The 57,671-nt window shown below is 70.1% G+C and carries 46 protein-coding genes (1 of these 46 only partly in view); 20 read left to right on the top strand and 26 right to left on the bottom strand.

Features of this window, described 5'->3' with window-relative positions:
• The first annotated feature begins 483 nt into the window (after positions 1-483).
• Positions 484-4,092 (top strand): GH92 family glycosyl hydrolase, encoded by a 3,609-nt coding sequence (locus tag ABZ845_RS11905; RefSeq protein ID WP_360976680.1) that lies wholly within the window; start codon positions 484-486, stop codon positions 4,090-4,092.
• Positions 4,093-4,280: 188 nt separating this feature from the next.
• Here ABZ845_RS11905 and ABZ845_RS11900 read toward each other — a convergent pair whose 3' ends face one another.
• Positions 4,281-4,640: a hypothetical protein gene (locus ABZ845_RS11900; protein WP_360976677.1), complete on the bottom strand. Its 360-nt coding sequence runs from the start codon at positions 4,638-4,640 to the stop codon at positions 4,281-4,283.
• Positions 4,641-4,954: 314 nt separating this feature from the next.
• Between ABZ845_RS11900 and ABZ845_RS11895 the strand changes: the two genes are divergently transcribed.
• The 4 genes from ABZ845_RS11895 (at position 4,955) to ABZ845_RS11880 (ending at position 10,928) form a co-directional block, all read left to right on the top strand.
• Positions 4,955-5,602 (top strand): hypothetical protein, encoded by a 648-nt coding sequence (locus ABZ845_RS11895; RefSeq protein WP_360976674.1) that lies wholly within the window; start codon positions 4,955-4,957, stop codon positions 5,600-5,602.
• A 6-nt stretch (positions 5,603-5,608) separates the two neighbouring features.
• Positions 5,609-6,262 carry a DUF5987 family protein gene (locus ABZ845_RS11890; RefSeq protein WP_360976671.1) on the top strand — a complete coding sequence of 218 codons (654 nt, stop codon included), beginning with the start codon at positions 5,609-5,611 and terminating at the stop codon, positions 6,260-6,262.
• Positions 6,259-7,848 (top strand): GMC family oxidoreductase, encoded by a 1,590-nt coding sequence (locus ABZ845_RS11885; RefSeq protein ID WP_360976668.1) that lies wholly within the window; start codon positions 6,259-6,261, stop codon positions 7,846-7,848. Before ABZ845_RS11890 ends, ABZ845_RS11885 begins: the two co-directional genes overlap by 4 nt.
• 209 nt (positions 7,849-8,057) lie before the next feature.
• Positions 8,058-10,928 carry a TIGR03767 family metallophosphoesterase gene (locus tag ABZ845_RS11880; protein ID WP_360976665.1) on the top strand — a complete coding sequence of 957 codons (2,871 nt, stop codon included), beginning with the start codon at positions 8,058-8,060 and terminating at the stop codon, positions 10,926-10,928.
• Positions 10,929-11,071: 143 nt separating this feature from the next.
• On the opposite strand, the gene ABZ845_RS11875 is transcribed toward ABZ845_RS11880, so the two are convergent.
• From ABZ845_RS11875 to ABZ845_RS11825, 11 genes are all read right to left on the bottom strand, one after another.
• On the bottom strand, positions 11,072-11,638 hold the full coding sequence (locus ABZ845_RS11875) for a TetR/AcrR family transcriptional regulator (RefSeq protein WP_360976662.1): 567 nt from the start codon (positions 11,636-11,638) through the stop codon (positions 11,072-11,074).
• Positions 11,635-11,997: a DUF1304 domain-containing protein gene (locus ABZ845_RS11870; protein WP_360976942.1), complete on the bottom strand. Its 363-nt coding sequence runs from the start codon at positions 11,995-11,997 to the stop codon at positions 11,635-11,637. The genes ABZ845_RS11875 and ABZ845_RS11870 overlap by 4 nt, the downstream gene beginning before the upstream one ends.
• A gap of 161 nt (positions 11,998-12,158) precedes the next feature.
• A complete protein-coding gene (locus ABZ845_RS11865) occupies positions 12,159-13,106 on the bottom strand; it encodes a 3-hydroxyacyl-CoA dehydrogenase NAD-binding domain-containing protein (RefSeq protein WP_360976659.1) in 948 nt (315 codons plus the stop codon).
• Between the two features lie 30 nt (positions 13,107-13,136).
• Positions 13,137-13,874 (bottom strand): acetoacetate decarboxylase, encoded by a 738-nt coding sequence (locus ABZ845_RS11860; RefSeq protein WP_360976656.1) that lies wholly within the window; start codon positions 13,872-13,874, stop codon positions 13,137-13,139.
• Between the two features lie 112 nt (positions 13,875-13,986).
• Entirely contained in the window at positions 13,987-14,769 is a 783-nt protein-coding gene (locus ABZ845_RS11855) for a crotonase/enoyl-CoA hydratase family protein (protein WP_360976653.1), read from the bottom strand.
• 71 nt (positions 14,770-14,840) lie between these two features.
• On the bottom strand, positions 14,841-16,058 hold the full coding sequence (locus ABZ845_RS11850) for a CoA transferase (RefSeq protein ID WP_360976650.1): 1,218 nt from the start codon (positions 16,056-16,058) through the stop codon (positions 14,841-14,843).
• 83 nt (positions 16,059-16,141) lie between these two features.
• The gene (locus ABZ845_RS11845; protein WP_360976647.1) at positions 16,142-17,425 is read right to left on the bottom strand and encodes an acyl-CoA dehydrogenase family protein; all 1,284 of its coding nucleotides are present in this window, start codon (positions 17,423-17,425) and stop codon (positions 16,142-16,144) included.
• A gap of 215 nt (positions 17,426-17,640) precedes the next feature.
• Positions 17,641-18,309: a response regulator transcription factor gene (locus tag ABZ845_RS11840; protein ID WP_360976644.1), complete on the bottom strand. Its 669-nt coding sequence runs from the start codon at positions 18,307-18,309 to the stop codon at positions 17,641-17,643.
• Complete coding sequence (locus tag ABZ845_RS11835) at positions 18,306-19,598, bottom strand: histidine kinase (RefSeq protein ID WP_360976641.1); 1,293 nt, start codon at positions 19,596-19,598, stop codon at positions 18,306-18,308. Before ABZ845_RS11835 ends, ABZ845_RS11840 begins: the two co-directional genes overlap by 4 nt.
• A gap of 35 nt (positions 19,599-19,633) precedes the next feature.
• Complete coding sequence (locus ABZ845_RS11830) at positions 19,634-20,485, bottom strand: ABC transporter permease (RefSeq protein ID WP_360976638.1); 852 nt, start codon at positions 20,483-20,485, stop codon at positions 19,634-19,636.
• Positions 20,482-21,420 (bottom strand): ATP-binding cassette domain-containing protein, encoded by a 939-nt coding sequence (locus tag ABZ845_RS11825; protein WP_360976635.1) that lies wholly within the window; start codon positions 21,418-21,420, stop codon positions 20,482-20,484. Before ABZ845_RS11825 ends, ABZ845_RS11830 begins: the two co-directional genes overlap by 4 nt.
• Positions 21,421-21,790: 370 nt before the next feature.
• Between ABZ845_RS11825 and ABZ845_RS11820 the strand changes: the two genes are divergently transcribed.
• The 4 genes from ABZ845_RS11820 (at position 21,791) to ABZ845_RS11805 (ending at position 28,255) form a co-directional block, all read left to right on the top strand.
• The gene (locus ABZ845_RS11820) at positions 21,791-22,621 is read left to right on the top strand and encodes a hypothetical protein (RefSeq protein WP_360976632.1); all 831 of its coding nucleotides are present in this window, start codon (positions 21,791-21,793) and stop codon (positions 22,619-22,621) included.
• Positions 22,622-22,736: 115 nt separating this feature from the next.
• The gene (locus tag ABZ845_RS11815; RefSeq protein WP_360976629.1) at positions 22,737-23,153 is read left to right on the top strand and encodes a hypothetical protein; all 417 of its coding nucleotides are present in this window, start codon (positions 22,737-22,739) and stop codon (positions 23,151-23,153) included.
• 80 nt (positions 23,154-23,233) lie between these two features.
• Positions 23,234-27,736: a caspase family protein gene (locus ABZ845_RS11810; RefSeq protein ID WP_360976626.1), complete on the top strand. Its 4,503-nt coding sequence runs from the start codon at positions 23,234-23,236 to the stop codon at positions 27,734-27,736.
• Between the two features lie 216 nt (positions 27,737-27,952).
• Positions 27,953-28,255 (top strand): hypothetical protein, encoded by a 303-nt coding sequence (locus tag ABZ845_RS11805; protein WP_360976623.1) that lies wholly within the window; start codon positions 27,953-27,955, stop codon positions 28,253-28,255.
• Between the two features lie 109 nt (positions 28,256-28,364).
• On the opposite strand, the gene ABZ845_RS11800 is transcribed toward ABZ845_RS11805, so the two are convergent.
• Positions 28,365-29,657, bottom strand: a complete 1,293-nt coding sequence (locus ABZ845_RS11800; protein ID WP_360976620.1) for a hypothetical protein — start codon at positions 29,655-29,657, stop codon at positions 28,365-28,367.
• Between the two features lie 447 nt (positions 29,658-30,104).
• Here ABZ845_RS11800 and ABZ845_RS11795 point away from each other — a divergent pair, with 447 nt between their 5' ends.
• The 4 genes from ABZ845_RS11795 to ABZ845_RS11780 all read left to right on the top strand — a co-directional run bounded on the left by ABZ845_RS11795 (position 30,105) and on the right by ABZ845_RS11780 (position 34,558).
• Positions 30,105-31,670 (top strand): neuraminidase (sialidase), encoded by a 1,566-nt coding sequence (locus ABZ845_RS11795; RefSeq protein ID WP_360976617.1) that lies wholly within the window; start codon positions 30,105-30,107, stop codon positions 31,668-31,670.
• 253 nt (positions 31,671-31,923) lie between these two features.
• A complete protein-coding gene (locus ABZ845_RS11790) occupies positions 31,924-32,127 on the top strand; it encodes a cold-shock protein (protein WP_023544341.1) in 204 nt (67 codons plus the stop codon).
• Positions 32,128-32,212: 85 nt separating this feature from the next.
• Complete coding sequence (locus ABZ845_RS11785; RefSeq protein WP_360976614.1) at positions 32,213-33,919, top strand: DEAD/DEAH box helicase; 1,707 nt, start codon at positions 32,213-32,215, stop codon at positions 33,917-33,919.
• Positions 33,920-34,132: 213 nt separating this feature from the next.
• Complete coding sequence (locus tag ABZ845_RS11780; RefSeq protein ID WP_360976611.1) at positions 34,133-34,558, top strand: hypothetical protein; 426 nt, start codon at positions 34,133-34,135, stop codon at positions 34,556-34,558.
• A gap of 327 nt (positions 34,559-34,885) precedes the next feature.
• Here ABZ845_RS11780 and ABZ845_RS11775 read toward each other — a convergent pair whose 3' ends face one another.
• From ABZ845_RS11775 to ABZ845_RS11755, 5 genes are all read right to left on the bottom strand, one after another.
• Positions 34,886-35,839 (bottom strand): ADP-ribosylglycohydrolase family protein, encoded by a 954-nt coding sequence (locus ABZ845_RS11775; RefSeq protein WP_360976608.1) that lies wholly within the window; start codon positions 35,837-35,839, stop codon positions 34,886-34,888.
• A gap of 105 nt (positions 35,840-35,944) precedes the next feature.
• Complete coding sequence (locus tag ABZ845_RS11770; RefSeq protein WP_360976605.1) at positions 35,945-36,247, bottom strand: hypothetical protein; 303 nt, start codon at positions 36,245-36,247, stop codon at positions 35,945-35,947.
• Between the two features lie 55 nt (positions 36,248-36,302).
• Complete coding sequence (locus tag ABZ845_RS11765) at positions 36,303-37,376, bottom strand: hypothetical protein (protein WP_360976602.1); 1,074 nt, start codon at positions 37,374-37,376, stop codon at positions 36,303-36,305.
• 875 nt (positions 37,377-38,251) lie between these two features.
• Entirely contained in the window at positions 38,252-38,539 is a 288-nt protein-coding gene (locus ABZ845_RS11760) for a hypothetical protein (protein WP_360976599.1), read from the bottom strand.
• 166 nt (positions 38,540-38,705) lie between these two features.
• The gene (locus ABZ845_RS11755; RefSeq protein ID WP_360976596.1) at positions 38,706-39,485 is read right to left on the bottom strand and encodes a class I SAM-dependent methyltransferase; all 780 of its coding nucleotides are present in this window, start codon (positions 39,483-39,485) and stop codon (positions 38,706-38,708) included.
• A 248-nt stretch (positions 39,486-39,733) separates the two neighbouring features.
• Between ABZ845_RS11755 and ABZ845_RS11750 the strand changes: the two genes are divergently transcribed.
• Positions 39,734-40,600, top strand: a complete 867-nt coding sequence (locus ABZ845_RS11750) for a methyltransferase domain-containing protein (RefSeq protein WP_360976593.1) — start codon at positions 39,734-39,736, stop codon at positions 40,598-40,600.
• Between the two features lie 64 nt (positions 40,601-40,664).
• Here ABZ845_RS11750 and ABZ845_RS11745 read toward each other — a convergent pair whose 3' ends face one another.
• The 3 genes from ABZ845_RS11745 to ABZ845_RS11735 all read right to left on the bottom strand — a co-directional run bounded on the left by ABZ845_RS11745 (position 40,665) and on the right by ABZ845_RS11735 (position 44,273).
• Positions 40,665-42,947, bottom strand: a complete 2,283-nt coding sequence (locus ABZ845_RS11745; protein ID WP_360976590.1) for an FtsX-like permease family protein — start codon at positions 42,945-42,947, stop codon at positions 40,665-40,667.
• A gap of 64 nt (positions 42,948-43,011) precedes the next feature.
• Complete coding sequence (locus tag ABZ845_RS11740; protein WP_360976587.1) at positions 43,012-43,761, bottom strand: ABC transporter ATP-binding protein; 750 nt, start codon at positions 43,759-43,761, stop codon at positions 43,012-43,014.
• Positions 43,758-44,273 (bottom strand): PadR family transcriptional regulator, encoded by a 516-nt coding sequence (locus ABZ845_RS11735; RefSeq protein ID WP_360976584.1) that lies wholly within the window; start codon positions 44,271-44,273, stop codon positions 43,758-43,760. The genes ABZ845_RS11740 and ABZ845_RS11735 overlap by 4 nt, the downstream gene beginning before the upstream one ends.
• A 164-nt stretch (positions 44,274-44,437) precedes the next feature.
• Here ABZ845_RS11735 and ABZ845_RS11730 point away from each other — a divergent pair, with 164 nt between their 5' ends.
• From ABZ845_RS11730 to ABZ845_RS11710, 5 genes are all read left to right on the top strand, one after another.
• Positions 44,438-45,709, top strand: a complete 1,272-nt coding sequence (locus ABZ845_RS11730; RefSeq protein ID WP_360976581.1) for an ABC transporter substrate-binding protein — start codon at positions 44,438-44,440, stop codon at positions 45,707-45,709.
• Positions 45,710-45,922: 213 nt separating this feature from the next.
• Positions 45,923-47,554: a glycoside hydrolase family 13 protein gene (locus ABZ845_RS11725; RefSeq protein WP_360976939.1), complete on the top strand. Its 1,632-nt coding sequence runs from the start codon at positions 45,923-45,925 to the stop codon at positions 47,552-47,554.
• A 65-nt stretch (positions 47,555-47,619) separates the two neighbouring features.
• Positions 47,620-48,948 carry an ABC transporter substrate-binding protein gene (locus tag ABZ845_RS11720; RefSeq protein WP_360976578.1) on the top strand — a complete coding sequence of 443 codons (1,329 nt, stop codon included), beginning with the start codon at positions 47,620-47,622 and terminating at the stop codon, positions 48,946-48,948.
• Positions 48,949-48,954: 6 nt separating this feature from the next.
• On the top strand, positions 48,955-50,316 hold the full coding sequence (locus ABZ845_RS11715; RefSeq protein WP_360976575.1) for an ABC transporter permease subunit: 1,362 nt from the start codon (positions 48,955-48,957) through the stop codon (positions 50,314-50,316).
• Entirely contained in the window at positions 50,313-51,152 is an 840-nt protein-coding gene (locus ABZ845_RS11710) for a carbohydrate ABC transporter permease (RefSeq protein ID WP_360976572.1), read from the top strand. Before ABZ845_RS11715 ends, ABZ845_RS11710 begins: the two co-directional genes overlap by 4 nt.
• Positions 51,153-51,216: 64 nt before the next feature.
• On the opposite strand, the gene ABZ845_RS11705 is transcribed toward ABZ845_RS11710, so the two are convergent.
• From ABZ845_RS11705 to ABZ845_RS11690, 4 genes are all read right to left on the bottom strand, one after another.
• A complete protein-coding gene (locus ABZ845_RS11705) occupies positions 51,217-51,765 on the bottom strand; it encodes a GNAT family N-acetyltransferase (RefSeq protein WP_360976569.1) in 549 nt (182 codons plus the stop codon).
• A gap of 63 nt (positions 51,766-51,828) precedes the next feature.
• Entirely contained in the window at positions 51,829-52,509 is a 681-nt protein-coding gene (locus tag ABZ845_RS11700) for a DUF6215 domain-containing protein (RefSeq protein WP_360976567.1), read from the bottom strand.
• Between the two features lie 281 nt (positions 52,510-52,790).
• Positions 52,791-54,419, bottom strand: coding sequence for an esterase-like activity of phytase family protein (locus ABZ845_RS11695; protein ID WP_360976564.1), 1,629 nt, complete (start codon positions 54,417-54,419; stop codon positions 52,791-52,793).
• Positions 54,420-54,684: 265 nt separating this feature from the next.
• The gene (locus ABZ845_RS11690; RefSeq protein ID WP_360976561.1) at positions 54,685-56,328 is read right to left on the bottom strand and encodes a M4 family metallopeptidase; all 1,644 of its coding nucleotides are present in this window, start codon (positions 56,326-56,328) and stop codon (positions 54,685-54,687) included.
• Positions 56,329-56,689: 361 nt separating this feature from the next.
• Between ABZ845_RS11690 and ABZ845_RS11685 the strand changes: the two genes are divergently transcribed.
• Positions 56,690-57,397, top strand: a complete 708-nt coding sequence (locus ABZ845_RS11685) for a transglycosylase SLT domain-containing protein (RefSeq protein ID WP_360976558.1) — start codon at positions 56,690-56,692, stop codon at positions 57,395-57,397.
• Positions 57,398-57,485: 88 nt separating this feature from the next.
• Here ABZ845_RS11685 and ABZ845_RS11680 read toward each other — a convergent pair whose 3' ends face one another.
• Positions 57,486-57,671 carry the end of an oxidoreductase gene (locus ABZ845_RS11680; protein WP_360976555.1) on the bottom strand. Its footprint extends 609 nt past the window's final position, so the window shows 186 of its 795 coding nt (coding positions 610-795); its start codon lies off the right edge, out of view; the stop codon is at positions 57,486-57,488.

Here is a 57,671-nt window from a genome sequence, read left to right as displayed (position 1 = left end):
ACGTTGTCCAGCAGGCGTACGGCCAGAAGGCGGCGGACACGATGGCGCAACTGGTGCGCGGCACCGGCAGGTCCAGGTGCTTAAGGGCGGCGCGGTGGACGCACTGACCTGGCCGAAACCGTACGGGTCGGATCGCGGCCCGAGCAGGCGCGGTTCATCCGCACTGCCGACTGCGCCTCCTGACGGCCATATGGGGCGCTCCGCCCCCTCCATCCAGCCGGGGGCGCCACACTCCCGATGCCCTGGCCGGCCGCCCGTGCCCGCAAAACCGATTCCCCGCTCCCACTCCCGCGCAACCGGTTCCCGCTCCCGCGAAAGCGCTGGGCGACCGGGAACCGCTCACCGTCCCCTCTCCCTCCCTCCCTCCCCCCTCCTGCCTGCGGCGCCGCAAGCCCGTGGTACCGCGCAGCCCAACCCCGAAGAGGTGGCCGATTGTCCCCGACCCGCCACGCCGGACGCCGTAGATCGCGAGTCCTCGGGCTCGTGATCGCGGTCCTGGCGTCCCTCGCCCTGGCACCCGCCGCCCACGCGGCGCACGACACGACGACCGTCTCCGATCCCGCCTCCCTCGTCGACCCGTTCGCCGGCACCGGCAGCGGCGGTGACGTGGTCGGCCAAGTCGACACCTTCCCCGGCGCCGACGTGCCGTTCGGCATGCTGCAGTGGAGCCCGGACACACCGTCCCGCCCGGCCGGCGGCGGTTACGACATCTCGGACTCCGCCATCACCGGGTTCAGCCTCACCCATGTCTCCGGTCCCGGCTGCGCCATCGCCGGCGACTTCCCGTTCCTGCCGATCACCGGCGCCGTACCCGCCGACCCCGCGAGTGCCTCGGCGTCGTTCGCGCACTCCTCGGAAAACGCCCGGCCGGGCTCGTACGCGGTCACGGCCGGCGGCGTGCGCACAGAGCTGGCGACCACCGCTCGCTCGGGCGTCGCCCGCTTCACCTACCCGGCCACGGACCAGGCCCGGATGCTGGTCAAGGCCGCCAACAGCGCCGCAGGAGGGGCCGCGGCATCCTTCCAGACCGTGGGCGACCGCGAGATCACCGGCTCGGTCACCAGCGGACACTTCTGCGGTCAGCCGAACACCTACACCGTGCACTTCGCCGCCCGGTTCGACCGGCCGTTCACCGCGTCCGGCACCTGGGGAGGCCAGTCACCGGCCGCTCCCCAGGTGACGGCCGGCTCCACCGCAGTGGCGGTCACCGCCGATCAGGGCGCCCCCGCCAAGGCTCAGAGCCGCCGCCTCAGCAGCGAGCGCCTCAGCGGCAGGCAGAACGGCGCCAAGCAGGCCGAGGCAGCGGCCGACTCCGGTGTGGTGGCCGGTGGTTACCTCACCTTCGACACCCGCAAGAACCCGGTCCTCGGGATGCAGGTCGCAGTCTCCTACGTCAGCGTCCAGGGCGCGGAGGCCAACCTCCGGGCAGAGGCCAAGACCTGGAACGTGGCCAGAGTGGCGGCCGACGCCAAGGCGGCCTGGAACCGGCAGTTGCGCGCGATATCCATCGGCGGCGGCACCCGCACCCAGCAGTCCACCTTCTACACCGCTCTCTACCACGCGCTGCTGCACCCGAACCTGTTCAGCGACGCCGACGGCCGCTACATCGGCTTCGACGGCAAGGTCCACCGCGTGGCCGCCGGGCACGCCCAGTACGCCACCTTCTCGGGCTGGGACATCTACCGCTCCCAGGTGCCGCTGCTGGCCGTGATCGCGCCGCAGCAGACCAGCGACATGGCGACCTCGCTGCTCAACGACGCCGACCAGGGCGGCTGGCTGCCCAAGTGGCCGGTGGCCAACGGGTACACCGGAGTCATGAACGGCGACCCGGCCGACGCGATCCTGGCCGACGCCTATGCCTTCGGAGCGCGCGGCTTCGACACTCAGCACGCCCTGAGGACGATGGTGCACGGCGCGGAGGCCGGAGGTGCTCCGGGGCAGGGCTGGTACGCCGAGCGTCCGCACGGAGCGGACTACATCCACAACGGCTATGTGCCCAACGTCGGCTCCGACGACATCAGTCCGGTGCCCAACGGCGCCTCGGAGACCCTGGAGTACGCGCTCGCCGACTTCTCGATCTACCGGATGGCCGCCGCTCTCGGGCGGCCGGACATCGCCACCCGCTTCCACTCCCGGTCGCAGAACTGGGCCGGCCTCTTCGACACCGCGACCGGCTACATCCGTCCCCGGGACGCCGACGGCGCGTTCCCGCCCGGCCCCCCGGTGCAGACCACCGGAGGCTTCGGCCAGAACGGCTTCCAGGAGGGCAACGCGGCGCAGTACACCTGGATGGTGCCGCAGGACCTGCCGGGCCTCATCCACGGCATGGGCGGTTACAAGGCGGCCGACGCCCGGCTGGACGACTACTTCACCCAGCTCAATGCCGGCCCCAACGCGCCCTACCACTGGCAGGGCAACGAGCCCGCCTTCGGCACCCCATGGGTGTACAACAGCACGGGCCGGCCGTGGAAGACCCAGGCCACCGTACGCCGGATCATGGACACCCTGTACCTGCCCGGCCCGGGCGGTGAGCCCGGCAACGACGACCTCGGCGCGATGAGCTCCTGGTACGTGTGGGCGGCGCTCGGCATCTACCCGCAGACCCCGGGGGTGCCCATGTTCGTCGTCGGCAGCCCGCTGTTCCCGCACGCCGTCGTGCACGGCCGGGGCGGGCACGACCTGACGATCAACGCCTCCGGCGCCGGTGACACCTATGTCCAGAGCCTGCGGGTGAACGGCTCTGCCTCCAGCCGCACCTGGGTGGATCTCGGCGCCACCAACCGGCTCGACTTCACCCTCGGAAGCTCGCCCAGCACTCGTTGGGGCACCGCGCCCTCGGACGCTCCGCCGTCCTACCCGGCCGGGCGGACGGTGTTCCCGCCGACCACCCGGGCCGCCCTCAGCGCTGATCCCGGACAGATCCGGATCGCACCGGGTGGCAGCGCCAAGGTCAACGTGAAGATCGACAACTCGGCCGGCAGCACCCCCGCGACCGTGACCTGGCAGGCCGACGCCCCCGCGGGTCTGACCGCGACTCCGGCCGGCCGGACCGTCACGGCGCAGGCCGGCGGGAGCGTCTCGTCGTCCGTATCGGTGAGCGCCGCCTCCGGCATCGCGACCGGCTACTACCGGGTCGCCCTCACCGGCCACGCCGCGGGCGGCGCGGTACTCGCCCGGACCGACCTGCTGGTCACCGTGGCGGAACCCGGCCAGATCATCCCGACCGCCTACGTCTCCAACTACAGTGACAACACGGTCACTCCGGTGGACACCCGGACGCGCAACGCCGGGCCGCCGATCGCCGTCGGCAGCGGTCCGGACGGCATGACCGCCACCGCGGGCCATCTGTTCGTGGCGAACAACAACAGCAACGACGTGACCGTGGTGGACCTCACCACCAACGCCCTCACCACCACCGTCAAGGTCGGTGGCGTCGCGGCCGATGTGGCGCCCACCCCGGACGCGAAAACCGTCTGGGTGAGCAACTTCGGCGACGGTACGGTCCAGCCGATCGACACCGCGACGCTGACCGCCGGCGCTCCGGTCAAGGTCGGCAACCAGCCCGAGCGGCTTCGGGTCCGCCCGGGCGGCCGCGAACTGTGGGTGGTCAACCAGGGCGACGGCACCGTGAGCGTGGTGGACCTGGCCGGCCGCACGGTGACCCGTACCATCGCGGTGGGCGCGGCCCCGTTCGGCATCGCCTTCGCACCGGACGGCAGTCGCGCCTACGTCACCAACAACGGGGCGGGCACGGTCTCGGTGATCGACACCGGCACCTACCAGGTGCTGTCCACCGTGGCCGTCGGGGCCGGCCCCGAGTACGTGACCGTCACGCCCGACGGGAAGACCGCGTACGTCGCCACGAACGGCGCGAACGGTGTGACCCCGCTCGACACCGCGACGCTGAAGCCGGGAGCGACGATCCCGACAGGCGGCGGAGCGTACGGGGTGGCCCTGTCGCCCGACGGAAAGACCGCCTGGGTGGTGGACACCAACGTCAACGACGTCCGGCCGGTCGACACCGCCACCGGCACCGCCGGTGCCGCGATCAAGGTGGGCAACGTCCCTGACGGAGTCGCCGTGACGGGCTGACGCCGTCCGCTTCGGGTGATCGGTGCCCGGTCGCGCCAGACGGCGCGGCCGGGCACCGCTGCGTCACCGGTGAGGTCGAGTGCCCGCTGCGAAGGTCCCGGCAACGGTCAGGCGGGCAATGCGCAGCCGGGCGACCTGGGTGGATGAGTCGTCGGCAGGCGCAACGCCGATCGGTTCCGGCAACAGGTTCATGGAGCGAGGCTGTTGAGCGCGGTCTCCGCCAGGCGTGGCCACTCGGTGGCGTGCGTTCGGGGAACGGCGACCCAGTCCTTGAAGGGGCGATGCTTGCCGGACGGGTCGAAGAGCTCCGCCCCGGGGAGGGCGAGCGCCCGGGAGTGGGCAGGTGTCCCGTCGCCGAGTCTGAAGGCGAGGCGGTCGCCTTGGAGGCAGGCGAAGGCCTTGCCTCTCGCTTTCAGGGCGCGCTTGCCGAACATCGCTCCGGCGGTGGCACCGAAGGGAAGGAGATCGTCGGCGATGGTGTCGAAGAGTTCATCCGGGGTCATCGGCGGGTCCTTGTCCGGTTCGTGGTAGCTGGGTTCGTCTGCCAACGGGACCTGCGCAACATCTTCACGTTGTTCATGACCGTCTTCTTCGGCGGGCGGCGACGCGGTGCGGGGGGAGGCAACGCGTTCGCAGGGGCGGCCACAGCAGGCCGAGATGCGCCGGTCGGGTCGAACAGCCGTGAAAACGCGGCTCTTTGAGGGCAATTCTTATCACAGGCTGAGTGGCTCAGTCACTGTTCCAACTCTTGTGCTGGCCGTCGGCATGCCGCATCCTCGCTATGCCGGTCTCCGCGCCCACGGCGCCATGGCCGCGGCCGTCCCTGAGCGACATTCACCCTGTTCCGCTTCCAGGAGGTCCCGTGTCACTTCTGCGTCTCCGTGTCTTCGCGGCCGGCTCCGCGCTGGCTCTCGGAGTCTCCGCAGGGCTGCTTCCGAGCAGCACCGCACTCGCCGCACCGTCCAAGCAGGTCGTCCCCGCGGGCTCGCCCCGACCGGCGACTCGCTCCGAAACGGCCTCCGGCCCGTTCGCCGAGCCGGCGTTCGCATCCACCTGCACATGGCACGAGTTCGGCGAGGGAGAGAAGCCGCCGTGGTGGCTGACGTTCGCCGACCCGCTCTGTGTCGAGTACAGCAAGCGCGACATCACCGTCGACGACGGGGGAGCCCTACGGTTCCTGGTGGCCGAACCGTCCCGGTTCGCCATCACCATGGTGACCTGCCACTACTACCAGAAGGACCACTGGAGCGTGCAGTCCACCGCAGGCGCGACGCCGTGGGTGGCCTGGGACGGTCAGTACTGGTGGGACAAGACCGGGCAACGGGCGGGAGCCCGCCTGACCAACTTCCGTATAGACGGACACACCGCCGGCATCGGAGACGTGGTCAGCGTCCTCGAGCCGGACTTCCCGGACCTCGCCCACGCGCTGAGCGACTACGGCCGGGAAGCCGGCGAAACCGGACTGACCGTGTCACTGCCGTTCGACCTGCGCTGCGCACTGGCCGGGTGAGCCGCCGTGACCGAGCCCGATCGCAGATCCGTCCTCAAGGCACTGACCGCCACCGTCGCAGCGCTGGCCGCCGGCGCGTCGGTCACGTCCCCGGCCGCCGCGGCCGACGCCTCCGAGAGCTGGACGACGCAGACGCTCGAGGCGTTCTCCGACACCCTGATCCCGGGCGAGCGCCGCTTCCCCGGTGACGTGGCGGTCGCCGGGGCGGTCACAGGCCCCGGAGCGGTACAGGCAGGCGTCGTCGACCTCCTCAACTCGCCCTCCCTGCCGGTGGCCGGGCTGCTGCCGGCGATCGCGACCCTGCTGGACGCCCGCGCCCTCGCCTATGCCGCGCTCCGGCTGATCTGGCTGCCGCCGACCCGTCCGCCTTTCGTGGGACTGTCCTTCTCCGACCGCACCGCCCTGGTCGGCGGCCTGTTCGACTCCGGTGACCCGGACCGGCCGATCTGGCAGGTGCTGAGCCTGCTGGTGGGGCTGGCATTCGACACCGCGGGGCAGCAGGACACGGTCCAGGCCCTCGCACAGGGCCATCCCGGACTGGCGTGGCTGCGCTTCCCCGGGCCGGACCCGGACGGCCTGTGGCGCTTCCGGGACTTCTCCTACGGCCGCCCGCTCGCGGCACTCCACCCGGAGACGACTGCTTCAGGGAGTCCGGCATGACCACGGAGACCACGGACGTCCTGGTGATCGGCAGCGGCTTCGGCGGCGCGATACCGGCCTACTACCTCGCGGCGGGCGGAGCCCGCGTCACCGTTCTGGAGCGGGGACCCCGTGCGGGCGCCGGGGACTTCGCCCACTCGATGCGCCTTGGCACCTTCAACAGGCTCGTGGACGTGGTCCGCGGCGACGGAGTCGCGGTGGTGGCAGGCAACTGCGTCGGCGGCGGGAGCGTCGTCTACTTCGCCGCTTCACTGCGTGCACCGGCCTTCGTCTTCGAGCGCCACGGCAGTCTCGGCCGGCGGCTGTGGCCGGCCTCCCTGACCCGAGCCGCCCTCGATCCCTGGTACGACCGCGTCGAGGAGGCACTGCCGGTCACCCGCACCGACTGGCCGGACGTTTCCTACGCGGGCGGGGTACTGGCCGCCGCCTGCCATCGGGCCGGGCACACCTGCAATCCCGTGCCGGTGGCCGTGGACACCAGCGCCTGCACCAACTGCAACTGGATGCTCTCCGGCTGCCACTTCGACGCCAAGCGCTCCCTGCTGCTCAACTACCTGCCCGCGGCGGAGGCCCACGGCGCCGTCATCCGCCCCTTGCACGAGGTACAGACAGTCGCCCCGTCGCCCTTGTCCGGCTATCGGTACGCGGTCGGCTACACCGTCCTGGACCCCGATGACTACCGGTGCACCGCGCAGGCCGGGGTCATCCACGCCAAGGTCGTCGTGCTGGCCGCCGGAGCCGTGGGCACACCCGTGATCCTGCAACGCTCCGCACTGCTCCTCGGAGGCATCCCGGCCGCCGTGGGACGCTACTTCTCCGGCAACGGTGACCACGTCAGCGTCGCCGACGTCGACGAGGGCAAGGCGCGCTCACTGCTGGGGCTGTCGCGTCCGGACGGTTCCGCCTACCAGGGGCTGCCCGTGGGCCGGCCCATCTCCGCGGCCACCTACGACTACCTGGACCCGTCCGCCCCGGAGTACAGCCGTTTCACCCTGCAGCAGATCTACTTCCCGCCGCTGACCAATCTGCTGGCCCAGGCCGCGGGGTCACCCGCCTGGTTCGGTGCCGAGAAGCGGAACATGCGGGCCCGGTGGCGCTCCTGGCTCACCCTTCTGGCCATGACCGAGGACGACAACGAAGGCACCTTCGGGGCCGTCCCGCTCACCGGCGGCTTCACCCGGCTGGCACCAGGACTCGGACAGGGCACGATGTCCTTCCACCCCACCTCCCGCACCCGCCAGGCATGGGACCGGGCGGACACCGCTCTGCGGGGCATCCTGGAGAAGGACGGCCTCTCCCGGGTCCGCCCCTGGGGCGAGGAGGTCGCCGGCACCGTCACGGCCCACCCGCTCGGCTCGGCCCGGATCGGGGACGACCCCGCCGTCAGCGCACTCACCGACAGCCATGAACTACGCGGTCACAGGGGACTGTTCGTCACCGACGGCGCCGCTGTCCCGACTTCCCTGACGGTCAACCCCTCACTGACCATCGCGGCCCTTGCCGAACGCGCCGTCGCCTCGATCGTCGCCCGCGCCTCCGACGCCGGAATCGCACTCCGTAGCGACGTTCCGGGGCCCGGCCGTTAGCCACCGCAGCCCGACACGAATCGCCGTCAGGGGAAGTGCCCGGCGACCGGACGAGAACCGCGACGCCGTGGCCGCAACGGCCGACGCGCCGCACCGGCCACCCCGGCACCGGCCCGGCCTCGGGGGTCGTGACAAGCCCTTGGAACAAGGCGGAACGGCATGGAACGCCACAGGGGAAGACGTGTTCGACATTTTCTGGGAGACATGACGTGGATATCTCGCGAAGAAGGCTACTGACGACGACCGGTGCGGCTGTGGCGGCGGCAGCCATCGACGTGGGCGGCGTTCGCGCCGCCGCCGAAGCCGCGACCTCGATGGGCGACGGCAGGGCTTCCGCCACGGCGGCCGATCTCGCATCCGCCGCGCCGGCGGTGCCGGTGGTCACCACGTGGGACCGGACGGTCCAGCGGGCGAGCTACGCCCAGGGCGCGGGCTACCAGCGGCTCGTCGCCGGGCCGGGGGAGCCGCACGTCATCCGTACCGACCTCTGGTCCCAGCCCAGCCCTCCGACGATGGCGCTGGCGGCGTTCGCGCAGATGACCGACCTGCACATCGTGGACGACCAGTCGCCGGCCCGCCTCGAGTTCATGGACCGCTACGCCGACGCCGGTGCCCCGCACTACGCCTCATACCCCACCGACTCGGCCTACCGGGGGCACGAGTTCCTGTCGACGCAGGTCGTCGACGCGATGTGCCAGGCCCTTGCCGGGATCGGCAACGGCCCACGGAGCAAGATGCCGCTGCAGTTCACCATCGTCACCGGTGACGCGGTCGACAACTGCCAGCACAACGAGAACCGCTGGTACATCGACCTGCTCGACGGCGGCCAGAGCATCGTCCCGGACTCCGGAAGCATCGGCCTGGACCAGAGCTTCTCCAGCGGCGCCCTGACCAACGGCGGCACCGGGGACAACCACTACTACTACCCGTCGGTCCCGCCACCGCGGGTACCGGACAACGAGTACACCGGCACCTCCGGCCTCGGATTCCCCTATGTCCCTGGGCTGTTGGACGCGACCGGTGTGGTGGGGGCGGCCCGTCGGCCGTTCGTCTCCCACGGTCTGGGCATGCCCTGGTACGCCGCGTACGGCAACCACGACGGCCTGTGGCAGGGGAACGAGCCCATCGACAACAACCTTGTCGACGTGCGGGGCATGGCGATCGGCTCGTCCAAGACCACGGGCACCTCCGCCCATCTGCCGGACAACTACAGCGACCTCGGCACATTCGGCAAGCTGATGGTCGCCTGGGAGCTGGAGGGGACCCGCGTCGTGGCGGATCCGGGCCGGCGGCTGCTCTCGCGCAGGGCCTTCATCCAGGACCATTTCAACACAGCGGGCCTGCCGGTCGGTCACGGATTCCAGGGTGTCGGGATCGACAAGGCCTACTACGCGATCCCTTCCGGCACGAACGACCTGATCCGCTACATCACCCTGGACTCCACCAACACCAACACCGACGGCTTCGGCTCCGGCGGCGCGGGCGGGTCGGTCGACACCGACCAGCTCAACTGGCTGGAGCAGCAGCTCAGGGCCAACAGCTCACGCTACATCGACACCCACAACCGCATCGTCACGCAGGGTGGTGTGCAGGACAAGATGTACGTCATCTTCTGCCACCACACTCTCAACACCATGGACAACCTCGACGACGGCATCCTCGGCGGCATCTTCGGGGACCGCCACACCGGAGACGAGCTCAAGGCGCTGTTGCTGCGCTACCCGAACGTGATCGCGATGGTCAACGGACACACTCACGCCAACAAGATCATCCCCCACCCGACACCGGCATCCAGCCCGATCCACGGTGGATTCTGGGAGATCTCCACGGCCTCGCACATCGACTGGCCGATCCAGAGCAGAATCGTCGAGATCATGGCGAGCCCCGAGGCGCAGAACGCGGGAGAGTTCGGCTCCGCCGCCGGGCCCGCCACCATCTCGATCTTCACCACCATGGTCGACCCCGCCGCACCCCTCTCCTTCGGCGGTGACACCAGCACCACCGCGCAATTGGCCTCCCTGGCAAGGGAGCTGGCCACCAACGACCCGCAGGAGGTGAGCCGCGGCATCACCAACCGCATGGGCGTCGACCAGGACCGCAACACACAACTCCTTCTGCCTGCCCCCTTCCCGCTGCACGCTCCGCACCCGCTCGGTTCCCCGATCGCCGTGGCCCGCAACCTGGACGGGCGGCTGGAGCTCTTCGGTACGGACTCACAGGGCAACCTCTGGAACACCAGTCAGCGGACTGCCGGCGGCGACCTGGGGCCCTGGAGGAAGCTCGCCGGAGGGCCGGGGTGGCAGTCCGTCACCGCCGGCAGCCATCAGGACGGCAGGGTCACGGTGTTCGCCATCGACCGCGACGGCTTCGTCACCCGCCGCGCGCAGACCAGCGCGGGCAGCGGCACCTACACGGCGCCCCAGCAGTTCGACAGCAACTTCAGCTCGGCGGCAGCGGTCCAGGACGTGTGGGGCGGCATGCAGGTCTACGCGACCCGCGGCGACAACACCATCCACCACCGCTGGCAGGACTTCCTCAACGACGACACCGGTTCGAACGGATGGTTCACCCCGTGGACCCAGCTCGGCGGCACCGCGATCCAACTCTGCGTCGAGACCGGCTCCGACGGGCGCGGCGTGCTGGTCGCCATCAAGGAGGACGGCAGCCTCATCCAGCGCAGGATGAACGTCCGCAATGCGCAGACGGAGAGTGAGTGGGGCGGGGTGCTGCCGCTCGACGGCATCCTCGACTCCATCGACATGACCCGGAACCTCGACGGACGCCTGGCGATCTTCGGCACCAACCCCGACGGGCAGCTCTTCCGGCGCTTCGAGACCGGCCCCGCCAGTGGGGAATGGCAGCCCTGGGCCCAGATCCCGGCACAGATCGGTACGACCACCCTGAGGGTGCGCCATATCGCCGCCGAGCGCAGCGGACCCGGGAGGATCGAACTGTTCGCCGTCGACGACACGGGCACGCTCTACCACTGCGAGCAGGCCGACCCCAACAGCACCGACTGGTCCGCCTGGGAGGCCTGCCAAGTCCACCTGCGCTCCACCCACACCTTCGTCGGGCTGTGAAGGCGCGGCAGCGCGGAACCCGCTCAAAGCCCCGGGCCGCGCTGTTCCCGCACGGGCGGGCGGCGTCTGTAGGGTTCCAGGCGTCTGCCGGCACGATGGCTCGCGATGCGCCGGGAGAGCTCCTGCGGGCGCCGACGCGCTCGTCAGGGCAGGGGAGTGCGGTGCAGGTTGATGAGCAGGCGCCAGATTCGCTGCGCGATCTGGGTGGGGGTGGCCTGGATGAGGCCGTGCAGCCAGTCGGCGAGAACCCCGGCGAAGGTCGCGGCCACGGCCGAGGCGACCAGGTCCGGCTCCGGCGCACCGACGAGGGCGCGCTCGGTGCGGCTGCGGGCGCGGAGCTCCTCGTGGAGCAGATGGCCGAGCGGGCCCCTGCCCCCAACGCTCAGCAGTTCCCGGTAGAGCCCGGCATGCGAGGCGAGACGGTCGAAGAAGGAAAGCAGCGCGGGTGGAGGGGTCTCGGGATCGACTGTGCCGCGCCATGCGTGGAGGGCGTCCACGGCTTCGCGGACGATCTCGGCGCAGACGTCGACGCCGAGAGCCTCCAGGTCGGCGTAGTGGAGGTAGAACGTGGCGCGGCCGACTCCTGCCCGGCGCACCAGGGCGGCGACGCTGACCTCTGCCAGCGGGCGTTCGGCGCACTCCTCCAGCAGGGCCCGGCCCAGCTTGGCTCGCGTCCGTGCCGTACGGGGATCTGCGTGGGGGGCAGTCACGGGGCCAGCGCAACGGCCGCGAGGGCCAGCGCCCCGGGCGCGGCCTGGGCGACGAGGATCCGCCGGTTGGTGGTGAGTCCGCCGTACAGCCCGGCGATGAGTACGCAGGCGAGGAAGAAGACCTGAACCCGGAAACCGGTCGGATTCTCCGAGATCAGACCCCAGATGAGCCCGGCGGCCAGGAACCCGTTGTAGAGGCCCTGGTTCGCGGCGAGCGGGGCGGTGGAACGGGCCATGGCCGCATCGAAGCCGGTGAGTTGACGACCCGGCTTCCTCTCCCAGAGGAACATCTCCAGGACCAGGAAGTATGCGTGCAACGCGGCCACCAGCCCCACCAGCACGTTCGCAAGCGTCTCCATCGGGGTACCCCACTCCTCGAATCTCATGGACAACTGTCTATAATATATGGGCACCTGTCCATGAGATGAAGAGGGTCGGCGGTCACCGCCGCCTCGTCCGCCGTACGCCTGCACCAGCGGCCCGGTGTGGATGAAGAAGAGCAACACCGAGCACGCGTGACTCACTCGTCGAGGGCGCGCATTACCTTGAGTTGCGCCCTGTCCCGCGCGGACTGCAGCTCCTCGAAGCTCGCGCCGAAGCGGGCCTGAGCAGAGAGCAACTTCACGGTGGGCTCATCGAGTCGGGGGGTACCGAGGTCACGCCACCGGGTCTCCAGGGCGGGACCGAAGTGCTGCAGGAAGGCGGGCAGGCCGCCGGGGCCACCGCCGAGGTGGAAGCTGCGGAACGGGCCGGCGACCGCCCACCGCAGGCCGATGGAGGACGTGACGATCTCGTCCAGCTCCTCCTCGGTCACCACGCCCTGGACCACGAGGTTGATCGCCTCACGGAAGAGCGCGGACTGCAGCCGGTTGGCGACAAAACCCGGCACCTCCTTGCGCAGCACGCGCGGCTTCTTGCCGAGCGCCGTGTAGAAGTCGACGGCGCGCCGCACGGCTGCCGGATCGGTCTGCTCGCCCCCGACGACCTCCACCAGCGGAACGAGGTACGGCGGGTTGAAGGGATGGCCGATGACGAGCCGTCCGGGCTGCCGCAGCGCCTCGGCGATGTCGGTGGCGCGGATGCCGGACGTGGAGCTGAGCAGCAACGCGTCGGCCGGAGCGGCACGCTCGATGCGGCTGAACAAGTCCCGCTTGACGTCCAGGCGTTCGGGACCGTTCTCCTGGACGACGTCCGCGCTCGCGACCGCCCGCTCGAGGTCGGCCTCGAAGCGCAGATCACGGTCCAGGCCGTCGGTCGGCAGGCCGAGCGCGCGCAGGGCGGGGACCGCCTCGTCCAGCTGGGCGTGCACCTGCTTCTCGACTTCGGAGGCCGGGTCACTGATGGTGACGGTCATCCCCTTGGCGAGGAACAGGGCGGCCCACGAGGCGCCGATGACCCCTGCCCCGACGACCGTGACGTTCTGCCAGGGCCCCGCGGCAAGGCCGGAGGCGGCGGAATTGTCGTTCATGATGGCTCCTCCTGTGGTGCGCCGCGGAGCTCACCGGGCGAGGTAGTCGTGGACCACCGCGGGCGGCGGCAGGGTGAGGTCGGTCAGGACGTGGTTCGCGGAGAGGACCTCCAGGACCGGGAGGTCCGCCATGGGCGCCAGGGCGTGCTGAAAGAGCTGCAGCCGGGCCGGGCCCGTCCAGGCCCCTTTGACGGTGATGTCCTCGATCTGGAACCGGACCAGTTCACAGATGCGCGGCTCGCCGGTGTATCCGGGGAGCTTCTTCAGCATGAAGGTGGGACAGCAGATCTCTTCGCGCGCACCGTCCATGTCGATCCGGGCGTGCTTGTAACCCATGGTGGCGGTGGCGACCCGCAGTGATCCGTAGTCGAGGGTGCCGACCAGGGTGTCGGAGTCGACCGCCAGGCGTGGAGCGCCGAGCTTCTTGGGGTAGGCGCTGATCTCACGGCCGCTGGCGATGGCCGGCAGGCTGTCCACGTACATCGCCAGGACGTACTCGCCGCGCTCCCCCTCGTACTCCACCGAGAGCACCTGGCCGGACTCCGTGTAGTCGCCCAGCCCCGTGGTGTCGGGCATCCGCATGATCTCGAAGCGCACCGTCGGCTCGGCGACCCGCAGGGGCTCCGGGACGAGGCGTTCCAGCACCTGCGGGTCGGTTCGATAGGTGATGGTGAAGTACTCACGATCGGTGAAGCGGTACGGGCCGTCGGGGTAGGCCGGAACGTCCAAGGGGGTGGTGAGCCGCTGCGTCACATCCTGGGAGCGCACGTGACCAGCTCCTCTCGTGTCGGGGCAGGAGCGCTGAACCCCGTGCGCCACCGGCGGCCCCGGGGCATGGCTGAACCGCCGGGATCCGCAGGGGCCGGGCGACGGGCATGGGTCAGCGGCCCTGCCAGTGGGGTGAGCGCTTCTCGGCGAAGGCGCGGGCGCCTTCCTTCGCGTCCATGGAGGCGAGTACGGGGGTGACGTACGGGTCCTGTTCGCGCAGGGCGTCCGTGTCGCGGAACGCCGTCCGCTCGTTGACGACGCGTTTGACGGCCGTGATGGCGAGCGGGGCGTTGCGCGCGATGCGGTGGGCGAGCTCCAGGGCCTGGGTGAGAGCCTCCCCCGGCTCCGTGAGGTGGTTGACGAGGCCGAGCTGCTCGGCGCGCGCGGCGGGCAGCGGGACTCCGGTGAGCAGGAGCTCCAGGGCTATGTTGCGGGGGATGCGCTCGGGCAGCCGCACCATGCCGCCCTCCGGGGGCACGATGCCGTAGTGGACCTCGGTCTGGCCGAAGGTGGCGTCCCGGGCGGCGACGATCATGTCGCAGGCGAGCGCCAACTCCGTGCCGCCGCCCAGCGCGTAGCCCTCGACGGCCGCGATGAGCGGAGTCTCGATGTCGATGCGGGTGATCCCGCCGAAGCCCCGTCCTTCGATGACGGGTATGTCGCCCTTCGCGAAGGCCTTGAGGTCCATACCGGCGCTGAAGACGCCGCCCGCTCCGGTGAGGATGCCGACCACGAGGTCGTCGCGTGCCTCGAGGTTGTCGATGGCGGCGGCGAGCGCGCGTGCCGTGGCTCCGTCGATGGCGTTGCGGGCCCCCGGCCGGTCGATGGTGATCACGCAGATACCGCCGTCGCGTTCCTCGGTGCGCACCGCTTGGGTATCCATGGCCTCGGTCATGATGGCGGTTCCCTTCTCCCTCCCCCTGGGTCGTGTCCGGCCCCCTGCGTCGTGTCCGGGCGGCTGTGTGCTCAGTCGACCACCTCCGCCCCGCGCAGTTCCGCGATCGCGGCATCGTCGTAGCCGAGTTCGCGCAGCACCGCGTCGGTGTGTTCGCCCAGGTCGGGGGCGGGGCGCGCCGGGACCTTGCGTTCCTGGTCCAGCCGCACGGGGCTGTCGACGGTCAGATGCGGCTCGGCGCTGCCGTCCTCGATGGGGACGAGGATGCGGTTGGCCATGAGCTGGGGATCGTGGGCGAACTCGTCGATCGTCTGGGCGACGCCGTAGGTGAGCCCGGCTGCGTCGAGCACCTCGCGCCACTCGGCGAGCGTCCGGGTCGCGAAGTTCTTGTCGAGCAGGATCGCGATCTCGGCCGCGTGGGCGCGGCGGCTCGAGGTGTCGGCATAGTCCGGGTTCCGGGCCGCCTCGGGGTGGCCGATGGCCTGGAGGAACAGCGGGACCTGCTTGTCCTCGTTGGCGAAGGCCAGCAGCAGCCAGCGGTCGTCCGCCGTGCGGTAGGCGTTGGCGAGCGCGTTCGGCGGGTCGGTCCGGTCGGCCGGCCGGGGGGCCTTGCCGCCGACGAGCGCGGCCTGCACCCACATGCTCGCCGCCCAGGCACCCTCGGCGATCAGTGACGCCGTGACACGGGCGCCCTCGCCGGTCCTCTCCCGCCGGTACAGCGCGGTCATGATTCCGGCGTACAGGCTGACGGCCGTCGGGTGGTCGCCCGAGCCGAACGCGTTCATGGCGGGCGCCCCGTCGCGCCGGCGCGTGTAGTCCATCAGGCCGCTGCGTGCCCAGTACGCGGTCACGTCGAACCCGGGCAGGTGGGCGTCCTCGCCTTCCTCGCCGAAGCCGGTGACGTCGCCGTAGATCAGCCGGGGGTTGAGGGGGGCCAGGTCGTCGTAGTCCAGGCCCAGCCTGGACCGGGTGCTCGGCGGGAAGTTGGTCACCAGCACGTCGGCCCATTTCACCAGGCGTTCCAACACAGGTTTGGCGCCTGGTGACTTGAGGTTGAGGGCGATGCTGCGCTTGTTGCGGTTGTCGAGCTGCCAGGGGTAATTGACCCCGTCGACACGGGGGTTGGGGGGCATACGGCTGAGCGCGCGGTAGGCGTCGCCGGTGCGGGGTGGTTCGACCTTGACGACGTCGGCGCCGAAGTCACCGAGAATCGTGGCCGCGGCGGGAGCGGCGATGAAACTGGCGATGTCGACGACGCGCAGCCCCTCCAGCAGGTGCGTGTCCGCCATGACAGGTCCTTTCTCGACAGGGCCCCGCGAGCGACGCCGCCGGCCGCCCCCACGACCGGGGCGTCACACGCCCGACCGGCGGGTCATTGGCTCGAGGCCGGCGCCGGTGCCGCGGGCACGAAGGCGTTGTAGCCGGTGATGTCGCGGCCGACGATCAACGCCTGCACGGTGTCGGTGCCCTCGTAGGTGTCGATGGCCTCGATGTCGCATGTGTGCCGGGCCACGTGGTAGTCGAGGATGATCCCGTTGCCGCCGAGCATGTCGCGGGCGTCGGAGAGGATGGCGCGTGCCCGCTCGGTGTAGTGCATCTTGGCGAGCGACACCCGCGGCATCGAGTACTTGCCCTCGTCCATCAACTGGGCGAGCCGAAGGCTCATGCACACCATGTCGGTGACGTCCGCCAGCATTCGCGCCAGCCGGTACTGGATGAGCTGGAAGGAGGCCAGCGGCATCCCGAACTGCTTGCGCTCCTTTGCGTACGCGAGCGCGGTCTCGTAGCCCGCGATGGCCGCGCCGACCGACTCCCAGGCCACCCAGTACCGCGAGGGCAGGAGAACCTTCTCGGTGTCCCGGAAGGTATGGCTGTCGGCCAGCCTGTTCTCGGCAGGCACCCGGACGTCCTTGAGGGAGATCTGGGCGTTCTGCACGCATCGCAGCGCCGTCTTGCCCGTGATGGCCTTGGCGTCGAACCCCGGGGTGCCCTTCTCGACCACGTAGCCGCCGACGTGACCGTCGTCCCCACGAGCCCAGATGATCGTGTAGTCGGCGAAGGTGGCGTTGCCGATCCACCGCTTGTAGCCGTTCAGCACGTATGAGTCACCGTCCCGGCGGGCTTCCGTCTGGAGCTTGACCGCGTCCGTGCCGTGCGCGGGCTCGGTCAGGCCGAAAGCACCGATCTTCTCCAACCGCGCCATGGGCGGCAGGAACCGCTGCTTCTGCTCCTCCGAGCCCAGCAGGGCGATGGAGTTCATGGCCAGGGCCGAGTGGACGCCCATGAACGTGGACATGCTCAGGTCGCCACGGGCCATCTCCATGCTCACGATCCCGGCGGTCACATTGCTCATCCCTGGACAGCCGTAGCCGGGGATCTGGAGGCCGGCGATCCGCAGGTCCGCCAGCTTGGGCACCAGCTCGTGCGGGAACTCGGCGCGCTCCCAGTAGGGGTTGATGACAGGGATGACCTCCCGGTCCATGAACTCCCGGACCTCACGCCTCAGCAACTGCTGCGCCTCCGTGAGGAGCTCTCCCAGCAGGTAGTAGTCGGTCTCCTCGGGGCCGCCCAGCACCGGCGGCTGCACGACCTGTCCGTTCCCGGTCGCGCCCACGGCACCCAGGACGCCCTCGCCCATACCTCGTGTCGCGCTCATGTGCTGCGCTCCTTCCGTGCTGCGGAGGTCGGATCGCGTGTGGTCGCGTCCATGAGGACAACGCTAGAAGCCGACCCGGAAGGCGGACATCAGGCGCATAGCACCATATTCGGATGAAAATTGATACTCACAGCCTGTTTGTCCTGTTACGGGCGTATGGGCGCTCCATGGAAAACCCCTGACTCCTCCGTGCCCTGCCGCTGTACCGGTCGGGCTCAGCCCCCCTGAGGCCGGGCCAGGCCGTGGTCGTAGGCGAAGATCACCGCCTGGATGCGGTCGCGGGCGCCGATCTTGGACAGAACGCGGCCGACATGGGTCTTCACCGTGGACTCGGACAGGACGAAGTGGCCGGCGATTTCGCCATTGCTCCAGCCCTTGCCGATGGCGACGAGGATCTCGCGCTCCCGGTCGGTGAGGGAGCTCAGTCTCGGGTCCTCGGCGGAGCCGTCACCGCACGGCGGCACGAGACGAGCGAACTCGTGGAGAAGGCGGCGGGTGAGGGCGGGGGCGATCACCGCATCTCCGACGGCCACCGCGCGGATGCCTGCCAGGAGTTCCTCGGGGCGGGCGTCCTTGAGGAGGAAGCCGCTGGCACCGGCGCGCAGAGCCGCGTACACGTACTCGTCGATGTCGAAGGTGGTCAGGACGAGGACGCGGGAGCGGTCGCCGGCGGCGACGATCAGGCGGGTGGCCTCGATGCCGTCCATGCCGGGCATTCGTACGTCCATGAGGACGACGTCGGGACGGAGTTCGGCGGCCTTGCGCACGGCCTCGGCTCCGTGCGCGGCCTCGCCGACCACCTCCGTCTCGGGCACGGAGTCGAGGAGCATGCGGAAGCCGTACCGCTGGAGCGGCTGGTCGTCCACGACAAGCACGGTGGTCACCGGGCACCGTCCTGGGGGGTGAGGTCGAGATCGGCCCGTACCGTCCAGCCGGCGCCCGCGGGGTTCGCGCTGACGTGCCCTCCGAAGAGCGCCGCTCGTTCTCGCATGCCCACCAATCCGTGTCCTTCCTCGTTCGCCGTGCGGGGACGGCCGGCCGGGGTGGGCGGGCCGGAGTCCTGGACGGTGATGGTCAGCCGCGTGTCCTCCACGACGATCGCCAGGTTCGCATGAGCACCGGCACCGGCGTGTTTCAAGGTGTTCGTCAGGGCCTCTTGCACGATGCGGTAGACCGTCAGCTGCACGCCGCTGTCCAGGGCGTCGATGTCTCCGGCGGTACGGTAGACGACCTCCAGACCGGCGGCGCGTACGCCCTCGCACAGCGCGTCGATGTCCGTGAGACCGGGCTGCGGACTCAGCTCGGGCTCGTCCGGCGCACCGTCCGCCTCGCGCAGTACGCCGAGCACCCGCCGCAGTTCGCTCAGGGCCTGGCGACCGGTGTCGCCGATGAGGTGCAGGGCCTCCTTTCCCCGCTCCGGGGCGGCGGCAGTGGCGTAGGCGCCCGCGTCGGCGAGCGTGATGATGACGGACAGGTTGTGGCCGACGATGTCGTGCATCTCGCGGGCCACTCGTGCCCGTTCGGCGGCGACGGCAAGTCTGCCGCGCTGGTCGCGTTCGATCTCCAGCCGTGTCGCACGGTCCCGCAGCCCGGCCAGCTGAGCTCGCCGGATGCGGATCACCAGGCCGAGCGCGAGGGCGGCGGTCGCCGTGCTGAGCAGGAAGAAGAGAGCGTCCCAGACCGACACTGCCGTCGAGACCCGCGCCGCGACCAGGCTCAGCGCACCCGCTGTCACCCCGCAGGCCCAGGGAAGGTGCCGCAGCCGGCCGTGCAGGGCCAGGCTGTACAGGGCGACGAACAGGGCGACGTCCGCACGCAGTGCGGCGCCGAGCGCCCACTGGAGGACGAACACGGCCGTGACAGCGCTCAAGGCCACTGCGGGCGCCCGTCGCCGCCACATCAGCGGCAGCACGAGCCCCGCCTGCAGGGCCAGCATGCCCGCCACGGGCAACTGGGTGAACGCCACGCGGGAGTGGCGTGGGCCGTCGCCGTCCCCGCCGATCACGCCTACCGCGTGCAGCAGGTCCGGCAGACAGAACAGCAGGAAGACCAGGAACACCACCGCGGTGTCCAGCACCCATGGGCGGGCCCGGTCGGCTTGCCTGAGCCGCTGGCCCGCCCGGCCGAGCCGGGCGACCAGCGGCCCCATCCCGCTGAGATCTTCGGTGGTCACGGAGGTCACCCGACCATGATGCGGGTCGCCGCTGCTCAGACGTCGCTGCGCAGCAGCCGGTACGCGGCTCCGGCCAGCGCCAGTGCTGTCCAGCCGAGGAAGACCAGGAGTCCGGCGCCCGGCGACAGGGCGGTCGAGTCATGGGTCAGGGCGAAGATCGACTCGCCTGCGTGGCTGGGGAGGTAGGGGTCGATGTTGCCCTGCCACGAGCTGGGCAGCAGGGAGATGAGCCCGGGTACGAGCATGAGGGCTGCGACCAGGACCGAGATACCGCCGGCCACGGACCGCAGCAGCGCGCCCAGCGCGGCGCCGATCACGCCGACCAGGCCGAGGTAGAGCCCGGCGCCCAGGAGGCTGCGGACGACGCCGGCATGGCCGAGGGTCATGGCGGCGGGCGTGCCGGAGACGATCTGGCTTCCGACGAGGAAGGCGACGAATGCGCCGACGGTCGCGATGACCAGTGCGACCAGCCCGTACACCGACGCCTTGGACCACAGCACGGGCAGCCGGCGCGGCACCGCGGCCAGGGTCGAGCGGATCATGCCGGTGGAGTACTCGCCCGCCGTGACCAGCACCCCGAGCACACCGAGTGCGAGCTGCGCGAAGTTCGTGCCGAAGAGGGACAGGCTCGCCGCGGTCGCGGTGGCGAAGTCCCGGTCCATGTGCCGGCCGGAGTCGAGATTCGACTTGTAGTGGCTCGCGGCGATGACGCCGAAGGCAATGAGGAACAGCAGGCCCAGGCCGAGGGTGATCCAGGTGGAACGCAGGGACCAGAGCTTGGCCCACTCCGAGGCCAGTACGCGCCGCCCGGTCACCCGGTAGACGGGCCGTGCCGGCGCGGTCCGGTCGGTCTCGGGGGTCTCGGGGGTTGCCGTGAGGGTGCTCATGCCGCGCTCCCGGAGGTCTCGGTGCCGGTCGTTGAGCCGTGGTACTCCACGGCGTCCTTGGTCAGTTCCATGAATGCCTCCTCCAGCGACACCGCCTTCGTGGTCAGCTCGAACAGCGGGATGCCGTGCTCGGCCGCCTTCAGCCCGATCTCGCGGGCGGACATCCCGGTCACCTGCAGTTCCTCGGAGCCGATGCGGCCGGTGATCTCCACGCCCGGCCCGGCCAGCACGTCCCGCAGCCGCGCGGGGTCCTCCGTGGCCACCTTCACGTTGTCGCTGCCCGCCTCGCGGACCAGGTCCTGCACGGTCGTGTCCGCCAGCAGCCGGCCACGCCCGACGATGATCAGATGATCCGCGACGAGGGACACCTCGCTCATCAGATGCGAGGAGACGAACACCGTGCGCCCCTCGGCCGCGAGGGAGGTAAGCAGGTTCCGGATCCAGAGGACGCCCTCGGGGTCCAGTCCGTTGACGGGCTCGTCCAGCATCACGGTCTGCGGATCGCCGAGCAGGGCGGCCGCGATGCCGAGCCGCTGCCCCATGCCGAGGGAGAAGGCACCGGCCCGCTTCTTCGCGACGCTGCCGAGACCGGCCAGTTCGATGACCTCGTCGACCCGGCGGCCCGGAATGCCGTGGGTCAGCGCGAGCGCCCGGAGGTGGTTGTAGGCCGAGCGGCCCGGGTGGATCGACTTCGCCTCCAGCAGCGCCCCGACCTCTTGCAGCGGTGCCTTGTGACGGGCGTAGCGCTGGCCGTTCACCGTGACGGAACCGCTCGTGGGAGCGTCCAGCCCGACAATCATGCGCATCGTCGTGGACTTGCCCGCGCCGTTGGGCCCCAGGAAGCCGGTCACCGTGCCGGGCTTCACACTGAAGTCCAGCCCGTCGACGGCTGTCTTCTCCCCGTACCTCTTGGTGAGCTGCTGTGCCTCGATCATTCGGTCCTCTCCTTCGCACTGCGGCACCCGAAAGGCGTGACGCCTCCTCCGTCGAAAACGCTAAGCCGGTGATCCGCCGGATCCGGTGGTACCGGGGGGTGAACAGCGGCGGCCGGGTAGTACCGCGGTACTAGAGCTACAAGACCGTAGCGAGGATCACGGCCGGGAAGAATACGCTGGTCACGGCGTTGCCGAGGCCCAGGCCGCCGTCGCCGCCGGGTGAGCCGAGCCAGTCGCCCGGGTTGACGCCGAGCGGGCGGGTGCTGATGCTGTGGACCGGCAGGGGTCCGCTCGCGGGCGGACCGGAACGCAACCCTAGGCCGTCTACAGTCTTGTAGACAAGCGTAATCCTGATCCGTAGGGTGACCGCGTGACTTCGATAGCTCGTCATGCCCATTCGGGCACTGCCGCAGGCGTCTTGCGAGGCGCGGTTCGCGTTCCCGGAATCATCACCGCCTTCTGGATAGCCAAGGGATTGTCGACGGCCCTGGGAGAGGGGGCCTCGGACTATCTCGTCCAAGCCATGGCGCCGCAGCTCGCAGTGGTGCTCGGATTCGTCGCCTTCCTCGTCGCGCTCGTGGTCCAGTTCCGTCAGGCCCGCTACCGGGCGTGGACGTACTGGTTCGCCGTCGCCATGGTCGGCATCTTCGGGACCATGGCAGCTGACGTGATGCACGTCGCCCTGGGCGTGCCCTACAGCGTCTCCAGCGCGCTGTACGCGGTGCTGCTGCTGACCGTGTTCTGGCTGTGGCGGCGCACCGAGGGCACCCTGTCGATCCACACCATCGACTCCCCGCGCCGTGAGGCGTTCTACTGGGCGACAGTGGTCGCCACCTTCGCCATGGGCACCGCGCTGGGCGACTTCACCGCCTTCACCCTGCACCTGGGCTACTTCACTTCCGCAGCCGTGTTCGCGGTACTGATCCTCATCCCGGCGGTGGGGTACCGCTGGCTGCGCTGGAATCCGGTGTTCTGCTTCTGGGCCGCCTACGTCATCACCCGCCCGCTCGGCGCGTCGGTCGCCGACGGGCTGGGCAAGCCCCGCTCCGCCGGAGGCCTCGGCCTCGGCGACGGGCCGGTGGCTCTGGTCCTGCTTGCCCTCATCGTGCTGATCGTCGCCTACCTGGCGGTGACCAAAGCGGACGTCCAGCGTGTGCACGAGCCCGCCGCCGCACAGAAGTCGACCGCCGCGCACGGATAGCGGGCAGCACTTCATCGGGCGCGGGGTGCGAGGGACGTGGGCCAAGGAGAGCCCGCGCACCCTCCTTGCCCTGGCCCGCACCGGAACGCGTCACGAGAGTGCGGCTCCTGGCGGCGTGAAGGCAGGGCGGCTCGTGGGCCGCCCGGCCTTCGGCGAAGGGGCGGGTCAGGCGAGGTGGTCGGCCACCAGCGCAGCGTCGTTACGGGAGTGGCTCATCGCCGACGATTCACTGCGGGGACGGGTACGACTGGTAGCGGGGGCGCCGGGGGAGGGCGCGCTCGGCAGTGGGATGGATGCCCTGGCGGTGGCCCTGGGGAACGGCGGGGCCTTCACGGTGTTCGCGACGGTCGCGGTGACGTGGCTCAAGCGGCGGTCGGGCCGGATGGCCGTGAAGATCGTCAGGGCCGACGGCTCGGTGGTGGAGATCAGTTCGGACCTGGTGCGGCCTCAGACCGCGCAGGAACTGCGGGAGACGGCCGAGCGCTTGGCGCGGGAACTCGGTGCCGCCCAGGAAGGGACGGAAAGCGCATGACGTCGCCTGGCTTATCGAACCGGCCGACCGCGCTCAGTTCAAAGGGTTCCCGTGCCTTGATCGTTGGCTCGGGTCATCACGTGCCGGGTTCGCTGCTGCCCGACGTGCCGGCCGTCGAGGCGACCGTGAGCGCGCTGGGCCGGACTCTGGTGGAGCTGTGCGGCCTGCGACCGGAGCACCTGCGCTCCCTCACCGACCCCGAGGACCCGCTCGTCCTGGGTACCGCCCTGACCGAGGTGGCCGGGGACGCCACCGACGTCCTGCTGCTGTACTACGTGGGCCACGGTCTGGTCAGCTCCGGCAACGAGCTGTACCTGGCGACACAGGCGACCGACGACCTGGTGACCGGGCTGTCGTACAAGGCGCTGCCGTATCAGGCCGTCCGCGACGTCCTCAGCGAGTGTCGCGCCCGCTCGGTCGTGGTGGTGCTCGACTGCTGCTTCGCCGGGCGCGCCCGCGGCGCGTTCGGCACCGCAGCCACCCATGCCTTCGAGCTCGCCTCGCTGGGCGGGACGTATGTGCTGGCCTCGGCGTCGGCCGATGAGCAGGCCCTCGCCCCGGTCGGGGCGCAGTACACGGCCTTCACCGGCGAGCTGCTGTCCTTCCTGCGCGAGGGTGTCCCCGCGGGGCCGCCGGATCTGACGGTCGAGGACGCTTACCGGCACTTACGACGTGCGCTGCCCGGTCAGGGCATGCCGGAGCCGCACCGGCACCTCAGCGACCGCGCGGGCGAGCTGGTGCTGGCCCGCAATCCGGCGGCCGCCCCGCCGCGAGTGCCGGGCCGGGAGCCGGGGCCGGAACAGGAAGGGCCCGAACCGCCGTGCCCGTACCGGGGTCTGCGCTCCTTCACCGCCGACGACGCCGCGTACTACTTCGGCCGGGAGAAGCTGGTCGGCGAGGTGCTGCGGAAGATGTCGGAGTGGTCCGACAACGGCGGCCCGGTCGCTGTCGTCGGGCCGTCCGGCGCGGGCAAGTCCTCGCTGCTGCACGCCGGGCTCGTGCCGGCGATCCGACGCGGAGAGCTGCGCGTCACCGGATCGGAGACGTGGCCGCACATGTCGCTGACCCCCGGGGAACATCCGCTGACCACTCTGGCCAGGCGGCTCGCCCATGATGCCGGGATGCCTGAGGAGGCGCTCGCCGCGCGGCTGCGCGAGCACCCGGGAGAGCTGTCCGCCCTGGTCAGGAAGGCACTGGGCCGAGGGGACGGGGACGACGGCCGGCTGCTGGTGCTGGTGGACCAGTTCGAGGAGCTGTTCACCCAGTGCGCCGACGAGGGCGAGCGCCGCGCCTTCATCGAGGCGCTGTGCTCGGTCAGCGGACCGGACGGCTCCCGGCCCGCGGCGGCCATGGTGGTGGTCGCGGTGCGTGCCGACTTCTACAGTCGCTGCCTGGCCTACCCGGAACTGGCCCCGACCTTTCGTCAGTACCAGGTGCCAGTGGTGCCGATGACCCCCGACGAACTGCGGGACGCGATCGAGCGCCCCGCCGCGGTGGCCGGATACCGGCTGGAGGAGGGTCTGAGCGGGCTCGTCCTGCGCGATCTGCGGGTCGGCGGGGACCGGCAGGAGCCCACCGAGTCCGGTTTCCTCCCCCTGCTCTCGTATGCCCTGGAGCAGACCTGGGTGCACCGCGACGGCCGCGATCTGCTCATCAGACGGTACGAGGCGAGTGGTGGCGTGTGGAATGCCGTCACCCGGGAGGCCGACCTCGTATACGAAGGGCTCGACCCCGGCGGTCGCCGTGCTGCCCGGCTTCTGCTCCTGCGAATGGTGCACGTCGGCAGCGACTTCGAGGACACCCGGCGGCGAGTGGACCTGACCGAGCTGGCCGAGGGCCGCCCGGAAGCCGAGGCGGCACACATCGCGGCTGCCTCGGACGCGCTGACCGACGCGCGGCTGATCACTGTGGACGGCCGCACCGCCCAGATCGCCCACGAGGCCCTCGTGCGCTCATGGCCGCGGCTGAGGGGGTGGATCGACGAGGACCGGCGCGGGCTGCTGATACACCGGCAGCTGACCGTCGCAGCGCGCGAGTGGGACAGCACCCACGACCGTACGGTCCTGTACGGCGGCCCGCGCCTGGCCGAGGCCCGCGAGTGGTTCGCCGCGCCCGGCCACCGCGCTGAACTCACCCCCTCCGAACAGCGCTTCCTGGCGCGGAGCGTGCGCAGCCGGCGACTGCGCAGAGCAGCGGTGGTGGCAGGCATCGGCGTACTGGTGGCCGCCCTGCTCAGCGGCCTGATCGCCGTGCGGCAGAGCCAGGTGGCGGCCGACCGGGCGGACGCGATCGCGTCCCGGCAACTGGCGCTGCTCGCCGACTCACTGCGCGACGGCGACCCCGCGACGGCCCTCGATCTGAGCCTGGCCGCCTACGACATCTCTCCCACCTCCGAGGCCGGCGCCAGCGTGCTGCACTCGTATGTGACGGCGGCTCCTGTCACCCTGAACGGGCTCAAGGAGCGAGTGTTCAATGTGGCCTACAGCGGTGGCGGCCACGTCCTTGCCGCCGCCGCCAAGGACCGAACGGTACGGCTGTGGGACGTCTCCGACCCCAACCGGCCGGTCACCCGCGGAGTCATCCACACCGATGGGCTCGCGGCCATCGCCTACCGGCCCGGTGGGAAGACGCTCGCCGTGCAGACAGAGCGCTCGCTGACCCTGTGGGACGTGACCGATCCGGCCCATCCGGTCTCCACGGCGCATCGGACGAGCCCGGCGATCCGCCCGCCCGCCATCGCCTTCAGCCCGGACGGGTCGCTGCTCGCCGTGGCGGACGCGCACGGGGTCGTCCACCTGTGGGACACGGCCTCCACCGCCCGCCCGACACGACTCCCGCAGGTGACGGCCGGCGCGGCAGACGTGCATGCCGTCGCCTTCGCGCCCAAGGGCAGGACGCTCGCCGTCGGCACCGCGGCGACCGGGAGGGGCCGCGGCACCAGCAGGGTCACACTGTGGGCCCTCGACGGTCACGGCCGGACGGGCAAGGCCCCGACGGCCACCTTGCGCGCCGACTCCGTCGAGAGCCTGGCCTTCAACCCGCAGGGCACTCTGCTCGCCGCCGGCGGGGTACTGGGCGCCATGGCGGTGTGGGACACCACCAGAATCGACCGGCCCGCCGCCAGGAGCGTGGAAGAGTTCTCGGAGGACGGCCGGGCCGCCATCCTGTCGATCTCCTTCAAGCCGGACGGCAAGGCGTTCCTTGCCGCTGACGCGACCGGAACGGTCGAACAGTGGGAGGTCTCCGGGGACGCCGGCCCCCCGGACACCCGGCGGATCGACGTCTACACCAGCTATCCCACCAGACTGCCCGTGTACGCGGTCGCCTACAGCCCCGACGGCTCCACCTTCGTGAGCGGCGGCGACCAAGGTTCGGTGGGACTCTGGACCACGGCGACCCCGCCCGCGCTGCCGGGCGACGTCGACACCGAAGGCTCGGACACACCTGGCACGGCGTTCAGCCCCGACGGACGGCTGCTCGCGGTCTCGGCACTCACGGGCCCGCCGGACCGCACCCAGATCTGGAACGTCAAGGACCCCCATCACCCCGTGGTCTCCTACTCGTTCCCGCAGGAGTGGGCATCCGCCCACTTCATCGGTGACGGAAGGACACTGATCACCCAGAACAGGGACCGGAGCAAGGTCGCCCTGTGGGACGTGCACGACCCCCGGCAGCCAAGGCAGGAGTCGCACTTCGCGGTCGTCGGCAACGCAACGGTCTCCAACGACGGACGGACGCTGGCGGTGGGCGCCTCGGATCGCCCCCTCGTGGCCGTCTACGACATCACCGACCCTGGTCGGCCCCGGCCCGGCCACGGGATCACGGTTCAGGACAATCGCCGGTTCTCGCAGCTTTACACACACTTGCTGAACAACCACTGGCTGCTGGTCTGGGACGACACGGGGGCGAACCTGTGGGACATCGGCCGCATTGCCACGCCGCAGCACCTGTTCAAGTTCGATGAGCCATCGAACATCGGCGGCCTCGCGTACAACGACAAGACGCATCTTCTGGCCATGTGGGACATCCAAGGCTCCCTGTTCATGTGGAACCTGACGGACCCCCGGCATTGGAAGCCGACTTCCCGGGGCGGAATCTCGGCAAAAGTGCAGAGTGCCGCCTTCATCGACAAAGATACGCTCGCCGTGTCGACTTCCAATGACTCCAGCATCGCGTTGTGGAACGTCGGCGACACCGCCGCCGAACCGCAGCGGATCGGGGTGGTCACCGGAGACGGCAAGCTGTCGTCCTTCTCGCTCAGCCCCGACCGTCGTACCCTGGCCGAGCAGCCGGCCTCCGGGCAGGCGCACATATGGGACGTCGGGAACCCCGCGCATCCCTCGGACCAAGGCGCGCTGCCGGACCCGTACGCGAATGCAGGCGAGTTCAGCCCCGACGGCCGGACGCTGGCCATGACGTCAAACCGGTTGCCCGGCGGCGGAGAAGGCATCTGGCTCACCGACTACAAGGCCGAGAACGCATACCGCTACCTCTGCTCCCTCGGCCCACACCCGATCAAACCGAAGACCTGGGATCAGGTGGTCGGCCGGATCCACCCCTACCGTCAGCCATGCGGCGGCTGACCGGGGCCTCGGGCGGCATGTCGGCTTCTTCATCGCCCGTCCCTGGGGAACCGAATCCGGGGTCGGCGCACATCCCTGTCCGCATCTGCGCGCCCTCGCGGTGCGGTGCACGCGGCGGAAGCATGGGGCTGTGCGTCGTCGGTGCTCACGGCCGGGTGTGGTGTGAGCGCGGCGGCGGCACGCGATGGAGCCTCAACTCAGGGAGGGGATGTCCGCATGGCTGTGGTGCTGTCGATGCGGTGGGACGGGGTCACCCCGGAGCAGTACGAAGCGGTTCGCGACCTGGTGCGGTGGGAGGAGCACTGGGCGGAGGGAAGTGTGCTGCACGTGGCGTGGTTCGAGGGCGGGGCATTGCGCGTCGTCGATGTGTGGGACAGCCAGGAGCACTTCGAACACTTCATGCGGGACCGGTTGGAGGCCGGTGTGGCGAAGGCGGGGATCACGGGGGCGCCGGAAGTGGCGTTCTGGCCGCTTCACCGGCGCATGGTGGCTCCCGGAGTCACGGGCGCCGCCTCCTAGTTGTGACCACCAGTCGGTGCGGGGGACGGGATCGTGCCTCCCGCGCGGGCCTCGCCCCGACGACGAAGTCGTCGGGGCACTCGATCCGCTCCGGCCGGGGCGGATCACCTCAGTGTTCGCGGCACCGGAGCTCTCGTCGCCCGTGACATCGCTTCGGCTTGCGGTGATGGTGCTTTCCGTGGTTCCTTTCCGCCTTGTTCTTGAAGGTGCACACGACGGAGGGGCCGGGCGTGGCCGCTGCTGGAAGGGTGAGCGTGAAAGAGTCCCCCTTGCCATGTGCGATGACGGTGCCGCTCGGCTTCTCGACGCAGGTGTAGCTGGTTCTGTAGTTGTCGAGGTCACCGCTGACGGCGGTCTCGGTGAAGGTGTACGTGGTGCCCGCGTGACCGATCGCCGGACCGGCGATGACAGGTTGCAGCCCGGTGGTCTTGCCCGTTGTGGTGGCTGTGGTCGGCGGCAGGTCGTCACCGGTGATCGAGAGCATGAACTGGTCCCTGCGCTCGGCGCGTTTGACGATGTCCTTCTGCAGCGTCAGGGACGGGTTCAGGGAACAGGCTCCCAGGTCGACGAGAGGCTGGCCTGTCGCACTGTGCGGGGTCGGGCCGGCGATGACGGCACCGGTGTTCGGGTTGACCTCCTCCAGATAACTGTTCGGGTCGGACGGCTGGGTGAAATTGAGGAACAGGTTTCCGGAGTTGTCGAAGGCGATGCCGTTGAACTGGAAGCCGTTCACGGTCTGCAGCAGCTTTCCCTGCAGCGGCGTTCCGGTGGCCGATCCCGTGGTCGGGAGCGGTCCGGGCACCACTGTGATGCCCGCGGTCGTCGTGGTCCCTCCGAGGAGGTACAGGTTTCCGGCGGCGTCGAAGGCGATGTCGCCGTTGAAGCCTCCCGGGATGGGCAGGGGCACCGTGGCGATGATGCCTGGAATGGCGGTGTTCGTCGCGGTGTCGAAGCCGTAGATCAAGGCCGTCCCGGAGGAGTAGTCGGCGTAGTAGTAGATGCCGTTCGCCGGGTCCACCGCCCCTGCGATGAGATTCTGGTTGGGGCCGGCGGTACCGGTGTAGGTCGTCCAGGTCTGTGTCAGGGGGTTGTACGCGTAGAGGGGGACGGTCGTGTCGCTGGGCCCCGTCAACTGGTGCACCGTGTAGGCGGCGGCGCCTCCCGGAGAGATCCCCAGCGCATTCGGTACGGTCTCGCCCGGGAGCGTGGCGACCGGCGTGTCGAGGACCGTGGCCGAATTGATGGTGGTCGTGTCGACGGCGTACAGCACGCTGTCGGTGTCGCCGCGCTGGATGGCGTAGATGGTTCCGTTGGTGCACGCCAGGGGGCTGCCCTGTCCGGGTACCTGAGCCGGCGCGGCCAGGGCCGACCCGGTCGACATCATCAGCGCGAGCGCGGGCACCACCCCCAGGATTGCCCACGCAGTTCTACCGGCTCGATCCGCGAGCCCGAACACCCGCGGACGTTTCCAGATCCTCATCGATTGCCTGCCTTCTGCCAGGGACGGCGTCATTGATCCCGTCGGCCGCGTCGCTGTGCCATGGCAGCAGATATGGGGGCTCAGCACGTTCCTTCGACATCTCACCCATTGCCGGAATCCCTCTTTCGGCCCATCGCGCAAGGTCCGGCAATCGGAGGGCGACTCCCACTCGACGGGGTTCCGGCAAGAGTCAGGGGCGCTGCCCGCGGCCGAGTGCGCGGGCGCCCGCCCCTCAGCGGGTGGCACTGGGCGTGTTGTCGTTGTGTCGGCTGGTAACGGCTGACGCCGGCAGGTAACACTGCGACGGTCTCAACGGCACACATCCGTGTGACGGAGTGCAGGACCCCGTGATCCAGGGAGTGCATGAGCATGCGCACGCGTGCGTGGCCGACGGTTGCCATGGCGGTCGTAATGGCGGTGGGAGCCGTCGGTGCCGCAGATGCCTCGCCTGCCCCACGCGGCGGGGGCGAAGGTCGCGAGCTGCAGCGAATCAGTGGCCCCACTCCCTTCGCCGGCTGCACCGCGGGAGGCTCGAGCGGCGTCCTCTACCCCAACAGCGAGGTGGAGCCGTATGTGGCCGTCACTCCCAGGCACGGCAAGCACGCCGTCGCGGTCTATCAGCAGGACCGCTGGTCGGACGGAGGAGCTCGCGGTGATGTCGCGGACTGGACCAGCGACGGGAAGCGCTGGCACCGCAGTCTCCTGCCCTTCAGCCTCTGCGTTCCGGGTGGCCTCGACTACGGGCGTGCCAGCGACCCGTGGGTGAGCATCGGACCCGACGGCATCGTCTACGCGAGCGGAATCAGCGCGGACCTGAACGCCGCCGGCGACGTGGTCACCCGCAGCACGCCCAGCGTGGCCACCTCGTACAACGGCGGCAGGACCTGGCGCAACGTCAGGGCGCTGAAGCGGGACGACACCCCCTTCTTCAACGACAAGGAATCCGTCACCGCCGACCCCACCCGCCGGGGGACCGCCTATGTGGTGTGGGACCGAACCGACTCGGACGGGCATTTCGACGGCCCCGCCTACATCTCGCTGACCCGCAACGGCGGGCGGACCTGGAGCACGGCACGCCCCTTCGTGGACACCTCCGTCGTGCCCAACAGCCAGACGCTCGGAAACATCGTCGTAGTCGATCCCCGTAAGGGCACTCTCTACGACTTCTTCGACTGGATCACCTACACCGACGCCACAGCCACGCAGATCGCCAACGCGTACTTCGCGGTCGTGTCCTCCACCGACGGCGGGCTCACGTGGTCACAGCCGCGCCACGTCGCCGACGACACCTCGGTGGAAGACACCCACCCCAACGACCCGAACACGCTGCTGCGCGCCTCGGCGCACCTGCTCAGCCCGGCCATCGACCCTCGCTCGGGCAAGCTCTACGTCACCTACGAAGGATCCGACTTCAGCGGCGGCAACTACAACCAGATCGAGATGGTCTCCTCCCGCGACGGCGGACACAACTGGTCCTCACCCCGCCTGATCAGCCAGTCCCGCACGACGCCCGCCTTCATCCCGTCGATCGCCGTCACCGACGGTGGCACGGTCGCCGTGACCTACTACGACACCCGCTTCCTCGCGCCCGGCCAGACCGACAGCCTGCCGACGGCGGCCTGGCTGGTGACGTTCCCCCACGGGGACACCAGCCGGCCACGGGAGCGGCGCATCTCCCGCATCTTCAACTGGCTCGACGCGCCCTACGCCGAGGGGTACTTCCTGGGCGACTACCAGGGACTGGCCGCAGCCGGTCGAGAACTGCGTCCCGTGCTGACCGAAACCCACCCCGACCCCGCCAACCGCACCGACATCTACACCGGCAGCTTCAGCGCCGCCGACACCCGGGCCCTCGTCCACCGTCCCGAGGCCCCGTACGTCGCGCATCCGGCATACGGCCACATCCGCACCGCAGGACCCCTGACGCGAAGATGACTCATGCCCGTCAGGAACTGGCGTACCCACCGCCACCGCCTGCCACGGGCCCGCCCCGGAGGGGCCCCAGGCCCGGGTCGCGCCGCGCGCCCTGGCGGCCCCATACAGACCACCGACCTGTGCTACAGTTTTGGTGTTGCAGTTGTGGTACCCATGAACCTATGTGCGCCTGACGGGAATGCTTATCCTTCAGGCGCATTATTTGTTTTCCGGCATCTCCGGATGGGGCCTCTGCCTACAAAAGGAGAAGGTCATGGCACAGGGAACCGTGAAGTGGTTCAACGCCGAAAAGGGCTTCGGCTTCATCCAGCAGGACGGCGGCGGCCCCGACGTCTTCGCCCACTACTCGAACATCGCGACCCAGGGCTTCCGTGAGCTTCAGGAGGGCCAGCGGGTCTCCTTCGACGTCACGCAGGGCCAGAAGGGCCCGCAGGCGGAGAACATCGTCCCCGCCTGATAGCCGGACGTATCCGCTGACCGGGGTCCGCACCTTCATGGTGCGGACCCCGGTTTGTGCTGTTTCCAGGAAGGCAAAAAACCGCATGTCCCGCAGGCCCCAGAAGTCGAACCGGCGCGCCTCGTCGCCCTCACCGTCCGCGTCGTCACCCATGGAATTCCGGCTGCCGGAAAGCACGACACCAGCACTCCCCGCCGTCGAGGACTTCGCCGGTCTGGACATGCCCGCGGGTCTCCTGAAAACCCTCACCGCGCAAGGGGTGAACACCCCTTTTCCCATCCAGGCCGCCACGCTGCCCAATTCGCTCGCCGGACGTGACCTGCTGGGACGGGGACGCACCGGCTCCGGCAAGACCCTCGCCTTCGGGCTGGCGCTGCTGGCTCGCACGGCGGGACTGCGTGCCGAGCCCAAGGCGCCTCTCGCTCTCGTGCTGGTGCCCACCCGTGAACTCGCCCAGCAGGTGGCGGACGCGCTGACCCCCTACGCGACGGCGGTGAACCTCCGGATGGCCACCGTGGTCGGCGGGCTGTCCATCACCAAGCAGGCCGCCACGCTCCGGCGCGGCGCCGAAGTGCTCGTGGCGACCCCCGGCAGGCTCAACGACCTGGTGGCACAGGGTGACTGTGTGCTCGATCACGTCCGCATCACGGTGCTGGACGAAGCGGACCAGATGACCGACATGGGCTTCCTGCCGCAGATCACCAAGCTGATCCAGCAGGTGCGGCCCGACGGACAGCGCCTGCTCTTCTCGGCCACCCTCGACCGCAACATCGACCGCCTGGTGCAGCGGTTCCTGACCGACCCCGTGGTGCACTCCGTGGACCCGTCCGCGGGAGCGGTGACCACCATGGAGCACCACGTGCTCCACGTCCAGGACGAGACCGACAAGAAGGCCGTCACCACGCGCATCGCGGCCCGTGACGGCCGCGTCATCCTCTTCCTCGACACCAAGAGGTCCGCCGACCGGCTCGCCAAGCGGCTCCTGGCCGTCGGTGTCCGCGCGGCGGCACTGCACGGAGGCCGCTCCCAGCCACAGCGCAACCGCACCCTGGAACAGTTCAAGAACGGCCAGGTCACCGCGCTGGTGGCGACGAACGTCGCGGCCCGGGGCATACACATCGACGACCTCGACCTCGTCGTCAACGTCGATCCCCCCACCGATCACAAGGACTACCTTCACCGAGGCGGACGCACGGCCCGCGCCGGCGACTCCGGCAGCGTGGTCACTCTGGTCCTGCCCGAGCAGAAACGGGACATGACCCGGCTCATGTCGGACGCGGGCATCCGCCCCCGGACGACCCGCATCACGTCGAGCGCCCCGGAACTGGCCACCATCACCGGCGCCCGCGAGCCTTCCGGCGTGGCCGTCACGATCGAGGTCCCCCAGCCCACGACGGTGTCCCGCCCGGAGCGGAAGGCCGGCACCGAACCCGGCACGCGGTCCGGCCGCCGACGCCGAAGCGGCGGCAGCACCAAAGCGGCGACGGGTACGGCCACCGCGGCGAGGGGCCGGGACTCCGACCGGCGTGCGGGCTCCGGTGGGTCCACAGGCAGTGCCGTCGACGCGGCCGGGCGCGGTTCCAGCCGCCAGTCACCGGGCCGTGCGACCCCCGGCGCGGGCTCCGGCAAGGCCGTCCGCAGATCCGGCCGCAGGGCGGCGCCCGACGGAGCGACGGATGGCGCTGCCGGGACCGGTGGCCGCGGCTCCGACCGCGGAGGCGGCCGCCGTGCCTCTGCCCCCTCCGACCGCCGCCGGCGCCGGGCCCCGTCCCAGCCGGGAACCGACGGCTGATCGGGCTCGGCCCCTGACCGGCCTCGATACGGCTGCATCCGGCCGATGGCTGGATCACGTATGTTCGTCGGGTTTTGTCATGGATTCGTAACGGCGTCGACGGCGGACAACGGTCGGGACGACCAACTCATCTGAGTGGTCAGCGAGGCGCATCGGGCGCCTTCGCGAAGGGGCGGGTCTCGCCAGGTCGGGAGACCCGAGGGAGGGAAGTCCATGACCAGGACGAAGAAGACCGGGGTGAAGGCGCGGGGCGGCCGTGTGGCCGTGATCGGTGCGATGGGTCTGGCCTCAGTGGCGCTGGCCGCCGTGCCCGCGTTCGCCAAGGGCTCTGTGGCCATCACGGCGCCGCACACGGCGCATGTCGGCAAGACCTTCACGGTCACGGCACGCGGAGACGACGATGCCGCCGTCTACCTGCGGACGTGCCTGGAGGGCCGCAGCGGCGGGCAGGCGTGGCACCAGGTGACCTGCGGCACCGTGGTCGCCGCGGGTACCGACGCGCAGGCCGCCGCGCACGTCAAGGCCACGCACGGCGGAGTCCTCCAATACCGTGCGGTGGTGTACGGCCTGACCAGCCCGAACGACCGACGTCCCGTACGCGAGAGGACCTCGAGCCCGGCGACGGTGAACGTCCGCTGAGTCCGGCAGCGCGACCGCGGACCGTCAGCGCACCCACTGCCCGCGGAACACGACGGCTGCGACACGGTACGAAGCGACGCCTGCCGCGGTATTGAGGTCAGAGGCCCAGGACGCTGCCGTCCACGGCCGGGGGCTGCACACAAGCCCCCGGCCACCCGGGCGGCTCTGCGTGTCCACGCGGGTCTTCAGGACGACGGCCACGACGACACGACCGGATACATCTGGGGTCGAGAGTTGAGACACGGTGGCCGGCGCGGTGAAGGCGACGCGTCCGGGGATCCGCCCTCCCCGCGGCACGGGCGACGAACCGTGAGCTGACGGCACAGCTCAACCGCTGACTTCGTCAGTCCAGGCCGCCTCAAGGTGGTGCGCGAGATCGATCAGATCCGCCAGCCGCAGCACCCGTCCGCCGGACCCCGGCAGGGGGACGTGCAGAGGCTCGGTCCAGCGGGCAGGGATCGCTTCCAGTCCGTGGTACGCGCCCGCGAGACCTCCGGTGACCGCGGCGACGGTGTCCGTATCGCCGCCGACGTCAATCGCAGCGCGAATGGCGTCCTCGAAGCTGGTTGTGTTGCGCAGAGCCCAGACCGCCGACCCCAGGCAGGGCCAGACTGCGCCGTTGAACTCGGTTGCCTGGTCGGGATGCCAGTCCGCAGCGAGGACTGTGGCGTATCGCCGGCGGTGGTCGGGATGGACGAGATCCAGAACGTCAGGAAGGGCGCAGAGGGGGTCGGCGCCTGCCAGGCCGAGGCGAATGAGTTCGTGGAATATGGCTGTGCCTTCCCAGGCGGCGCGGTCACCGTGGGTAAGGGCTGCGACGCGCCGGGCGGCATCCATCGTGGCCGACTGGCCGGCCCCTGAAAAGTAGACCGCAGAAGTCGATGCCCTCATCAACGAGCCGTTGCCGGCCGCTCGCTGGTTGATCTGGAAATGAAGCGCGGCGGCCAGATCCCACGGCATGCCGTTTGTCAGCACGTCCTCGGTCTGCAGGCCGATGTCTTTGGGGCCGGCTGCCGCCCACCGCTGGAAGCGGGCGAAGATGTCCGGCAGATCCAGTCCGCCCTGCTCCAGCAGCGACTGGGCAACAAGGACGGCCATCTGCGTGTCGTCCGTGGCCTCGCCCGGTTCCCAACCGCCGCCTCCGCGCATCTCGTCACCGCACCCTGGTTCCGGGAACCGGGCAGAGAACGCACCCGGGGGGCCGAACTCGAAGGGGGCTCCCAGCGCGTCGCCCACCGCTGAGCCGACGACGGTTGCGATGGCTCGCTCCATACGCTTCATCCGCGCAGGCTATCGGCGTCACGCGACAGCGCACCGGCCATTGCCTCTCCCGTCTGCTGCAGGCCCGAGGCGGCTTCTGTCGGCCGGGCAGCTCCTGGGCGGATCTCAGTGGGTGCGGCCCGGGCGCCGGCCGAGGAGTTGGAGCAGCAGCCCTGCCATGAACAGCCCCCAGCCGCACCAGGCGACGGCCCCACGCAAGCCGTCGGAAGGGTAGCCGCCCCAGGGGCCGAGGAAGAGGTACATTGCCATCCCGATCCCGCCGGTCAGCGCCCCGCAGCCCGTCAACTTCGGCCGCAGGACACGCCTCCGCGCCCACGGCGGCACCCAGCCGGTCGTGATGCCCGCGACTCCGATGCCCACCATCAGAGCGACGGCCGTCACGGCCGCCCCCACCATGTACATGTGCATGACGATCAGCGTCTCACCGGCCTCGGTGGCTGACCAGGGTGCTGCCGCGTGCGGGTCATCGCACCCAGTCGTCCTTGTAGGCGGTCCAGTCTCCCTCCGTCGCCGCGAAGTCCACATACAGCGCCACACCGAAGCGCGGGCGGTCGGCGTCCGTGCGGGACAGGCCGAGACGCACGCCCCTGACGGCGGCGGGGACCGTCTCGGCGCGCGCCCAGTGGCCGAACCGGTTCTCGTGGTAAAAGGGCAGGCCCATCAGGAGATCGGTGGAGGGCGGGGTGACCTCAAGGGCGAGGCTGGTCTGCTGGGCGACGTAGCCGCCGTACAGGCTCTCCAGCGGCTGCATGGTGTCGTACGACATGACGGCGATCTGATCGACGCGTCGGGCCACCTGGCCGAAGTACGCCTGCGACCACCACTTGGGGTGGCCGGTGGTCGTTCCCCAGAAGGAGTGGAAGGCGGGCAGCGGGTCGATCTGGTGGGCGGCGACCGAGAGCAGGGCGTGCCGGGCGTGGGTCTCGCGGCGCAGGTCGTCCAGGAGGCTCAGGTAGTCGCGGTCGCCCGAGTGGAGGGGCTCCAGGTCGAAGTGGGCGCCCTCGAAGCCGACGGCGAGGATCTCACGGGTGGAGCGGACGACAGCGGCCCGGGTGGCGGCGCGGTCGAGACGGAGCCCGTCCGGGGACTCGCTGGCCAGCTTGTCGCCGAGCCACGCCTGGACGCGTACGCCCGGCAGCAGGCGGTGCACGGCGCCGATCAGCCACCGCGCCTTCGGGTAGTCCGAAGCCGGAAGCGTGCCGTCGTCCTCCAGGGGGCCCGAGTGGACGTACAGGTCGCGGATGCCGGTGCCGCGCAGCCGTCGGGCGAGGGCCTCGACGTCGGCGTCGCTCTTGCGGCCGTCGATCCAGGCGTGGCCCAGCCAGATAGCGTCCCGATTCCTGGTGTACGTGCCGTCCGCCGGGTCGCCCATGTCGTTCACGCGCAGCGCGGTCTCGGCGGCGAGGAGCGGCAGCAGGACGGCGAGGACCACGGCGAGGGCCGTGCGTCTCGTCCGGACGAGCCATGTGCGCGGCCGGGGCGGCGGGGCGGTCTCCGGGGTCGACTCGTCCTTGGCGGGTATGTCTGCCGTGTTCATCGGGGTTTTCCTTCGTGGATACCCCCGGCTTGAGCCGGGGGAGGAAACGAAGCTCCTGCGGAGCAGGGCAGGAAACGGGATTTCGCCCTTAGGGCGAAAGACCGCGTACGTGACGGGTAGCCTGTGCGCTGTGCGTTGCGAGAACCAAGCGCGTACAACGTGTTGCGCGAGAACCAAGCCAGCACAATCACCACCTGACTTTGCTGTACAAACCGGGCAGGTTCCGTCCCGGGTGGCGTTGAGGGAGTAAGACCTTTCAGGTCGTTGACCTGCAGGGATTCCTGAGCCAGGAATCCCCCTGCTTCAGCTGGGGGAGGGTTCAATCCGTCCCCCGTGCCCCTCGGTCCCTCGCCTGCCTCCGCCCCACGCTCGAAGGCGATTGCCTGCTCATTCGCTCAGACGCGGAGCCTTCCTTCCGCGCGGCCGACGCGGGCACGTCCAATCCCATATGGCCGCACGGCACGGCGGGCGCCCCGCTGGGCTGTGTGACCGGCGTGCTGTGGCTGGTGTTGCCGAGGATGACGATCAAGGCCGGGGCTCCGGTTCCGGCGGCGGCGGGTTCGACCGGCTGCGGGGCTGAACGAGGCCCCGCCGGTCGCGGAGGGCCGGTTCCGGGAGCCGGCCGGGCGTACGGCGGACGCGGATGCGCTGCTCGCGGAGCTGGGCGAGCGGTACGCGCCGTCGTCCGCCGTGCCCGTCACGGGGTACGTCGAACAGGCCGAGGACCGGCTGGTGTTCGCTACGACCCGCCTCAACGCGCCCCGCCCAAGCCGCCGATCGCGCGGATGGCGAGCGGGCGGCCGTGGCACTGCGGGCGGTGGGGGGGCGTGGCCCATGCCGACGTCCTGGGTTCCGGCGTGGAGCCGACACCCGGGTCAGTCCCAGAGGGAGATCGCCAGGACCAGGGCGAGGACCGGGATCAGCAGCCATGGTTCGGCCAGGACGAGGAGCCCGGTGAAGACCAGGGAGAAGTAGGCCAGTGCCTTGGCGGCGCGCCGCCGGGCCTTGTTCTTCTTCGTGCCCTTGTTCTTCTTCGAGACCTTGTCGTGAGGCGCCGCTGCGTCAGGGGCTGCCTCGAGGATGCTGACTTCGGTTTCGGTTGCGGTGTCGGTCGCGGTCGTGGTGGCAGTGGCAGTCGCGGGGTTCATGCCGATGTTCGTCATGGCACTCAGCCTCGTCGCGAGAGCACCGCCCTCGCGTCGGTGAAGTCTGCCTATTCAGCTGATGACCACCGACGCGTACGCAGTGCCCGCACGGTCCTGCTCCTCGCCCACCGTCCCGGCGAGCTTTCCCGCGGCCGTGCGTCAGGCTCGGGTGCCGACGTGTGCTTCACAGCCGCCGGACGCGCAGCACGCCCGTCAGCATCGGAAGGGTGAACTCGCCGTGTGCGGTCTCCGGCCTGCCGGCGAGGAACGCGCGGATCCGGCCCAGCAGCGCCTCCTGTTCCTGTTCCGGCATGACCAGCACCCCCGCGCGCGTCGCGATGGTCGCGACGAGAGAGTCGGCGGTGCGGCGCTGCCCGTGCGGGAACTCGGCCTGCTCCGGCGAGCCGAACCGGGCGGCCACGCCGGTCTTCGGGAGGTGCATGTCGGCCGTCTCGGTGCGCCAGCCGCTGGGCGTGTCACGGGGGCCGATGGCCGCGTTCCCACTGACCTGCGCGAGCCCGGAAACCCACTCGACCTTGTCGTCCATGACGTTCCACAGGCCGGCCAGTATGCCGCCGGGTGCGAGGACCCTGGCGATCTCGGGTCCCGCGACCGTCATGTCGAACCAATGCATGGCGTTGCCGGCCAGCACGGCATCGACGGAAGCGTCCTGCAGCGGTATCGCCTCGGCACTGCCCGGCAGGGCACGGACAGCCGGCAGCGAGCGGCGCAGCTCGGTCAGCATCGCCGGGTCGGGCTCGACCGCAATGACTTCGGCACCCAGGGCGACCAGCGTGGCCGTCAGCTTGCCGGTTCCGGCGCCGAGGTCGAGCACGCGCGGGCCGGGCGCGGGTTCAAGCGCCCAGCGCACCGCGGCCTGCGCGTAGTCCGGACGATGCTCGGCGTACGCGACCGCCGCCGCGCCGAACGACGAGGCGTGAAGTAATCGTTCATCGTGATCCATGCGGGCACGCTATCGGCGCTGCCGGCGGTCGGCTACGCCGCCTCACCGTCTCGGCGACGGCCGCCCGACAGCGCTACCAGTGCTCCGGCACGCACGGCCTGCCGTAGCCCGCCCCACCCGATCGAGTCAGAAACCGAGGAGACCACCCTGCCCACCGAGCTCACCGCATAGCCTCGAAGGCGAGAGCCAGGTGGAACGCCGCCTTGATCGTCGCCCGGCCAGGGCGCGCAGAGTGGAGGTGCAACACGATGGCAGAGGGTGCCCAGAAGTCCGGCCCCACGATGAGCCCGTCGGTGCGGGAGACTTACGGTCCCGCCGACCTGAGCGGTGACCCCGTCTTTGCCGGAGGGTTCATCAACTTCGGGTTGTGGAGCGACATCGACCTGGGTCTGCCGCTGCGGGAGGCCGAGCGGGTCCGCAGCCAGGAGGACCTCTATCGGCATGTACTGGACTGTGCCGGCCCGCTGGATGGGCTCAGTGCCCTGGAGGTCGGCTGTGGCCTCGGCATGGGATGCGCGCTGGCGCTGCGGGAGTACGGCCCGGCCCTGGTCGTCGGCATGGACATCCACCCGCAGCAGCTGCGACGTGCCCGGGCAACGCACGCGGACCTGTTGCGCCGACAGCCCGAACGGCTTCGATTCACGCACGGCAGCGCGGAGGGGATGCCGTTTACGGACGGCTGCTTCGACGCGGTCATCAGCGTGGAGGCGGCCCAGCACTTCCCGGATCTGTCCGCCTTCGCGGCCGAGACGGCTCGGGTGCTGCGCCCGGGCGGGCGGGTGGCGGTCGCGAGCTTCTTCACCGTCGACGACGCTCCGGACCGACAGGCACAGCTTGCCGGTCTGCTGGCGACGTACGCCAATGGCCTGGACATCGCAAGGCCGGTGACGGCGCTCACCGAGGCATTCACCGCGGCCGGACTCACCGGAGTACGCGCCGAGTCGATCGGGCAGCACGTCTGGCACGGCTGGGACCTCTGGCTGAGCCGCCGGTGGGCGGCGGGCACCTGGCCACGGAACTTCCTGCGCGTCTACCAGCAGCGGATCCTCGACTACTACCTGATCACGGCAGAACGGCCGGCGGCGCCGACCGAGAAGGGGGATCAGCCAACGTGACAACACCCCCGGGTGTCCGTATCCCTCACCGCGCCGGCGGCTGCTTCGCGGACGCCGTCTCCGCTCAGGCCACCGCGCTCAGGGTGTCGGCGAGGCGGCGGCGGGCCGCGCGTGCCGCGGGCAGTGCGGCGAAACCGGCGGCGGCCAGCACGGCGGTGGCCGCGAACAGCAGCAGCAGGGCCGGGGACGGTCGCCGGGCCAGCCCGGCACCGATGCCGCTGGACCGGCCCTGAGCGTCGATCAGCCAGTGAGCCAGCGGAATCCCCAGCGCCGTGCCGACGCAGACGGCGGCCAGCGCGATACAGACGGTGGCCGTGACGGTGATCGCGGTGATCTGCCGTGGCGACAATCCGATGGCCTTGAGCGCCAGCAGGTCCCGCTCGCTCTCGCGTACGGTGCCGCCGATCGCGGTCAGCAGGTCGACCATCCCGATGAGCGCGAGGACGGCGATCAGCCCGGCGACGACCCCGCGCAGCGGTGAGAGCCCGTCCGCCGGATTGGTCACCGGATGCACGTCCAGGTGCCCGTGGGAGGCCGCGGCCAGCCGCGCGGAGACCTCGTGCGGGTCGGCCCCCGGGCGCAGCCGGAGTTGGTAGAGGCTGGGACGCAGCCGGGGATCGTTCTCGTGGAGGGTGTCGAGCGAGGCGGAGATGACCCGTCCCGAGTTCTCCGGCTCGATGCTGCGGCCCACGATGTGCAGGATCTGCGGCTGGTCGCCCACCGTCATCCGTACCCAGTCGCCGACGTGCGCGTCCAGCAGGTCCAGCAGCCCCTGACCGGCGACCGCCTCGTCGCGGCCCTGCGCGGGACGGCCCTCCGCCAGGGCGTACGGATACGGGTCCCGCCTGGTTCCCAGGCCCCGCAGCGCGATCGTGGCCGTCTGGCCGGGCACCAGGGCCGCCAATTCGACGCCCGGGTAGGCGTCGGCCACCTGTGGATCGTCCTTGATCAGGGAGAGTGCCGCCCGGTCGTCGAGGTTCCCGTCGGGACGGACGGTGAGGGACGCCGCGAGGCCGACCTCCTCGGGTCTGCTGTGGAGGCGGTCGATGGTGGTCCACGCGCTCATCGCCACCACGATCAGCAGCAGCGGCAGCGCCAGCCGCGCGACCACCGCCACCGACCGGGAGCGACGGGCGAAAGCGCTGTGCCAGCCCAGCACCAGCGCGGGCGGCAGCCGCAGGCCCAGGGCGGTGCGCGCCGCCCCCGTCAGGGACCCACCGGTCCGCGTCGCGGGCCGCGGCACCGGTACGGGAGGCACCCGCCCCGCGCGCCAGGCCGCGAGCCAGGTGGTGGCCGCGATGAACAGCACCGCGGCCACCGGCACCGCGAACAGGGCCACGGTGTGGCCCGGCAGCCCCTGCCACACCCCGATCGCGTCCCCGAGACGTCCCGGGATCAGTCTGCCGAGCGCCTGGGCGAACGCCCCCGCGGCCACGGCTCCGAGCAGCGCGTACGCGACATGCTGAAGCAGGAAGATCCGTACGACCTGGCCCGGCGTGAAGCCGATCGCCTTGAGCACCGATATGTCCCGCAGATGTCCGCGGATCCGGGTGCCGATCGCCCCGTGTACGGCGAACCCGGCGGCGACGAGCGCGCCGAGCCCGAACAGGCCCAGCACCTGGCCCAGCAGCCGGTTGTCTCCCTGCGCCTCGGCCCGTGCCTGCTGCCAGGTCGAGACCTCGCTGACCCGGCCGGCGCCCAGCAGGGTGACGGCGCGCTGCACGGCGTAGTCCGTGTCGTCGGGGTCGGCCAGGCGCAGCCCGGTCACCTCGCCACCGGGCTCGGGGACGGCGGAGGGCTGTGCCCAGACGAGCCCGGGCTGTTCGCCCGGCCTGTAGCGGGGTTCGGCACTGTCCGCGATGCCGAGCACGGTCAGCGTACGGTGCGTGCCCACCAGGGTCAGCGTGTCGCCGGGCTCGGCCAGCAGTGCTCGCGCCAGCCTGTTCTCCAGCACCACCCCGTCGGGCCGTGCGGTATCCAGCCAGTGACCCGAGGTGAGCAGCGGTCTGCCGACGGAGGGTATCCGGGGTGTGCCCCGTAGCTCCACCGAGGCGCGGGTGCCCCGGGAGGCGAGCGTCGCCGGCTCGGTGGGGTAGGGGCCCGCGACGGACTCGACGCCGTCCAGCCCGGCCAGCCTCGCGGCGTCGGCGCCCGGGCCGGTATGGATCCACACATGGGCGCCGCGCGCCTGGGTGAAGACCCGCTGCCAGGGGTTGGTCGCGTACCCGAACAGTGCCATGGCGAGCAGCAGGGAGGCGACGATCCCGGCGGTGGCGAGCACGATGAACAGCGCCTCGCCGCGGTGTGTCCGCAGATCGGAGTGCGCCCAGCGAAGGGTGGCCCGCACGGCGTCAGGCCCTCGGCTCGCGCGGGGCGTGGCGGCTGGTCTTCGGAGCGTGGTGCATCGCGTGTCAGTCCTTCAGCTCCAGCACACCGGATATCCCGCCGCGGCGCGGCGGCCCCGCGTCCAGCTCCGCGTCGTCGGCTATCCGGCCGTCGAAGAAGCTGATGACCCGGTCGGCGGCGCTCGCCAGCCGGGCGTCATGGGTGACCAGGAGGATGGTCTGGCCGCGCTGGTGGAAACGGGAGAGCAGCCGCATCACCTCACGGGTGCCCTTGCTGTCGAGGCTGCCCGCGGGCTCGTCGGCGAGCAGCAGCGGCGGATGGTTGACCAGAGCCCGGGCCAGTGCGACCCGCTGCTGCTCGCCGCCGGACAGCTCGCCCGGCATGCTGCGCTCCTTGCCCGCGAGGCCCAGCTCCGCCAGCAGCCCTTCCCGCTCGGCCCGCGCCTGCTTCGGCGGCAGCCCGGCAAGCAGTGCGGGCAGCTCGACGTTGTCCGCGACGGACAGGTTGGAGACCAGGTTGAAGAACTGGAAGACGATTCCGATGCGCTTTCTGCGCTCCACGGCCCAGCGTGCCTCGGTGTAGCCGTCCGTGCACTCACCGTCCAGCCAGATGCTGCCGCCGTCCGGACGCTGCAGCCCGCCCAGCAGATGCAGCAGAGTCGACTTCCCGGCGCCGGAGGGGCCGGTGACGGCCACGAACTCGCCCCGGGCCACCCGCAGATCGACCCCGCGCACGGCATGGGCGGGAGCGCCCTCGCCGTGGTGGGTCTTGACGAGCCCCTCGGCGCGCAGCAGAGGAGTGCGGACCTCACTCACTCCAGCTCCTCCAGTTGCTCCTGGCAGCGCTCCAGCCAGTCGAGGTCGGCCTGCAGATGCAGCATCGCGCCCTCGATCAGCAGGTGCGCCATCCGGTTGTCGCGGTCTTCGGCGGCGGCCAGTTTCGACAGGCTGCGCATGGTGTTGAGGTACTGGCGCCGCTGCTTGTTGATCAGGGCGATCTGGTCGGCGAGACCGGTCTGCGGGGCGAGGGCGAGCTTCATGAAGAACTCGTCCCGTACCCGCGGCTCGTCCGCCGCGTCCTCGTACCACGCATGCAGCGCCTCGCGCCCGGCATCGGTGAGGTGGTAGATCTTCTTGTTGGGCCGGCTGGACTGCTCGACCTCCTCGCCCTCGATCAGTCCGGACTTCTCGAGGCGGCCGAGGGTGACGTAGATCTGGCCGACGTTCGGCTGAGGGTACGCGGAGCCCAGCAGTTGCTCAAGGTCCTGCTTGAGCTCGTAGCCGTGGGCGGGTCCGCGCGCGAGGAGAGCCAGGAGGGGCAGGCGCACTCGTGCTCTCCTCCTAGCGTCCTCGTATTGTGGGCCAGGTCCTGGTTCCGGGGCGCTGGCCGGGCTTCTTGTGCCGGAGCACTAGTATCGCCCATACCTAACAGGTATACATGGCCTCTGACCCCGGGCGAGAATGTCCGGTGCCGGTGTACAGGGAGGAACCTATGCGGTGGATCCATGCCGCCGGTAGGGGCCTTCTCGTCCTCGCCGTGGTGCTGAGCGGATACGTCGCCTCGGGGGCGCGGGCCGCCGACGGGACCGCGGGCGAGCGCGGACCGCTGACCCTGGCCACCGCCGGTGATCTCACCGGCTATCTGCGGCCGCTGCTGGAGGGCTGGAACCGCACCCACCCCGGTGAGAAGGTCACCCTCGTCGAACTTCCGGATTCCGCCGACGAGACCCATGCGCAGATGATCACGGACCTGCGCGGCGGCGACAGCAGCCGGTTCGACGTCCTCAACATCGATGTCGCGTGGACCTCGGAGTTCGCGGCAGCGGGCTGGATCCGCCCGCTCCCGCGCGACCGCTTCCCGCTGAAGAGCTTCCTGCCCCCGGTCGTCGGCACGGCGACGTACGACGGCCGCCTGTTCGCGGTCCCGTATGTCACCAACGCCGGTCTGCTCCTGTACCGCAAGGACGTCCTTGCCCGGGAGGGCGTGGCACCGCCGCGCACGTGGTCAGAACTGGAACACGAAGCGAAGACGATCGCCCCGAAGTACGGACTGGGCGGGTACGCCGGGCAGTTCCTGCCCTACGAGGGGCTCACCGTCAACGCGGCCGAGGCGGTGTACTCGGCGGGCGGCACGATCCTAGGCGACGAGGGGGAGCGGGTCACCGTCAATTCCGCGGCGGCACGCGAGGGCATCGGATTCCTCGCCCGCGGGATACGCGAGGGCTGGATACCCCGCGAGGCGCTGACATACAAGGAGGAGGAGTCCAAGCAGGCGTTCCAGGACGGACATCTGCTCTTCCTGCGCAACTGGCCCTATGCCTACGCCGTCGCCTCCGCGAAGGGCTCCAAGGTCGCCGGGAAGATCGGGGCCGTACCGCTGCCGGGGCCGGACGGACCTGGGACCAGCGTCCTCGGCGGTTCCAACCTGGCGGTCAACACCCATGCCCGGCACCCCGAGTCCGCCGCGCGTCTGATCGCGTACCTCACCAGTGAGCCCGTCCAGCGCGAGGTGCTCACCCGCGGCGCGCTGCCGCCCGTGCGCGCGGCGCTCTACGACGACCCGGAGCTGGTACGGCGCTTCCCGTATCTGCCGACCCTGCGCGCGAGTGTCCTCGCCGCCGCCCCGCGCCCCAAGAGTCCGCGCTACGACCAGGTGAGCCTGGCCGTGCAGGCGGTCGTGCATGACGCGCTGACCGGGCAGGAGACGCCCGAGAGTGCCGTACGCCGGCTGGCGCGGGAGCTGGCCGCCATTTCCCACCGCTAGGCGACTCTAGTTACTTGTTAGGTAACGCGAGGGTCTCATCTGTTGTTTCGGTGCCCCGATATATCCCTATTTCGATGGGCAACTTCCCGGTAGCTTCGTCTTGTTCGTTGACACCCTCACGACACCCCTACTTAACATGCATGCATAACTGATGGCCCTGGACAGGGCCGTCCCAGCACGCACAGACAGGTCGACGGGGTGAGTCCACAGCACATCGACACCCACCGCTGGTGGCGCGACGCGGTGATCTACCAGGTGTACGTCCGCAGCTTCCTGGACAGCACCGGAGACGGCATCGGTGATCTCGCCGGGGTCAGGGCCGGGCTGCCCTATCTGAAGAAGCTCGGCGTCGACGGGATCTGGCTGAGCCCCTTCTACCCCTCGCCCCAGCACGACCACGGCTACGACGTCGCCGACTACTGCGACGTCGACCCGGTCTTCGGGGACCTGGCCGAGTTCGACATGCTGATGGCGGGGGCCCGGCGGCTGGGGATCAGGGTGCTGCTGGACATCGTCCCCAACCACTGCTCCATCGAGCACCCATGGTTCCGCGAGGCGCTCGCCGCCGCTCCGGGCAGCGCGGCCCGGGCCCGCTTCCACTTCGCCGACGGCCGTGGCCCCGACGGCTGCGAGCCGCCCAACAACTGGCACGCCATGTTCGGCGGCTCCGCCTGGACCCGTGTCACCGAGGCGGACGGCCGCCCGGGCCAGTGGTACCTGCACATGTTCACGCCGGAACAGCCCGACTGGAACTGGCGCGACGCCTCGGTCGCCGCCGCCTTCGAGCAGGCGCTGCGCTTCTGGCTGGACCGGGGCGTGGACGGCTTCCGCATCGACGTCGCCGCCGGTCTCTTCAAGCACCCGGAACTGCCCGACTCACCGGACCCCGAGGCCGACGCCCGCACCCGGGACTCCGTCAACCCGCTCGCCTGGAACCAGCCCGAAGTGCACGGCGTGTGGCGGCGCTGGCGTGCGGTGTGCGAGGAGTACACGGCCCAGGACGGTCGCGAACGCCTGCTGGTCGGCGAGGTCTCCGTACCGACGGCCCGCGAACACGCGCAGTACGTCCGCCCGGACGAACTCCACCAGGCCTTCTTCTTCGACCTGCTCGGCGCCCCCTGGAACGCTGACGCGTTCCGCAAGGTGATCTCCGAGGCCATGCAGGACATAGCCGGCACGGGCTCGACGGTCACCTGGGTCCTCAACAACCACGACCAGGTCCGCACCGTCACCCGCTACGGCGAACCGGCCACCGAGGGCAGCGGCCTGGGCCCCGCCCGGGCGCGGGCGGCCGCGCTGCTGATGCTGGCGCTGCCCGGTGCGGCGTACATCTACCAGGGCGAGGAACTGGGCCTGCCCGAGGTGGTCGACCTGCCCGACGACGTGCTCACGGACCCGATCTTCCGGCGCACCGGCAGTCGTGCCCGTGTCCGCGACGGCTGCCGGGTGCCGCTGCCGTGGTCGGGCCAGGCCTCCCCGTTCGGCTTCACCTCGGGTGCCGAGGGCGCCAAACCGTGGCTGCCGCAGCCCGAGTGGTTCGCCGAGCACGCCACCGAACGCGCGCTCGCCGACACCCGCTCCTTCTGGCACCTCTACCGGGACGGCCTCCAACTGAGGTCGGCTCTTGCCCAGCTGGGCGAGGGCACCCTGCGCTGGCTGGACACCCCACCCGGTGTCCTCGCCTTCGTGCGCGGCGACGACCTCGTCTGCGCCGTCAACTTCACCTCGGCGCCCACTCCCGCGCCCGTCTCCGGCACACCCCTGCTGTCCAGCGGCCCCTGCCCGCCGGGCGTCCTCCCCGGCTCCACCGCCGCCTGGTGGATCAGCGACGGCCCCGGCACCTGAAGCCCGGGACCACCGAGCACACCTGCGAACACCACAACTTCCCACTCCCCGAAGGGACATCAACGATGATGCGACGACCCACCACCCTGCTCGGCGGCTGCACCGCCGTCGCCCTCGCGCTCGGCGCGACCGCCTGCGGCGGCAGCGGCCCGGTCTCCGCGGGCGGCGGCGACAAGGCACTCAGCGGCCAGACGGTCACCGTGGCCGGTGTCTGGTCCGGCAGCGAGCAGAAGAACTTCCAGAAGGTCCTCGACGCGTTCTCGGCGAAGACCGGCGCCAAGACGCAGTTCGTGTCCACCGGTGACAACGTCTCCACCGTCGTCGGCAGCAAGATCGAGGGCGGCGACGCCCCCGACGTGGTGATGGTCCCGCAGGTCGGCGTGCTCCAGCAGTTCGCGAAGAAGGGATGGCTCCAGCCGCTTTCGGGGACCGCGCAGCAGACCGTGGACGCCGACTACGCGAGCGTGTGGAAGAACTACGGCAGCGTCGACGGCAAGCTGTACGGGCTGTACTTCAAGGCCGCCCACAAGTCGACCGTCTGGTACAGCCCGGACGCTCTCGCGCAGGCCGGGGTCAAGCCCCCGAAGACGTACGACGAGATGCTGAAGGACGGGCACACCGTCTCCGACTCGGGTCTGGCCGCCTTCGCCGTCGCCGGTCAGGACGGCTGGACGCTGACCGACTGGTTCGAGAACATCTACCTCTCCCAGGCCGGACCCGACAAGTACGACGCCCTCGCCGCCCACAAGCTGAAGTGGACCGACCCGAGTGTGGTGAAGGCGCTCACCACGCTGGGCAAGCTGTTCCAGGACAAGCAGCTCATAGCGGGGGGCCAGAAGGAAGCCCTCGGCACCGACTTCCCCGGCTCCGTCGAGAAGGTCTTCGGACCCAAGCCCACGGCCGGCATGGTCTACGAAGGCGACTTCGTGGCCGGGGTGGCCCACGACCAGTTCGGGAAGACCATCGGCAAGGACGCGGACTTCTTCCCGTTCCCCGCGGTCGACGGCGGTACGGCGCCGGTGGTCAGCGGCGGTGACGCGGCGGTCGTCCTCAAGGACGGCAAGAACGCCAAGGCCGGCATGAAGCTCCTGGAGTACCTCGCGACTCCCGAGGCCGCGGCCGTGTGGGCGAAGGCGGGTGGCTTCCTGTCCCCGAACAAGAAGCTCGACTTCGCCTCCTACAGCGACGACGTCACTCGCGCGACCGCCAAGTCCCTGGTCTCCGCCGGTGATTCGGTGCGCTTCGACATGTCCGACCAGGCACCCGCCGCCTTCGGCGGCACCAAGGGTGCCGGCGAGTGGAAGCTCCTTCAGGACTTCCTGCGCGACCCGTCCGACCCGAAGGGGACCGCGGCCGAGCTGGAGGACGCGGCGGCCAAGGCTTACCAGGACTGACCTGCCATGACCGCTACCACACTCGCGGCAGAGGCGAGTTCCCCGGCCGCCGCTCCCGCCGCCCGCGCGCGGCGCATGCGGCGGCGCGGGCGGATCATCGCCCTGCTCTTCGTCTTCCCCGCGCTGCTGCTGCTCGGTGCCCTGGTCGTCTACCCGGTGCTCTTCTCGGTCGGACGCAGCTTCTTCGACGCCTCCGGCACCCGCTTCGTGGGCGGCGACAACTACGCGGAGATGTTCCGCGACCCGGCGACGCTGAAAGCCATCCGGAACACCGTCATCTGGGTGGTCGTCGCCCCGGCACTGCTGACGGGCCTGGGCCTGATCCTGGCCGTCCTGGTGGAGAAGGTCCGCTGGGCGACGGCGTTCAAACTGCTGCTGTTCATGCCGATGGCGGTGTCCTTCCTCGCCGCGGGCATCATCTTCCGGCTCGCCTACGACGAGAACCCGGACAAGGGCGTGCTGAACGCCGCCGTGGTCTCGGTCCACGACGCCTTCGAGGGAACGTCGTCGTATCCGTCGGCGCGGGCCCGCGAGGGACAGGGGCTGACCCAGGGCCGTGACGGTTCCTACCGGACCGACGCGAGCGTCTCCCCGGGCAGCTCGGTCGCGCTCGGGCTGGTCGGAGTGCTGCCCAAGGACCTTCCCGCGGATGCCGCGCCCGCGTACGCGGCGGCCGGGAAGAAGGCCGCCCCGGACGAACTGCGCGGCGTCGTCTACCTGGACTTCTCGCCCGGCGGGGGAGGACGGCAGGGCAAGGTCGACCCACGGGAGAGCGGGCTGCCGGGGATGAAGGTCGAGGCGGTGCGTGAGGGACGGACCGTGGCGAGCACGACGACCGCGCCCGACGGCTCCTTCCGCTTCCCGCGGCTGGCCTCCGGCTCGTACACGGTGACGCTGGCCGCCTCGAACTTCGCGACGCCGTACCAGGGCGTGTCCTGGCTCGGGCCGGCTCTGGTCACACCGGCGATCATCGGCGCCTATCTGTGGATCTGGACGGGCTTCGCGATGGTCTTGATCGGCGCGGGCCTGTCGACACTGCCGCGGGACGCGCTGGAGGCGGCGCGGATGGACGGCGCGAACGAGTGGCAGATCTTCCGGCGCATCACGGTCCCGCTGCTCGCACCCGTGCTGACCGTGGTGTTCGTGACCCTGGTGATCAACGTGATGAAGGTCTTCGACCTTGTCTACATCATCGCGCCGGGCCCGGTGCAGGAGGACGCGACCGTGCTCGCGACCCAGATGTGGCTGGTGTCCTTCGGCGGCGGCAACAACCAGGGACTCGGCAGCGCGCTCGGGGTGCTGCTCCTGCTGCTGGTGATCCCAGCGATGGTCTTCAACGTCCGCCGTTTCCGAAGGAGTCAGCGATGAACGCGGTCAGGCGCGGCCTCGGCAGTTCACTGGTGCAGGCCTTCCTCGTGGTGATCGGCCTGATCTGGCTCACCCCGCTGGCAGGGCTGTTCGTCTCGTCACTGCGATCGGCGAAGGACACCGCCAACGGGGGCTGGTGGACCGCCCTGACCGCACCGGGCCAGCTGTCCTTCGACAACTACTCGGCACTGCTGAGGAACGCCGGGATCACGCAGGCGTTCTGGAACACGGTGCTGATATCGGTGCCCGCGACCACCCTGGTCGTCGTGATCGCGGCGCTCGCCGGGTACGCCTTCGCCTGGCTGGACTTCCCCGGGCGTGAACCGCTCTTCCTGCTGGTCGTGGCGCTGCTGGTGGTGCCGGTGCAGATCGGTCTGCTGCCGGTCGCCAAACTCTTCGGACAGCTGGGGCTGTTCGGCACGATCCCCGGTGTGGTGCTCTTCCATGTGGCCTACGGACTGCCGTTCGCCGTGTTCCTGCTGCGCAACTACTTCGCCGAGATGCCGAAGGAGATGCTGGAGGCGGCCCGGATGGACGGAGGCAGCGAGTGGCGCATCTTCACCCAGCTGGTCCTGCCCGTGGGGCGGCCGGCGATCGCGAGCCTCGCCATCTTCCAGTTCCTGTGGGTGTGGAACGACATGCTGGTGGCCCTGCTGTTCGCCGACAGCTCCTCACAGCCACTGACCGTTGAACTCCAGTCCCAGATACGCCAGTTCGGCAGCAACATCGACGTCCTGGCACCGGGAGCGTTCCTGTCGCTGATCGTGCCGGTGGCGGTGTTCTTCGCCTTCCAACGGCACTTCGTACAGGGGGTCATGGCCGGGTCCGTGAAGTAGCCCGGGGCCGGTGAGGTGGAGGGGGCGGCGACTCGTGTGAGAGCGGACAGCGTGCAGGGCTTCCTCACAGCTCGCCGCGCAGCAGCGAATACATGAACATGTCCCGCCGCTCGGTCCCGACCTGCTGCCACCCCCGCAGCAGCCCCTCACGGTGGAACCCGACCCGCTCCGCGGTCCGCACAGATGCCGCGTTCCACGGCTCCACATACAGTTCGAGCCGTGGAATCCGCAGTGTGTTCAAGGCCCAATGGGCGACCGCACTCGACGCGGCGGAGGCGATGCCCTGGCCACGCGCCGACTTGACGACCCAGTAGCCCAGTGACGCACGTCCCTGCCCCGAGTCCTTCAGCCACAGCCCCACGTTGCCGACAGGCAGGCCGTCGGCGTTCACGATGACGAACGGGTATCCGGTCCTGCCGGTCGCTCGGCCCCATTGCCGCTCGATGAACGCTACGCCTTCGGACTCGGAGTAGGGCGAAGGCACGGTCGTGATCAACGGAATGTAATCGTCTTGCGCAGCCTCACGGACAAGGCCGAGGTCCGACAGGTTCCACCTTCGCAGTGTGCAGCCGCCACCCGCAGCAAGCTCGGGCACGTCCAGAGACTCTTCCATGCACGCATTCTGCCCGCGACCTGATGCCGACCGATCCCGGGTGACGGCGTACCGTCCGTCGCGTCAGGCGTCCTTCCAGCCCGGGACCGTCGGCAGTACCTGCTCGGCCGCGCGGAGCAGCGCGGTGTCGTCCGGCGTCACGGAGTCCTGACGCCAGATCGCCATCTCGAAGGAGCCGCCCCCGTCCTTGGGGTCCTTGGCGACGATCAGACAGCGGGCGATGCCGCCCGGCTTGATGTCGGCCTTGCCGCCGCCGAGGCTGAAGCCGAGGGCGATCGTCCGGTCCGAGTAGAGCACCGCGGGATGGCCCTTGACCATGGTCGGCCGCGCGTTGCTGAGCAGGCTCGTCAGATGGCTGACCGCGAGATGGTCGTACGAGGCCGTCAGGTTGACCGAGTACGTTGGCAATGTGACCTCGGCCTCGGGAGCGGCCTCCTTCGTGCCGGCGAAGCTGGTGTCCCAGCGGTCGGTGCCCGAGGCTGTCCGGGCCTGCTCCTTGGGAGTGCCGAGGAGCTCAGGCAGGTCCGGTCGGTTCAGCGCCGTGCACAGCTGTGCCCCGGAGACATAGCGGGACGGCAGCGGATCGCCGCTGTGAGAGCAGGAAGCGGGTCCGTCGTCCGACTGGCCGGGGAGCACCTTGTGCAGTCCCCAGATGCCGCCGGTCACGCCGCCGACGAGGAGTACCGCCGCGATCGCTTGTGCCCCCGCACCGTGTTTCGTCCTGGACGTGGATTCGTCCGTCATTCCCCCACCTCATCGATTTCCCCCGACATATGCCCCGAGATCCTAGCCAGTGATCATCTTGTGATGGAATCACGTAAAGATCTCAAAAGAGACGGGAAGATCTCGAAAGGTGGAGCCGAGCATGCCGTGCCGTCAGGCCGCCACCGGCCGACGGACGTTGTGCGCACCGACCTGGATCGGCGGGTTGCCGCTGCGGACTTGTCGATCGGTCCGTAGCGGCAGCCCGCCGGTGTTCTCTCAACGTGGGAGCCTGCGCCCGCAACCGTCGGCGGGAGCCGCTGTCATCGCACGGTGATCGTGACCGTGGCAGTGCTGGTCGCGGCGGGCAGCTTGGTGGTGTCCACGGCCAGGTACTCACCGTCGTCCTGCTGTCCGTCGGGGAGGACCTTGGAGTGCAGGGTGTAGGGCGCCGCGGCGTTGGAGACGCCGTCGACGCCGAAGTCGCTGTCGTTGCTGATGACGACCGTGCGACCGCCGTCGGTCGTCGCGACACCCTCGATCTTGTCGTGGCCGAAGAAGCCGCCGGCCGGGTCGAGGTGGGTGACCAGGGCGCCCAGGTCCAGGTACGGGCTCTTGGCGACCGGGGTGACGCCGACAGCCTTCAGGGCGGCCTGAGCCGTGGCGGTGTCGCCCTGGCCCACGTACGCGTCGATCGTCTGACGGTTCGGGCCGACGAGCAGCCCGCCCTTGGTCCCGTCATAGACGGCGCCCGGCACCATCGCGGAAGGGCCGACATCGGTCGCGCCGCTGATGTCGATCTTGAACAGCTTCTTGTGCGCGCCGGGCTCCATGCCGCCGTCCCGCTCGTCGACGAGGAAGGTGGTGTCGCTGAGCGCGGTGATCTCGCTGACCGCACCGCTGTTCGCCTTCGGGTCGTCGAGCAGATAGACGTACTCGTGCGTGGCGTGGGTGCGCAGGTTGTACGTCACGATGCGCAGCGCGGTGACGTTCTTCGTCTTGACGCCGGACGGCAGGTCGGGCTGCTGCAGCGCGGACTGCATCATCCCGACGAGCGTGCTGCCGTCGGGCGTGATGCTCAGACCCTCCATGCCCTTGTTCGGCACGCGGTTCGCCAGTTCGGCCGGGAGGGAGCGGTCGAACGGCGACAGGCGCTCGATCGCCCTGCCGTCGCGGGAGAAGTGGGTGATGAACGGGCCGTACTCGTCGGACACCCAGAAGGTGCCGTCCGGCAGGGCGACCAGACCCTCGGGGTCGTAGCCGTACGGCGACGCAGGCAGCGCGTTTCCGGCCAGGTCGATCAGGGACTCCCCGGTGTTCGCCTGAGTGTTCACATGCCCGTTGTAGGCGGTGCCGTCGGCGGCGCGCAGCGGAATCGTCCTCAGGACCTCGGCCTTGGTGCCGACCAGCCGGATCTTGGCGATCGTCGGGGTGAAGTCCGGCAGCGGCAGCGCCTTGTGGCCGTCAGGGGTGTCCACGTTGGGGCCGCGGTCGGTGATCCCGTAGAACTCGTTCTTCGAGCCGGGCACCGGGTACAGCGACGATCCGTAGCCCCCGCCCGAGATCTTCACCCCACCGACGGTGGCGAGCGCCGGCAGATGGGTCTGGTACAGCCGGACGGCGTCGCTGACCGTGTAGTCGAAGCTGTCGGTGCCCGTGAAGCCCCCGTCCGGGGTGTAGTCGAACGAACCGTCCTGGCGCACCGTCAGGGAACCGTGCGCGGTCTTGGTGTGTGAGACGAGAGTCACCGGCCGGCCGCTGTCGTTGGTCAGGAAGCCCTTCCCGCACACAGTCAACGTCCGGCCCGCATGGGCGGTGTAGTGGTCGGACCGTGCCGTCAGCACTGGGCTCCGGCCGTGGTGAGCCGTCTGTGCGGCGATCGCCAGGCCGTTGCCGACCAGCGACAGCACCACAGCGGTGGCTGCGGCGGTCGCGATTCTCAGACGAGACATGTTCCCCTCCTAGTCCGTGCGTCACCTCGCGGGAGGCACGACTGGCGAGCCTCTTGCCGGTACATGTCCGTTGAGACAAGGGGGGCTTACGGGAAGTCGCTGATCGGGTGACGGAGAGTTGACCGAACGGGCCCCATAGCAGCGGATGTTGTGAAGGAGACGAAGGCGGAGCGGAGGCTGAACCGGTCGCCCGGCCGGCCGGAGTACATACGCCGGAGAGGCCGGTGTCCGTCCCGGCACCGGCCTCTCCGCGTTCAGGGGAGGATCAGTTCACGTTGACCGCGCTCCAGGCCGCGGCCACCGCGTTGTACTCCGTGCTGCCCGCGCCGTACAGGTCCTTGGCCGCGTTCAGCGTGGCCGTCCGGGCCCCGGCGTACTTCGTCGAGGACGTCATGTAGACGGTGAGGGCCCGGTACCAGATCTTGCCGAGCTTGTCGCGCCCGATGCCGGTCACCGTGGAGCCGTTGTACGTGGGCGAGTCGTAGCTGACGCCGTTGATGGTCTTCGGGCCGCTGCCCTCCGCGAGGAGGTACGCGAAGTGGTTGGCGACGCCGGAGGAGTAGTGCACGTCGAGGTTGCCGACGGTGGAGCTCCAGTAGTCCGCCGAACTGCCGTCCTTGGACGGCTTGTCCATGAAGCGCAGGGCGGCCTTGCCGAAGCCGGGACGGACGATCTTCTCGCCGATGAGGTAGTCACCGGGGTCGGAGGGGTTGTTCGCGTACCACTCGACCATGGTGCCGAGGATGTCGGAGGTGGCCTCGTTGAGCCCGCCGGACTCGCCCGAGTAGGTCAGCGCTGCCGTCTTCGACGTCACGCCGTGGGACATCTCGTGCCCCGCGACGTCCAGCGCCACCAGCGGCCCGAAGACGTTGCCGTCGCCGTCGCCGTACGTCATGCAGAAGCAACTGTCGTCCCAGAACGCGTTGTTGTAGTTGTTGCCGTAGTGGACGCGGTTGTACGAGCCCTTGCCGTCGCCGGCGATGCCGGTGCGGCCGTGCACGTTCTTGTAGTAGTCCCAGGTCTCGTTGGTGCCGTACTGGGCGTCAACCGCCGCCGAGGCGCGGTCGGCTGTCGTCCCCGTGCCCCAGTGGTTGTCGGTGTCCGTGAACACCGTCGACGGGGCGCGGACGAAGCAGATGCCGAAGATGCACAGGTCGGTCTTGTTGGCGGCGTCACCGGTGTAGGTGTTGCCCCGGGTCGGGTCCTTGAGCTGGTACGACGATCCGGACTGGGTGGTCTCCAGCGGCACGGTGCCGCCGTACAGGGACAGGCCGTCGCCCGTCGCGGTCTCGATGCTGTCCCAGGCGTCGATCTGCGCGCCGGTGCCGGCGTCGGTGATGACGGTGCGGGCCACCGGGTTGCCGAGGGAGTCCTGGCCGACAGCGTTGGTGCGCCAGGCCAGCTTCGGGGTGCCGTGCAGGGCGTCGACGACGAGCTCCGGCTTGGCCTGGACCTGCTTCAGGCGGTCGCCGAGGTTGGCGGCGCGCAGCGCGTTCACCGCGAGGTCCGCGGCCTTGGGGGCCGGGAGTCTCGGGGTGACCGAGGCGAGGGATATCCGGTTCCCCGTCGCCCGGTCCGCGCTGCGGTACGCCCCGTCCCGGGCCAGGTGGACCACGAAGTCACCGCCGAGAACGGGGAGGTGGCGGTAGGTGCGGTCATAGCGGACGTGCTGGGTACCGTCCTTGTCGACGATCACGTCCCGTACGGTGACGTGCTCCGCGGACGTGAGCCCGAGGCTCGCACCGTGCTGCGCGAGCGCCGAAGCCGCGTTGTCGATCGCGGTGGCCCGCGTCGGTCTGTTGTCGGCGTGGGCGGCGGGGGAGAGCGCCGCGGCGAGCAGGGTCGCGGTGGTGGCGGCTATGCAGGCCGTGGCGAGACGGGATCCTCGGATGTGCCGTGTCCGACTCATCGGTCTCCTTGGGAAGGCGCCTCAGGGGCGTGGGGGGTGGGGTGGCGCTGATGTCTCATCAGATTTAAATGAACATGACATGTCATGTCCATAGTGCCGCGGAGGGGACAATGCGACGCGGAGGCCGTCGCGTCCCCGCTCGGCCGCGGCACCCCGACCGCCGTGGCGATTCGATGCAACCTGGCTCCGGGCCCGTGCGTATAGGAGGCGATATCCGCACGTCACTTGAGGGGATCTCATGTACTTGGACCGTTCGGCCAGTGGCGGACGCCATCGTGCCCTTGACGCCGGCCTTCCAACCGCTGGGTCACGGGCGACTCGGACAGGGTCGCCGAATCGGGCGACGCTGGAACCGAACCGTGTGAGCCGGATTGCGGTCCGGGGATTCGCGGTCGCTTCGGCCACGGCGGTCACCGCTGTAGGTGCCGTTACCGGTGTTGCCTCGAGCAACACCGGCCGGCCCGGAAGCGACGCCGAGGCGACGGCGAGCGACATGACGCTTCTCGCCGACATCCCGGTGGGTCGGCAGGCTCAGGTGCAGACCGCGTCCCTGACGCAGCAGGCCGACGCACAGGCCATCGCCGCCGACGCGACTGCAAAGAAGGCCGCCCAGGAGACGGCCCGCAAGCAGGCCGCCACGGACGCGGTGGCCAAGCAGAAGGCCGCTCGGCAGGCCGCGGAGAAGGCCGACGAGGAAGCCAAGGAGCGCAAGGCGGACCAGGAGGCGGCCGGCCGGTCCTCCACCCGTGGCGCCTCCGGCTTCCCGGTCCAGAGCTCCTACACCGTTGCGCAGATCCAGGCGATGGCGCGTCAGATCGTGGGCGCGGACCAGTTCCAGTGCTTCAGCAACATCGTGGACCACGAGTCCACCTGGAACTATCAGGCGCTCAACCCCTCAGGTGCCTACGGTCTCGTCCAGGCATACCCCGCTTCCAAGATGTCGAGTGTGGGCGCCGACTGGCAGACCAACCCGGAGACGCAGATCAAGTGGGGCCTCAAGTACATGAACCAGACGTACGGCAGCCCCTGTCTGGCCTGGTCGCACTGGCAGACCCACCAGTCGTACTGAGGGGTCACCTCATTCGGTGAGTCCGCGGTGGTGGACGAGGGCGCAGGCGATGCTGGTGAAGGCCGGGAAGTGCATCGCCTTGCGCTCGTCAGAGCGTCTTGACCTGGCCGCCGTCGACGATGATGTCGGCCCCGGTGATGTTGGCGGCGAGAGGAGAGGCGAGGAAGAGGGTGAGGTCGGCGATCTCATGCGGCTCGGTGATCCGTCCGGAGCTGATGCCCATGTTCCGGGGTACGGCCACGTCGAGCGCCTCCTGAGCGGTGATGCCGGCGTC

Origin of the sequence: Streptomyces sp. NPDC047022, assembly GCF_040644155.1 — a bacterium.
In the GTDB taxonomy this organism is placed as follows: Bacteria; Actinomycetota; Actinomycetes; order Streptomycetales; family Streptomycetaceae; genus Streptomyces.
This window is presented reverse-complemented; position numbering and strand designations above follow the sequence as displayed.

Excerpts from the sequence above, each read along its gene's own strand:
- ABZ845_RS11850 (WP_360976650.1), bottom strand. The coding sequence starts at position 16,058 with ATGGCGGACACGCACCTGCTGGAGGGGCTGCGCGTCGTCGACATCGCC.
- ABZ845_RS11765 (WP_360976602.1), bottom strand. The coding sequence starts at position 37,376 with ATGAACACGGCAGACATACCCGCCAAGGACGAGTCGACCCCGGAGACC.
- ABZ845_RS11775 (WP_360976608.1), bottom strand. The coding sequence starts at position 35,839 with ATGAAGCGTATGGAGCGAGCCATCGCAACCGTCGTCGGCTCAGCGGTG.
- ABZ845_RS11830 (WP_360976638.1), bottom strand. The coding sequence starts at position 20,485 with ATGAGCACCCTCACGGCAACCCCCGAGACCCCCGAGACCGACCGGACC.
- ABZ845_RS11755 (WP_360976596.1), bottom strand. The coding sequence starts at position 39,485 with ATGGATCACGATGAACGATTACTTCACGCCTCGTCGTTCGGCGCGGCG.
- ABZ845_RS11715 (WP_360976575.1), top strand. The coding sequence starts at position 48,955 with ATGACCGCTACCACACTCGCGGCAGAGGCGAGTTCCCCGGCCGCCGCT.
- ABZ845_RS11700 (WP_360976567.1), bottom strand. The coding sequence starts at position 52,509 with ATGACGGACGAATCCACGTCCAGGACGAAACACGGTGCGGGGGCACAA.
- ABZ845_RS11845 (WP_360976647.1), bottom strand. The coding sequence starts at position 17,425 with ATGAGCGCGACACGAGGTATGGGCGAGGGCGTCCTGGGTGCCGTGGGC.
- ABZ845_RS11695 (WP_360976564.1), bottom strand. The coding sequence starts at position 54,419 with ATGTCTCGTCTGAGAATCGCGACCGCCGCAGCCACCGCTGTGGTGCTG.
- ABZ845_RS11760 (WP_360976599.1), bottom strand. The coding sequence starts at position 38,539 with ATGACGAACATCGGCATGAACCCCGCGACTGCCACTGCCACCACGACC.
- ABZ845_RS11855 (WP_360976653.1), bottom strand. The coding sequence starts at position 14,769 with ATGACCGAGGCCATGGATACCCAAGCGGTGCGCACCGAGGAACGCGAC.
- ABZ845_RS11795 (WP_360976617.1), top strand. The coding sequence starts at position 30,105 with ATGCGCACGCGTGCGTGGCCGACGGTTGCCATGGCGGTCGTAATGGCG.
- ABZ845_RS11870 (WP_360976942.1), bottom strand. The coding sequence starts at position 11,997 with ATGGAGACGCTTGCGAACGTGCTGGTGGGGCTGGTGGCCGCGTTGCAC.
- ABZ845_RS11785 (WP_360976614.1), top strand. The coding sequence starts at position 32,213 with ATGTCCCGCAGGCCCCAGAAGTCGAACCGGCGCGCCTCGTCGCCCTCA.
- ABZ845_RS11730 (WP_360976581.1), top strand. The coding sequence starts at position 44,438 with ATGCGGTGGATCCATGCCGCCGGTAGGGGCCTTCTCGTCCTCGCCGTG.
- ABZ845_RS11770 (WP_360976605.1), bottom strand. The coding sequence starts at position 36,247 with ATGCACATGTACATGGTGGGGGCGGCCGTGACGGCCGTCGCTCTGATG.
- ABZ845_RS11690 (WP_360976561.1), bottom strand. The coding sequence starts at position 56,328 with ATGAGTCGGACACGGCACATCCGAGGATCCCGTCTCGCCACGGCCTGC.
- ABZ845_RS11825 (WP_360976635.1), bottom strand. The coding sequence starts at position 21,420 with ATGATCGAGGCACAGCAGCTCACCAAGAGGTACGGGGAGAAGACAGCC.
- ABZ845_RS11710 (WP_360976572.1), top strand. The coding sequence starts at position 50,313 with ATGAACGCGGTCAGGCGCGGCCTCGGCAGTTCACTGGTGCAGGCCTTC.
- ABZ845_RS11790 (WP_023544341.1), top strand. The coding sequence starts at position 31,924 with ATGGCACAGGGAACCGTGAAGTGGTTCAACGCCGAAAAGGGCTTCGGC.
- ABZ845_RS11865 (WP_360976659.1), bottom strand. The coding sequence starts at position 13,106 with ATGAACGACAATTCCGCCGCCTCCGGCCTTGCCGCGGGGCCCTGGCAG.
- ABZ845_RS11750 (WP_360976593.1), top strand. The coding sequence starts at position 39,734 with ATGGCAGAGGGTGCCCAGAAGTCCGGCCCCACGATGAGCCCGTCGGTG.
- ABZ845_RS11805 (WP_360976623.1), top strand. The coding sequence starts at position 27,953 with ATGGCTGTGGTGCTGTCGATGCGGTGGGACGGGGTCACCCCGGAGCAG.
- ABZ845_RS11780 (WP_360976611.1), top strand. The coding sequence starts at position 34,133 with ATGACCAGGACGAAGAAGACCGGGGTGAAGGCGCGGGGCGGCCGTGTG.
- ABZ845_RS11705 (WP_360976569.1), bottom strand. The coding sequence starts at position 51,765 with ATGGAAGAGTCTCTGGACGTGCCCGAGCTTGCTGCGGGTGGCGGCTGC.
- ABZ845_RS11720 (WP_360976578.1), top strand. The coding sequence starts at position 47,620 with ATGATGCGACGACCCACCACCCTGCTCGGCGGCTGCACCGCCGTCGCC.
- ABZ845_RS11885 (WP_360976668.1), top strand. The coding sequence starts at position 6,259 with ATGACCACGGAGACCACGGACGTCCTGGTGATCGGCAGCGGCTTCGGC.